The 57,671-nt window shown below is 35.5% G+C and carries 47 protein-coding genes and 1 tRNA gene (2 of these 48 cut by a window edge); 30 read left to right on the forward strand and 18 right to left on the reverse strand.

Annotation, left to right across the window (positions count from 1 at the left end):
• The 7 genes from ACRASX_RS06310 to ACRASX_RS06340 form a co-directional block, all read left to right on the forward strand.
• On the forward strand, positions 1 to 714 hold the 3' portion of the coding sequence (locus ACRASX_RS06310) for a hypothetical protein (RefSeq protein WP_432222791.1). Its footprint begins 924 nt before the window's first position; only the last 714 of its 1,638 coding nucleotides appear in the window; its start codon lies off the left edge, out of view; the stop codon is at positions 712 to 714.
• Positions 715 to 901: 187 nt separating this feature from the next.
• Complete coding sequence (locus ACRASX_RS06315; protein ID WP_066312788.1) at positions 902 to 1,336, forward strand: RrF2 family transcriptional regulator; 435 nt, start codon at positions 902 to 904, stop codon at positions 1,334 to 1,336.
• Positions 1,337 to 1,385: 49 nt separating this feature from the next.
• A complete protein-coding gene (locus ACRASX_RS06320; RefSeq protein WP_432222792.1) occupies positions 1,386 to 3,149 on the forward strand; it encodes a cbb3-type cytochrome c oxidase subunit I in 1,764 nt (587 codons plus the stop codon).
• Between the two features lie 10 nt (positions 3,150 to 3,159).
• Complete coding sequence (locus ACRASX_RS06325) at positions 3,160 to 4,152, forward strand: cbb3-type cytochrome c oxidase subunit II (protein ID WP_432222793.1); 993 nt, start codon at positions 3,160 to 3,162, stop codon at positions 4,150 to 4,152.
• A 14-nt stretch (positions 4,153 to 4,166) separates the two neighbouring features.
• A complete protein-coding gene (locus ACRASX_RS06330) occupies positions 4,167 to 4,412 on the forward strand; it encodes a hexameric tyrosine-coordinated heme protein (RefSeq protein WP_432222794.1) in 246 nt (81 codons plus the stop codon).
• Positions 4,402 to 4,671 carry a hypothetical protein gene (locus ACRASX_RS06335; protein ID WP_066312792.1) on the forward strand — a complete coding sequence of 90 codons (270 nt, stop codon included), beginning with the start codon at positions 4,402 to 4,404 and terminating at the stop codon, positions 4,669 to 4,671. The genes ACRASX_RS06330 and ACRASX_RS06335 overlap by 11 nt, the downstream gene beginning before the upstream one ends.
• Positions 4,672 to 4,675: 4 nt before the next feature.
• Complete coding sequence (locus ACRASX_RS06340; protein WP_066312795.1) at positions 4,676 to 5,080, forward strand: cytochrome C; 405 nt, start codon at positions 4,676 to 4,678, stop codon at positions 5,078 to 5,080.
• A gap of 146 nt (positions 5,081 to 5,226) precedes the next feature.
• On the opposite strand, the gene cls is transcribed toward ACRASX_RS06340, so the two are convergent.
• From cls to ACRASX_RS06380, 8 genes are all read right to left on the reverse strand, one after another.
• Complete coding sequence (gene cls / locus ACRASX_RS06345; protein ID WP_432222795.1) at positions 5,227 to 6,681, reverse strand: cardiolipin synthase; 1,455 nt, start codon at positions 6,679 to 6,681, stop codon at positions 5,227 to 5,229.
• Between the two features lie 55 nt (positions 6,682 to 6,736).
• Positions 6,737 to 8,440, reverse strand: a complete 1,704-nt coding sequence (locus tag ACRASX_RS06350) for an amidohydrolase (protein WP_432222796.1) — start codon at positions 8,438 to 8,440, stop codon at positions 6,737 to 6,739.
• A 423-nt stretch (positions 8,441 to 8,863) separates the two neighbouring features.
• Entirely contained in the window at positions 8,864 to 10,744 is a 1,881-nt protein-coding gene (locus ACRASX_RS06355) for a glycoside hydrolase family 13 protein (protein WP_432222797.1), read from the reverse strand.
• Between the two features lie 179 nt (positions 10,745 to 10,923).
• Complete coding sequence (locus ACRASX_RS06360; RefSeq protein WP_066312811.1) at positions 10,924 to 13,038, reverse strand: glycoside hydrolase family 97 protein; 2,115 nt, start codon at positions 13,036 to 13,038, stop codon at positions 10,924 to 10,926.
• Between the two features lie 121 nt (positions 13,039 to 13,159).
• On the reverse strand, positions 13,160 to 15,460 hold the full coding sequence (locus tag ACRASX_RS06365) for a glycoside hydrolase family 65 protein (protein WP_432222798.1): 2,301 nt from the start codon (positions 15,458 to 15,460) through the stop codon (positions 13,160 to 13,162).
• Positions 15,461 to 15,572: 112 nt separating this feature from the next.
• Positions 15,573 to 16,235: a beta-phosphoglucomutase gene (gene pgmB, locus ACRASX_RS06370; protein WP_432222799.1), complete on the reverse strand. Its 663-nt coding sequence runs from the start codon at positions 16,233 to 16,235 to the stop codon at positions 15,573 to 15,575.
• A 20-nt stretch (positions 16,236 to 16,255) separates the two neighbouring features.
• Positions 16,256 to 17,605: an MFS transporter gene (locus tag ACRASX_RS06375; RefSeq protein WP_432222800.1), complete on the reverse strand. Its 1,350-nt coding sequence runs from the start codon at positions 17,603 to 17,605 to the stop codon at positions 16,256 to 16,258.
• 176 nt (positions 17,606 to 17,781) lie between these two features.
• Entirely contained in the window at positions 17,782 to 18,804 is a 1,023-nt protein-coding gene (locus ACRASX_RS06380; protein WP_066312824.1) for a LacI family DNA-binding transcriptional regulator, read from the reverse strand.
• A gap of 239 nt (positions 18,805 to 19,043) precedes the next feature.
• Here ACRASX_RS06380 and ACRASX_RS06385 point away from each other — a divergent pair, with 239 nt between their 5' ends.
• The 9 genes from ACRASX_RS06385 to ACRASX_RS06425 all read left to right on the forward strand — a co-directional run bounded on the left by ACRASX_RS06385 (position 19,044) and on the right by ACRASX_RS06425 (position 34,004).
• On the forward strand, positions 19,044 to 22,019 hold the full coding sequence (locus tag ACRASX_RS06385; protein WP_432222801.1) for a SusC/RagA family TonB-linked outer membrane protein: 2,976 nt from the start codon (positions 19,044 to 19,046) through the stop codon (positions 22,017 to 22,019).
• Between the two features lie 38 nt (positions 22,020 to 22,057).
• Entirely contained in the window at positions 22,058 to 23,665 is a 1,608-nt protein-coding gene (locus ACRASX_RS06390; protein ID WP_432222802.1) for a RagB/SusD family nutrient uptake outer membrane protein, read from the forward strand.
• 24 nt (positions 23,666 to 23,689) lie between these two features.
• Complete coding sequence (locus ACRASX_RS06395; protein ID WP_432222803.1) at positions 23,690 to 24,790, forward strand: SusE domain-containing protein; 1,101 nt, start codon at positions 23,690 to 23,692, stop codon at positions 24,788 to 24,790.
• 59 nt (positions 24,791 to 24,849) lie between these two features.
• Positions 24,850 to 28,191 (forward strand): alpha-amylase family glycosyl hydrolase, encoded by a 3,342-nt coding sequence (locus ACRASX_RS06400; RefSeq protein ID WP_432222804.1) that lies wholly within the window; start codon positions 24,850 to 24,852, stop codon positions 28,189 to 28,191.
• A 2-nt stretch (positions 28,192 to 28,193) separates the two neighbouring features.
• Positions 28,194 to 28,886 carry a hypothetical protein gene (locus ACRASX_RS06405; RefSeq protein WP_432222805.1) on the forward strand — a complete coding sequence of 231 codons (693 nt, stop codon included), beginning with the start codon at positions 28,194 to 28,196 and terminating at the stop codon, positions 28,884 to 28,886.
• A gap of 104 nt (positions 28,887 to 28,990) precedes the next feature.
• On the forward strand, positions 28,991 to 29,851 hold the full coding sequence (locus tag ACRASX_RS06410) for an AraC family transcriptional regulator (RefSeq protein WP_432222806.1): 861 nt from the start codon (positions 28,991 to 28,993) through the stop codon (positions 29,849 to 29,851).
• A gap of 189 nt (positions 29,852 to 30,040) precedes the next feature.
• Positions 30,041 to 31,351, forward strand: a complete 1,311-nt coding sequence (locus ACRASX_RS06415) for a TolC family protein (RefSeq protein WP_432222807.1) — start codon at positions 30,041 to 30,043, stop codon at positions 31,349 to 31,351.
• A gap of 21 nt (positions 31,352 to 31,372) precedes the next feature.
• Complete coding sequence (locus ACRASX_RS06420) at positions 31,373 to 32,419, forward strand: HlyD family secretion protein (protein ID WP_432222808.1); 1,047 nt, start codon at positions 31,373 to 31,375, stop codon at positions 32,417 to 32,419.
• 1 nt (position 32,420) lies between these two features.
• Positions 32,421 to 34,004: an MFS transporter gene (locus tag ACRASX_RS06425; protein ID WP_432222809.1), complete on the forward strand. Its 1,584-nt coding sequence runs from the start codon at positions 32,421 to 32,423 to the stop codon at positions 34,002 to 34,004.
• On the opposite strand, the gene ACRASX_RS06430 is transcribed toward ACRASX_RS06425, so the two are convergent.
• Positions 33,957 to 34,247 (reverse strand): DUF6814 family protein, encoded by a 291-nt coding sequence (locus tag ACRASX_RS06430; RefSeq protein WP_432222810.1) that lies wholly within the window; start codon positions 34,245 to 34,247, stop codon positions 33,957 to 33,959. The two genes, ACRASX_RS06425 and ACRASX_RS06430, sit on opposite strands and share 48 nt — an antisense overlap.
• A 46-nt stretch (positions 34,248 to 34,293) precedes the next feature.
• Complete coding sequence (locus ACRASX_RS06435; protein ID WP_432222811.1) at positions 34,294 to 34,551, reverse strand: hypothetical protein; 258 nt, start codon at positions 34,549 to 34,551, stop codon at positions 34,294 to 34,296.
• A 69-nt stretch (positions 34,552 to 34,620) separates the two neighbouring features.
• Here ACRASX_RS06435 and ACRASX_RS06440 point away from each other — a divergent pair, with 69 nt between their 5' ends.
• A complete protein-coding gene (locus ACRASX_RS06440; RefSeq protein WP_432222812.1) occupies positions 34,621 to 34,770 on the forward strand; it encodes a hypothetical protein in 150 nt (49 codons plus the stop codon).
• Between the two features lie 159 nt (positions 34,771 to 34,929).
• Here ACRASX_RS06440 and ACRASX_RS06445 read toward each other — a convergent pair.
• Positions 34,930 to 35,002, reverse strand: a tRNA-Phe gene (locus ACRASX_RS06445).
• A gap of 99 nt (positions 35,003 to 35,101) precedes the next feature.
• Here ACRASX_RS06445 and ACRASX_RS06450 point away from each other — a divergent pair.
• The 6 genes from ACRASX_RS06450 (at position 35,102) to ACRASX_RS06475 (ending at position 41,344) form a co-directional block, all read left to right on the forward strand.
• Complete coding sequence (locus ACRASX_RS06450) at positions 35,102 to 35,836, forward strand: type III pantothenate kinase (RefSeq protein WP_432222813.1); 735 nt, start codon at positions 35,102 to 35,104, stop codon at positions 35,834 to 35,836.
• Positions 35,829 to 37,073: a hypothetical protein gene (locus ACRASX_RS06455; RefSeq protein WP_066312853.1), complete on the forward strand. Its 1,245-nt coding sequence runs from the start codon at positions 35,829 to 35,831 to the stop codon at positions 37,071 to 37,073. The genes ACRASX_RS06450 and ACRASX_RS06455 overlap by 8 nt, the downstream gene beginning before the upstream one ends.
• A 45-nt stretch (positions 37,074 to 37,118) precedes the next feature.
• A complete protein-coding gene (gene lptC / locus ACRASX_RS06460) occupies positions 37,119 to 37,676 on the forward strand; it encodes an LPS export ABC transporter periplasmic protein LptC (protein ID WP_432222814.1) in 558 nt (185 codons plus the stop codon).
• A gap of 4 nt (positions 37,677 to 37,680) precedes the next feature.
• Positions 37,681 to 37,875, forward strand: coding sequence for a hypothetical protein (locus ACRASX_RS06465; protein WP_432222815.1), 195 nt, complete (start codon positions 37,681 to 37,683; stop codon positions 37,873 to 37,875).
• Positions 37,876 to 37,879: 4 nt separating this feature from the next.
• Complete coding sequence (locus ACRASX_RS06470; RefSeq protein WP_066312859.1) at positions 37,880 to 39,139, forward strand: hemolysin family protein; 1,260 nt, start codon at positions 37,880 to 37,882, stop codon at positions 39,137 to 39,139.
• 108 nt (positions 39,140 to 39,247) lie between these two features.
• Positions 39,248 to 41,344 carry a peptidylprolyl isomerase gene (locus tag ACRASX_RS06475; protein ID WP_432222816.1) on the forward strand — a complete coding sequence of 699 codons (2,097 nt, stop codon included), beginning with the start codon at positions 39,248 to 39,250 and terminating at the stop codon, positions 41,342 to 41,344.
• A gap of 79 nt (positions 41,345 to 41,423) precedes the next feature.
• Here the strand turns inward: ACRASX_RS06475 and ACRASX_RS06480 are convergent, their stop codons facing one another.
• Both ACRASX_RS06480 and ACRASX_RS06485 read right to left on the reverse strand, forming a co-directional pair.
• Positions 41,424 to 42,341, reverse strand: a complete 918-nt coding sequence (locus ACRASX_RS06480) for a GYDIA family GHMP kinase (protein ID WP_432222817.1) — start codon at positions 42,339 to 42,341, stop codon at positions 41,424 to 41,426.
• An 85-nt stretch (positions 42,342 to 42,426) separates the two neighbouring features.
• Entirely contained in the window at positions 42,427 to 43,752 is a 1,326-nt protein-coding gene (locus ACRASX_RS06485; RefSeq protein WP_432222818.1) for a hydroxymethylglutaryl-CoA reductase, degradative, read from the reverse strand.
• 202 nt (positions 43,753 to 43,954) lie between these two features.
• On the opposite strand from ACRASX_RS06485, the gene ACRASX_RS06490 reads away from it, so the two are divergent.
• The 6 genes from ACRASX_RS06490 (at position 43,955) to ACRASX_RS06515 (ending at position 52,302) form a co-directional block, all read left to right on the forward strand.
• Complete coding sequence (locus tag ACRASX_RS06490) at positions 43,955 to 46,123, forward strand: S9 family peptidase (protein ID WP_432222819.1); 2,169 nt, start codon at positions 43,955 to 43,957, stop codon at positions 46,121 to 46,123.
• A gap of 8 nt (positions 46,124 to 46,131) precedes the next feature.
• Positions 46,132 to 47,634, forward strand: coding sequence for a peptide MFS transporter (locus ACRASX_RS06495; RefSeq protein ID WP_432222820.1), 1,503 nt, complete (start codon positions 46,132 to 46,134; stop codon positions 47,632 to 47,634).
• A 106-nt stretch (positions 47,635 to 47,740) separates the two neighbouring features.
• Complete coding sequence (locus tag ACRASX_RS06500) at positions 47,741 to 49,324, forward strand: peptide MFS transporter (RefSeq protein WP_231739699.1); 1,584 nt, start codon at positions 47,741 to 47,743, stop codon at positions 49,322 to 49,324.
• Between the two features lie 17 nt (positions 49,325 to 49,341).
• Positions 49,342 to 51,147, forward strand: a complete 1,806-nt coding sequence (locus tag ACRASX_RS06505) for a peptide MFS transporter (protein WP_432222821.1) — start codon at positions 49,342 to 49,344, stop codon at positions 51,145 to 51,147.
• Between the two features lie 37 nt (positions 51,148 to 51,184).
• Positions 51,185 to 51,646, forward strand: coding sequence for a thioredoxin family protein (locus ACRASX_RS06510; protein ID WP_432222822.1), 462 nt, complete (start codon positions 51,185 to 51,187; stop codon positions 51,644 to 51,646).
• A gap of 206 nt (positions 51,647 to 51,852) precedes the next feature.
• The gene (locus tag ACRASX_RS06515) at positions 51,853 to 52,302 is read left to right on the forward strand and encodes a thioredoxin family protein (protein ID WP_432222823.1); all 450 of its coding nucleotides are present in this window, start codon (positions 51,853 to 51,855) and stop codon (positions 52,300 to 52,302) included.
• Positions 52,303 to 52,308: 6 nt separating this feature from the next.
• On the opposite strand, the gene ACRASX_RS06520 is transcribed toward ACRASX_RS06515, so the two are convergent.
• The 5 genes from ACRASX_RS06520 to surE all read right to left on the reverse strand — a co-directional run bounded on the left by ACRASX_RS06520 (position 52,309) and on the right by surE (position 57,056).
• Positions 52,309 to 54,222, reverse strand: coding sequence for a ComEC/Rec2 family competence protein (locus ACRASX_RS06520; protein ID WP_432222824.1), 1,914 nt, complete (start codon positions 54,220 to 54,222; stop codon positions 52,309 to 52,311).
• A 141-nt stretch (positions 54,223 to 54,363) separates the two neighbouring features.
• Positions 54,364 to 54,843, reverse strand: a complete 480-nt coding sequence (locus ACRASX_RS06525) for a C40 family peptidase (RefSeq protein ID WP_432222825.1) — start codon at positions 54,841 to 54,843, stop codon at positions 54,364 to 54,366.
• Between the two features lie 4 nt (positions 54,844 to 54,847).
• Complete coding sequence (lpxB, locus tag ACRASX_RS06530; protein WP_432222826.1) at positions 54,848 to 55,963, reverse strand: lipid-A-disaccharide synthase; 1,116 nt, start codon at positions 55,961 to 55,963, stop codon at positions 54,848 to 54,850.
• Positions 55,964 to 56,011: 48 nt separating this feature from the next.
• Entirely contained in the window at positions 56,012 to 56,284 is a 273-nt protein-coding gene (locus tag ACRASX_RS06535; RefSeq protein WP_432222827.1) for a hypothetical protein, read from the reverse strand.
• The gene (gene surE, locus ACRASX_RS06540; protein ID WP_432222828.1) at positions 56,277 to 57,056 is read right to left on the reverse strand and encodes a 5'/3'-nucleotidase SurE; all 780 of its coding nucleotides are present in this window, start codon (positions 57,054 to 57,056) and stop codon (positions 56,277 to 56,279) included. The genes ACRASX_RS06535 and surE overlap by 8 nt, the downstream gene beginning before the upstream one ends.
• A 217-nt stretch (positions 57,057 to 57,273) precedes the next feature.
• Here surE and ACRASX_RS06545 point away from each other — a divergent pair, with 217 nt between their 5' ends.
• Positions 57,274 to 57,671 carry the start of a carboxy terminal-processing peptidase gene (locus ACRASX_RS06545; protein WP_432222829.1) on the forward strand. Its footprint extends 1,792 nt past the window's final position, so the window shows 398 of its 2,190 coding nt (coding positions 1–398); it begins with the start codon at positions 57,274 to 57,276; the stop codon falls past the right edge of the window.

A 57,671-nucleotide genomic window follows, 5' to 3' on the forward strand; every position in this document is an offset into this window, starting at 1 on the left:
GACAACTCCTATAACCTTTGGATGATTCCGGGTATTATAGTCGCGAGTGCTTTTAGTTTACTGTGGCTAACCAAAGAAAAGTCTATAAAAACATACATTATTATCGGATTTACGGCCTTTATGTTCTATTACGTATGTATGTATTTTTTGATCTCACCGAACGTGAGCTACAATCAATTAATTTTTCCAAATGTCATTCGTGGTTTTGCTATGACCATTTTATTTATAGGCATTTGGTTGTATGCACTGAGTAATTTATCAGTAGATGCGATGTTGGGAGTGGCCGCGATTTTAATTATAACTAGAACAATGCTCGGACCAGGTGTGTGGAGTGTTCTTTTAAATTATATCGATGGATTTTACCAAGTAGAGTCACTAAATAACATTGCAGGAAAGATGGATGCTTCGGCTTATTCAAAAAGTACTGCCATGCAATTGTATCGAAATGTCAAAATAAATACCTTGATTAATGCAACCCAAAGACTGTATGGTTTTATGATTTTAATGGCGAGCGTTATTTTAGTTTATATTACTTTTTTAAATTTTGAAGGTTTAGGAAAACGAAAACTAATTTCATTTCGAAAGCGATTCAGACGAAAAAATAAACAAAGTGGTGAAGAGGATGACTTTCAATTAGAGGAAGAAGTAGGAGTTAATGCTGAAATAGAAGTACAGAAAACCGAGGCAGAAAGTATTAGTGGAGCAGCGATTTAAATTTGTTAGTAATAAAGAAGAACATTTGGACTTGTAGAGAATGTATTCACAGCGTTTTTCGGAAGATGTACATTTAAAACTATTTTACATCAGATAACAAATGTCATAATTTTTTCGAAAATAGTAATGGACTAATTTGTCCGCTACTATAATTATTACTTACCTTTGAGAGAAAGAAAAATTAAATATGTTTTCAAAAGCCTGCGAATATGGAATTAGAGCCTCTATTTACATTGCAGAACAAACGTTGTTAAGTCGCAAAGTAAGTTTAAAAGAAGTTGCGGCTGCCATAGAATCTCCAGTAGCTTACACTTCAAAAATCCTGCAGTTACTGGTGCGAAACAATACTATTAATTCAGATAAAGGTCCCAAAGGTGGATTTTATATGGATCAGGAGGAGCTGCCTAAACTAAAGTTGAGCGACATAGTTTCGACTATTGATGGCAATACTATCTACGTCGGATGTGGGTTGGGTTTAAGTAGATGTAATGAAAATAAACCGTGCTCTTTGCACAGTCAATTTAAAGTGATAAGAGACGAACTAAGACACATGCTTGAAAAAACTACTATAAAATCATTAGCCGAAGATCTAGATAAAGGTTTGGCTTTTTTAAAACATTAACAATAATTTTCTTAAATTGTAGATTGTAATATCCAACATAAATAAAAAGATGGAAACCAAAAACATATTTAGCGAGTCCGGAATCATTATTACCATAATTCTTATTTCAATTCCCTTAATAATTGCTTCAATTATTTTAATCATAAAAGCGTATGCCATACTTGATAAATATCTTAAAAAGAAAAAATTAGAAAAATTTAATGAATACCTCAAAGGGTTAGATCCTGAAGAAGTAAAAAAATTAGAGATTCGAAAGCGAGAATTGGAATTTGCACTTACCAATGCTGAGTTAGGTGGAGTTTCGCCTGCAGTTGACAATAAGGGATTAATCAACAATGTTAATGAAGTTGAAGGTTTTCGTTTCATCGAACAAAAAAGAAAAAGTCAGCCACGCCCCTACATCGGTACAGAATTGACAAACTTAATTTTATGGTATTTAGGATGTGCTACTTTTTGGTTGCTATTTGGAACAACAATCGGGGAATATTTGGGCATAAAATTCGTAGCTCCCGATGTTGATCATTACAGCTGGCTTAGTTTTGGTCGCCTAAGACCCGTTCACACCAATGCTGTTTTTTGGGGTTGGGCATCTTTAGCAATGATTGGATTAGGGTATTATGTGGTGCCGAGAGTTAGCAATACGCCAATCAATAGCGTGAAAACAGTATATTATTCGCTTATTCTTATCAACGCTTCCGTTATTATTGGGACTATTTGTTTGATGGCCGGTATCAATAATGGTGGTGGCGAATACAGAGAATATATTTGGCCGGTAATGGCATTGTTTGGTGTTGGAGTTTTCATAACATTACTCAATTATGTAAAAACAGTTGCTAAAAAAACGACTAAAGAAATTTATGTTTCCAACTGGTATATTGTTGCCGCAATGATGTATGTATTGGTTATTGCAATTGTGGCGTATTGGCCAAGTTGGCAAAATGGACTCGGTGAAACTATCGTACAAGGATATTACATGCATCAAGGTGTAGGAATGTGGTTTATGCTTTTTACGCTGGGTTTAATGTATTATTTCTTACCACAACAATTAAACAAACCCATTTATTCTTACAGCTTAGGTATTTTGGCTTTTTGGACTCAAATTTTATTTTATACATTAATTGGTACGCACCACTTTATTTTTAGTGCGATACCGTGGTGGTTGCAAACCGTTGCCATTGTTGGTAGTGTTGGTATGGTTATACCTGTAGTTGCGGGTACCACTAACTTTTTAATGACTTTTAAGGGTTCTTGGCATAAATTGGCAAGTAGTTATACACTCCCTTTTTATTTAATCGGAATCATATTTTACTTTACAGGTTCATTGCAAGGAACAGCAGAAGCTTTTCGATTTACGAATTTAGTTTGGCACTTCACTGATTTTACAGTGGCACACTCGCACTTAACGATGTACGGGATTATTTGTTTTATGCTTTGGGGTTTCATCTATACACTTGTACCAAGATTAACAGGAAAAGAGCCTTCGCAAGTACTTGTTGGTGCACACTTTTGGTTGGCGTTAATCGGCTTGTTGTTTTATACATTTCCATTAATGTACGGTTCAACACTTCGTGGATTAATGTGGATCGAAGGAAAACCGTTTATTGACAGTGTCGAATTAATGGCGCCGTATTGGCTGTGGCGAGCAATTGGTGGATCGTTAATGTGGTTGTCTCACATTTTATTTGCTTATAATTTTTATGTGATGATTAAAGCCAATACTGATGCTCCAATACCCACATCGGCAATCGACATATTGAGAGCAAAACAAGAATTGGATAAGCAAGAAATGGATAATCAAGGTCTAACTAATTAACATATACGAAATGGATTTTTTCGACAATCATAAAAAACTATTCTTAACCGCCTTGGGGTTATTTGTCATTTTAACTCTTGCAGTGGCTATTTTTCCTGCGATAAGCAACCAAATAAATAATGCGACTTTACCCAATTACGAACCTTTAAGTGCAGACGCACAGCGAGGAAAACTAATTTACATTAGTAACGGATGTGTGGCATGCCATACCCAACAAGTTCGAAATGTAGATATGGATAAAGTTTGGGGGAAAAGGCCAGGAATTGCTGCTGATTATGCAGCAAATACTAGAACCGATTTTTGGAGAAATACTGCTACTCTGATGGGGACGGAACGAACAGGGCCCGATTTAACAAATATTGGTACGCGCCAACCGAGCATGGCTTGGAATTTATTGCATTTATACCAACCAAGAGCTGTGGTAGAAAAATCGATTATGCCAGCATATCCTTGGCTTTTTGAAGTTAAAAATGAAGTTGGAAAAGATGAGATTGAGGTTATTGTTCCTGATGAATTTAGAGTAGGAATTACAGGTAAAATTGTTGCATCTAAAGAAGCGGTTCAGTTAGTAAACTATTTGCAAAGTTTAAAGCAAACAGAATTGCCAGACGGTAAAGTGCCTATGGAGTTTTTATATAAGAAGAAAGAAGTTCCGGTGGCAGCAACTGGAGCAGCAGCAAATCTACCAGACGGCGGAGCGCTTTATACACAAAATTGTGTTGCCTGTCATCAAGCGAATGGAGAAGGATTGAAAGGTGCATTCCCGCCACTAAAAGGAAGTCCTGTAGTTTTAGGTGAAGATCTCGAACTGTACGTAAATATTATTATGCAAGGCTACGATGCTCGACCAGAGTACGCAGCAATGAATGCGGTCGGAAAAGACAATAATCTGACACCCGAAGAAGTAACTGCGATTATAAATCACGAAAAAACCAGTTGGGGTAATGCTGCAAAACCAGTTACTGCGGAAGAAGTTAAAAAATTAATGGATTTAATTAAATAATAGCGAAATATATTATGATGGCAAATACAGAAATATGGTTAGAAAGTTTAATAACTAAGACACCACAAGAAGGAAGAGCTTTGGCTATATTAATGGCACGAAAAACAATTGGTGCCATTCAAACAGATCCAGAGAAACGCAAACAGCTTCGACCTGAATACGCTGAAGATACCGTTCAATTAATTAGTTCTGCGCAAGTTGTAGCAATTGAATTTCAAACTATTGCAAAAGCAAATAAGTACTGGAGAGATGAAAAATGATATTAAATATCTCTTGACCCTAGCAGCATTTTTTTGTATAAATGCCGTTGTGTGGGCTTGTCCTACCTGCGAAAAACAACAACCTAAAATTACACAAGGAATAACCCACGGCGGTGGTCCTGCAAGCAATTGGGATTGGGTGATTATTGCAGTAATTACATTAATCACAATCTTGACCTTAATTTTTTCATTGAAATTTTTAATAAAACCAGGTGAAAAAAATACCGATCATATTAAACAATCCATTTTAAACAATTAAAACAATGCACGAAGATAAAAGTAAAGTATCGCTATTTATCGATGATGATTTGCAGCCTATCGCTGAATTGTTAGCGCCTGTTCAATTTGAATTGGATACTCGAAAACTGACCGATGGCGAGCATACCTTAAAATTGGTTAGTAAATCATCAACGGGAAGGGAAGGTATTCGTAAAATAAAATTTATAGTCCGTAACGGACCTGCAATTGCTATCGAAGGAATATCAGAAAACGAGGTCGTTGATGGCTCAGTGCCGCTCATGATCAATGCATACGATAAAGGAAATCAAGAGAAGTTTATCATTGAAGGAAGTGAAACTCCACAAACGGTTCCGACTTGGCTTTGGATTCTTTTGATCGCTTTTGTGGGTTGGGCAGCCTTTTATCTGGTTACTAATATTAGTTTGTAAAATACAGTAAGCCAATTTGATAAGGGTTTAAAAACGGGTCTGATTTCAAATATCTGTACACTAGCTTTGGTAAAGATTTTGGGAATATGTGCTCAATAAACAGAGAGATTAGGAACGTGAAATCAGCAAATAATTCTAAATCTGTTTTACAAAAAAGGAGACAACAGACGAACGACCTTTTCCCACAGGTGAATGTGTTTAGGTCTATTCAACCAAGACTCTTTGTCTATTTGAATGGTATATTTTAAATCATCTTCAAAAGCTGCTGTAAGTTGCGATGCGATGTTTTTACTGTATACCATTGCATTCACTTCAAAGTTGAGATCGAAACTGCGATAATCCATATTTGCAGAACCTATTATCGCCAGATCATCGTCGATTACCATCGTTTTGGCATGTACAAAGCCTTTATTATATTGGTAAATTTTCGCTCCATATTCGAGCAATTCGGTGTAATACGCACTCGCTGCAGCATTTACCATTTTTGAATCAGAAATTCCCGGAATCAATACTTTTACATCCAGTCCACTTTGTATGGCAATAATCAAAGCATCCATTAAACTTTCACCTGGAATGAAATAGGGGCTTGTAATGTAAATGCTTTTTTTTGCAGAACTAATTGCTTCCAAAAGAGAATAAAATATAAGTGGTTGCGAGCTATCAGGACCAGAAGCTGCTATTTGAACCACCTCCTTCTCAATAGTGTCGGCATGTAAAACGTCTGGAAAATAATTTTTATTGTACGCTAATAGTGTACTGCTGCAAAAATTCCAATCGCACACAAATAGATACTGCAAGTAAGACGCCGCTTGTCCTTGTATCATTAGATGAGTATCTCGCCAGTACAGATGATTTTTAGCATTCAAATCATTTCTATACTTATCACTCATATTAATTCCACCTACAAAACCGATAGTTCCGTCAATAATAACTATTTTTCGATGATTTCTGTAGTTAATTCTATTGGCCAAGGCATACCATTTTATTTTATAGAAAGGAGCGGTTTGTACGCCAGCTTTTTGCAGTTTTTCAACGAATAATTTCCCCAAACCATGACTGCCAAAATCATCATACATAAAGCGTACTTCTAGACCTTCTTTTGCTTTTTTAATCAGTATTTCGGCGATTTCATTTCCAGTCTGATCATTTTCATAAATGTAATATTCAAGATGGATGTGCGATTTTGCTTTTTCTAAAGCTGTCAGTAATTCCACAAATTTTTCTTCGCCATTAATGAGAAGTTTTACTTTATTATTGGCCGTTAAAGGACTACTACCAGCACGACGTATAAACTCAGCCAATGTTTGATGCTTCTCTGGGACTAAACCAGAATTGCTTATGGCTTCGGCCTGCATGTTCATTTTGTTACGAATTTTTAATCGCAACGGTTCATCAATTTGTAGTTTTTTAGTGTACAGCTTTCGTTTTCGGTAATTTATACCAAATGAAAAATAAAAGATCATACCTACCACAGGAACAAAAATGATGAAAAGAATGTATGCCAAAGCTTTGGTGCTACTTCGAGTATCAAAAATCACTCGTAGAATCACAAAAAATATTAAAAGTAAATAAGCCGCTTGTGCAATTAAGATCCAATCCATATTTTTTTTTAAATCAGAGTTCTTATCTGATGTTTATTTATATTTTTTTTAAAACCTATTTTTTGAATATTGTTTTTCCTTCTTTAATAGTTTCTAAAACCTGAATATTTTTAATTTCCATAGGATCTACCTTTAGCGGGTTTTTGTCTAAGATCACAAAGTCAGCCAATTTGCCAGTGGTTAAAGTGCCTTTTAAATTTTCATCGAAAAATTCATAAGCGGCAAAAGAGGTTATGGCTTGCAAGGCGAAATAAGGTGTTGTTCTTTCGGCTAAACCAATTACAGCGCCTGAACGTGATACGCGATTCACTGCAGTCCAAACGGTGAAAATAGGATTAATTGGTGTAACCGTAGCATCAGAATGATTGGTTGGTTTTAAACCCAAACTCTTAGCAGTAACCATCGGACTAAGAAAATCGGCACGCTCTTTACCTAAGTTTTGTACGTGCACGTCACCCCAAAAATAAGCGTGATTCGTGAAAAATGAAGGTTGCAAATTGTATTTTACAAATAACTGCAACTGATCTGGTCGCGCAAATTGAGAATGAATAATAATCGTTCTTCGGTCTTTATCTAAAGGTTGTTTTAATTTTTCGCAGGCATTTTTATGTGCCAATAGTGCCATGTCAATTGTGGCATCACCATTACAATGAATAAATAACTGATTGTCTTTATTATAGGCCGTTTCAAACAATTTATTTAATGCGTCTTGGGTCAAACTTGGTAAACCGCGGCAATCATGATGGCAGCCAGGAACTTCGGTTAAGAATGGTTTACTAAAAAAAGCCGTTTTGCCTTGTGGAGAACCATCGGCCACGATTTTGGTTCCTTGCACTTTAAAACCGTTTTTATAGGTTTTAAATCTAAGTGAAGTGTCTGCCAAATTACTGTCTAATTCAGAATAGCCCGCAAGCGAAATTAAATCAATTTTGAATTTTCCGGAATCGGCTTGCGACTGAAAAAATCGAATTGTATTTCTATCCGTCATCCCATCTTGTGCAGTTGTTATTCCGTTCGAAGCGTAATAGTTTTGAGTAGTGTCAAAATATTCGGCTTGTTTAGAGCCTAAAATTTCTAACATACCTCTTACAAAAGGATACATTGCGGTCTCTTGAACGAGTCCCGTTGGTTCTTGAGAGTTAGGAAAACGATCAATATTACCACCATCTGGATTTTTAGATCGTGCTGAAATTTTTAATTTCTCAAGACCCATTGTATTGGCAACGCCCATGTGACCACTAGTATGCTGCAAATAAACAGGATTATTAGGTAAAACTTTATCAATGTCCTTTTTGTTTGGATGTCTTTTTTCCGCCAATTGCCCATCATCGTAGCCCCAACCAAAAATCCACTCACTATCGGCGATATTATTTTTTTCTTTATATTTTTTAAGATTATCCAAAATGTCATCGATATTTTTAACAGTTCCCACTGGTTCTGGATTCAAGTCTACTTGACCCATAGTGTTGGAAACCATACCAAAGTGACTGTGCGGATCAATAAAGCCCGGTAATAAAGTATGACCTTTCAAGTCAATTTCTTCTGAATTTTTATACTTAGATTGAGCTTCTGTTTTACTTCCCACCCATACAATTTTTCCATTTTCAACAACTACCGCTTCGGCATATGTTGGTTCATCTCCTTCCATTGTTAGGATATCACCATTGTAAAATAACTTTGAATTTTGGCTTACAATAGCTTTGTCTTCTTTACAACTGAATAAAGAAAAAAGTACAATTACATAAATGATTTTTTTCATCTTTTTAGGATTTTAGAATTGAATACTAAATACATAGCATTTTAAAAGCTTATCTACCGCAGTTTAAATTTCAATTAAATTAAACATTTTTTATCCAAAAAAGAAAATTGCAAAAGATTTAATTGCTGAAAATATATTTTAAATCGTTGATTCCTTTTTTTTTAACCTAGCAAAACAGTCGTAGCGAATGTGAAATATATTATGAAAGTCTTATTTTTCTCTCGCAGATCGTGATTACCTATTTTAAATAAAAACCTTTTTTAGATTTTTAAAAGTAGGTTACTTTACCGTATATATTATTTTTTAGATGCATTCAATACGTAGTTTAATTCAAAATAATCTACTTCTTAAAAAGCAAAAGTCGCAATGATTAAAATTTATCACTGCGACTTTTTTATATTTCGTCCAAAATGTATTCTTGAATTAGTTCCCCAATTCTAATACTAAACTTGATTTTGCTTCTATTGTAATTTCAGATCTTAAATTAATAGTTTTATCTGAAATGACATCTTTGCCCGTTGTGAAAGTTGCGATATTTTGTTTAAAACGATCTGTTTTTATGGTTTGCACCGTTTTGTTATTATTGATGATAACCATAACTGTTTTCTCGTTGTTGTAACGGAAATAGACATATATATTATTTTCCGGAATGTAATGTGTCATTTTTCCAGTATGAACCGCAGCATTGGTTTTACGCCATTGAAATAATTTTGATGTATAATTGAAATACTCTTTTTGAACGCTTGTTCTGCCTGCGTCAGTAAAAGCATTGTTAGCATCTCCTTCCCATCCACCAGGAAAATCTTGACGAATATCGGCATCTCCTTTGCTTTTGTCTCCGCCCATTCCAATTTCTGAACCGTAATACAATTGCGGTGTGCCACGAATGGTTGCCAGCAAAGTCATTACTAATTTATACTTCGCCAAATCGTATTTGTATAAATCATTAATTCTGTTTGTGTCGTGATTTTCTGCAAAAACTAATAAATTATTTGGATTAGGATACAAATAATCCAAAGCAAAATTATTATAAACTTTAATCATACCATTATCCCAAGTCGCCTCATCGTCATTAAATACCGAACCAATTTGATCTTGAAACGTAAAATCCATTACACTTGGCAAATTCGAATTGTAGTTCTCAATCGCTCCAATTTTACTATCTTTTTGCCAATACGACAATTGCGCCTGATTGTGCATCCAGATTTCACCCACAATATTAAAGTTTGGATATTCGTCGGTCACTGCTTTTACCCAATTTGCCATTGCTGTAGGGTCAGAATAGTTGTAAGTATCTACTCTAAATCCATCCAAATTGGCATATTCAATCCACCAAATGGCATTTTGAGTTAAGTATTTTGCCACTAGCGGATTTCTCAAGTTTAAATCTGGCATCGAAGGAACAAACCAGCCATCAATACACACTTCTAAATCTTCTTTTGAAGCATGAATATCGGTAATAACTTCGCGTCGGTGGTGCGTTTGGGTATACTGTTCAAATTGATTGATCCAGTTTTTAGTGGGTAGATCCTTCATCATCCAATGGGTAATTCCCCAATGATTGGTCACATAATCCATTACCAGTTTCATGTCTTTTTTGTGCATTTCGTTCGCTAGGCGCACATAATCTTCATTCGTTCCGTAACGTGGATCTATTTTATAAACATCAGATTGTGCGTAGGTATGATAAGAGAAAGTTGCATCATTGTCCTCGTTCATTGGCGTACTCCATATAGCAGTTGCACCCAATTCTTTGATGTAATCTAAGTTTTTTATAATTCCTTCAATGTCCCCGCCGTGTCTTCCGCCAGGTAAGGCACGATTCGCTTTTTCGGCTAGCGATGAGTTGCTGTCATTCTTTGGATTACCATTGGAAAAACGATCCGGCATGATTAGATACATTACATCCGAAGCATCGTAACTTTCTCGATTAGAAGAATCAGCTCTTCGTTCTTTCAGACTGTATTTTTGAGTAAAAGTTACTTTGTTTTTTTTATTTTTAAATGAAAACACGTACTCCGTTGCTTTGCTGTTTCTGGTATCGATTGTAACGAATACGTAATTGGGGTTTTCTGTTCTTTCGATCTTTGTAATCGCTATAGAAGGAGAAATCGAAGGCTCGTAGCTTGCAATGTTGTTTCCGTAAAACATGATTTGCAATTCTGAATTGTGCATCCCTGCATACCAAAACGGCGGTTCTACTTTCTGAATTTGCGCTTTCGCGGAAGTAACAAACAACAGCAGTACTATTATTATTTTAGTAATAAAATAGGTGGTTTGATAATTTGCTTTTTGAGTAATCATAGCTTTTATTTTTTAACGCGATTGAAATCGGAACCTTTAATTCTAAAGTTTACAAAACCTTCGAATTATAGTTATATTATCTTTAAAGCCTACAAGATCATAATTAAGACCTTGCAGGGTACTATCAGATTTAAAAAAAGGCAAGTAGTTTTTTGGGAGAAACTACTTGCCTTTAGAAATTATTTAGTTTCTATAATACTGATGGCATAACCGCCACCTGGAGCCGAAACTTGTGCTAATTTTGATTTACTAGTTATCTTGATGGTACGTATCGTATACGCTTGCGGATTGGTTTTATAATTAGCATCTGTTGCATCTGCATAGATAGTCGCCGTGTATTTTTTTCCTTTTTCTAAGAAATCAAATGCAATGTTCGACGTTCTGCTCGCCACTCCATTTACATTTCCAACAAACCAATTGTTTGTTCCTTTTGCTTTGCGAGCCACGGTAATGTATTTCCCTGGTTCTGCTTCTATATAGTTACTTTGGTCCCAATCGATAGCAACATCTTTGATGAATTGAAATGCATCTGGAAATTGTTTGTAATGTTCAATAAGATCAGCTGCCATTTGCAACGGACTGTACATAGTAACGTACAAAGCCAATTGGTTAGCAATAGTACTGTTTACGTGCGAATTATTGTCTGGGTTTAATTTGCTAACGTCCATTTCAAAAATTCCAGGCGTGTAATCCATTGGTCCGCCGATTAAGCGAGTAAAAGGTAAAACAGTCACGTGGTTTGGTTTAGACCCTCCAAAAGCCTGGTATTCTGTTCCACGCGCCGATTCGTTTCCAATTAAGTTTGGGTACGTTCTCGAAATTCCTGTTGGGCGAACCGCTTCGTGTGCATTAACCATTATTTTATAATCGGCAGCTTTTTCAATAGCATACTGATAATGATTGACTATCCATTGGCTGTAATGGTTTTCACCTCTTGGTAAAATATCACCTACATAACCACTTTTGACTGAAGTGTATCCATTGTCGTTCATAAATTGATACGCTTTGTCCATGTGGCGTTCGTAATTGCGAACAGAGCTCGAGGTTTCGTGGTGCATCATCATTTGGACCCCTTTCGATTTGGCATATTCATGAATTCCTTTGACATCAAAATCGGGGTAAGGCGTTACAAAATCAAAAACATAATCTTTAGAATGACCGAACCAATCTTCCCAACCTTGATTCCAACCCTCTACTAAAACGGCATCAAAACCATTTTCTGCGGCAAAGTCAATGTATTCTTTTACGTGAGCGGTGTTGGCTCCGTGGGTGCCATTTGGTTTGGCTTTGCTATAATCGGTCACGCCCAATTGTACCGAGGGAAAATCGTTTGTGTAAGCCCAAGAGCTTTTTCCTGTAATCATTTCCCACCAAACACCAATGTATTTTACTGGTTTAATCCAAGAGGTATCTTCAATTTTGCACGGATCATTTAAATTCAATGTCATTTTTGATGCTAAAATAGTACGCGCATCATCGCTTACCATAATGGTCCTCCAAGGCGAATGATTTGGCGCTTGCATGTATCCTTTATCTCCTTTAGCATCTGGCGTTAACCACGATTCGAAAATCATGTTTTTATCATCTAAATTTAAATGCATGCACGAATAATTAATAAGTGCTGCTTCGTGTAGATTGATGTACAAACCATCTGCTGATTTCATCATTAATGAGGTCTGAACTCCGGTAGTAGAAAATGATTTTTGAGAAACATTTGCCGTATAGGCTTTTTCAGACAAGCCTCTAATTTCAGATAATTTAGATTCAGTGTAATCGTATTCTTGGGTGTCGTAATCGCCAGGAATCCAAAATGCCGTATGATCGCCTGCCATAGCAAACTGACTTTTTTCTTCCTTAATTACAAAATAAACTAGATTTTTTTGAGATGGAAATTCATATCTAAATCCCAACCCTTCATTGAATAAACGAAAGCGAATAATGATTTGACGTTCTGTATCTTTTTGATTTAAAGTAACTGCCAATTCATTGTAATTGTTACGAATTTGATTGACTTCGCCCCAAACTGGTTTCCAAGTTTCATCAAAAGTGCTGTTTTTACTGTCGACAATTGTAAAATCATTCACCAATGACTTTTTATCATCTTTCAGTTCCAATCCCAACTTACTGGTTTTAATCACCGCTTTATTTTTGTAGGTTAACGCATAAGTGGGCGTCCCGTCTTTTTGAAGCGAAAACTGCATGACTAACTTTCCATCGGGAGATTTTAAGTCTTGCGCAATTGCCCAATTTCCGAACAATAAGCAAATGCAAAGGATACTAATAAATTTTTTCATATCTGTATAATTTAAAAAAATGAAACAACCCCAAAATGAAATGGGATTGTTTTAAAATAAAAGGAACTAACACAACTAACTTTATAATGAAAAACGTACTAGAAGTTCTTCAAAATATTTTTTACGCCATTACCGAGTGACCAGCAATGACTTTTTCTCCGTTTACAACTATTGTTAAATCTTGGTCGCCATCCACTGTAAATTGATTGCCGCTGTGACTTACATTCACTTTCAGAATTTGATTTCTGAAATTAATTTTAAATGAATATGCCTTCCATTCTTTTGGAATTTTTGGTGCAAAATGCAGTTCGTCATTTTTAACACGCATGCCACCAAAACCTTCTACAATACTCATCCAAGTTCCTGCCATTGAAGTAATGTGACAACCTTCTTCGACTTCTTTATTGTAATCATCTAAATCCAGACGAGAAGTTCTTAAATAAAATTGATACGCCATATCCATTTTGTCTAAAGCCGCAGCTTGAATGGAGTGGACACAAGGCGAAAGCGAACTTTCATGAACCGTAAATGCTTCGTAAAATTCGAAATTGCGTTGTAATTCTTCTTTCGAAAAGTGATCTTCAAAGAAATAAAAACATTGCAACACATCTGCTTGCTTGATATACGGTGAACGAAGTACACGATCCCAAGACCATTTTTGATTGATCGGTCGCTGTGCTTTATCTAACTCTTTTACAGGAACTAACTCTTTATCTAGAAATCCGTCTTGTTGCAAATAAACGCCTAATTTCTCTGATTTTGGAAAGTACATAGTATCAGCCACTTTTTTCCATTTCGAAATTTCAAGTTCTGATAAATTTGTTTTTTCAATGATGCGACAGAAGTCCGAATTGTATTCGTTCTTCACTTTTTCGATTTGTGTTGCTGCATAATCAATGCACCATTTGGCAATATAATTGGTGTAAAAATTATTATTGATGTTGTTCTCGTACTCGTTCGGACCCGTAACTCCTAATATTACATATTGCTTTTTAGGTTCAGAAAAAGTCGCTCTTTGGTGCCAGAAACGGGCAATTGCAATCAGTACTTCTAAGCCTTTTTCAGGAATATACGAGTAATCTCCTGTGTAGCGGTTGTAATTGAAAATCGCAAAAGCAATCGCTCCATTTCGGTGAATTTCTTCGTGTGTGATTTCCCATTCGTTGTGGCATTCTTCACCATTCATAGTAACCATTGGGTACAGCGCCGCTCCGTCTTTAAAACCTAAATTATTTTGAGCGTTTTCAATCGCCTTATCCAATTGATTGTAACGGTACGTCAATAAATTACGCGCCACTTGCTGGTCTTTGGTCGCCATGTAAAACGGAATGCAATAGGCCTCGGTATCCCAATAGGTTGAACCGCCATATTTTTCGCCCGTGAAACCTTTTGGTCCGATGTTCAAGCGGCTGTCTTTACCCAAATAGGTTTGATTGAGCTGAAAAATGTTAAAGCGAATTCCTTGTTGTGCTTTGACATCACCATCAATTGTAATGTCTGACATTTCCCAAATTTTTGCCCAAGCTTCAATTTGTTCCGCCAACAATTGATCATACCCTTTATTTAAGGCTTCTTTAATCACTTTTTCAGCAGCAATTTGTGTGTTACTGTGGTTTAGAGAAACCGTGTAGCCACCAATTTTCTGGATGGTTGCGGTTTTACCTTTTCCAGCAATAGTTCCATACGTATACTGTGCTTTTTCGGCAGTTGTATCTGTCGAAGAAGCCGAGATGTGACTTATTTCGCCATTACTAAAAATACTGTTGTGCATAAAAGTAGTGACTTTAAAATGAGTTTTAAAGGTTTGAGCCGTTACAAAAGCTTCATTTCCAGATTTTTTTACTTCTAGAGGTTCCCAGAATTTTTCATCCCAATTGGCATCTTCGTTGGTAACACCAGCATCGATATAAGGTTTAAAAATAATTTTAGCATCTTTATTTAAAGGAGTAATAGCATACTTAATCACGCCAACCTCATCTAGATTTAACGAAAGAAAACGACGCACATTGACGGCAATTTCGGTTCCGTTTTGCAAAGTAGCTTCAAAAGAACGATTGTACCAACCTTCCTTCATATTTAATTCACGGCGAAAATGATTTACTTTCACGCAAGTGTTTAAATCCAATTTCTCTTCGTTGATTTCAACATCAATTCCGATCCAGTTGGGTGCGTTCAATACTTTTGCGAAATATTTTGGATAGCCATTCTTCCACCAGCCCACTTTGGTCTTGTCAGGATAATAGATACCCGCAATATAACTTCCTTGAAAGGTCTCTCCCGTATATTTTTCTTCAAAATTGGCACGCTGTCCCATAGCACCGTTGCCGATACTAAAAAGACTCTCAGACGATTTTACTCTCTCGGCATCAAATCCTTCTTCAATTATGGACCAATTGTCTGGCTGTATATAATCTTGATTCATTTTTTTTATGATTTAAAGATTTAAGAATTTATGATTTTAAAGAATTTATACTTCAAATGTTCAGTCCTTAAATCATTAATTTTTTTAATATTTCAATAATTAAATATTTCAATTATTTAATTAGTTTCTCAATAAATGCTAACCCCATTTCATTAAAGTCTGTAAAAACGTAATGCGCTTCATTTAATATCTCAGCTTTGCCGATACCAACACTAATCATTTGGGCGGCATTGGCTGCTTGAATTCCGGCAACTGCATCTTCAAAAACAATTGCATTTTCTGGTATAATATTTACCTTTTGAGCGCCTATTAAAAAAACTTCAGGATCTGGCTTGGCGTTGGTCACATCATTACCATCGACCACGGCATCAAAGAAATCTATAATTCCTGTTTTTTCTAAAATCGGACGTGCATTTTTACTCGCAGAACCCAAAACGATTGCTTGGTTTTTTTCTTTTAAAAATTGTAAAGTCTGCAAAACGCCTGGCAACAATTCGCTAGAATCCATGTCGACTAAATACGACAAGTAATCGGCGTTTTTTTGAGCCAACCATTGGTTCTTTTGTTCTGCCGTGGCCGTTATATTTCCTAGTTCAAGGATAATATCCAGCGAGCGAATGCGACTTACTCCTTTTAAAAGTTCGTTGTGTTCGTGGGTAAAATTAATTTGTAAAGCATCGGCAATTTTTTTCCAAGCTAAATAGTGGTATTTGGCTGTATCCACAATAACACCATCTAAATCAAAGATGAATGCTTTTTTAGGTACTGAATTCATTGTTTTTTTATTGAGGTTTTTTATTGTTGAACGTCGTCAACATCTTTTACTTTGTACACTAAAGCAGCTGCAATTAAAAAACTGACTCCGCTAGTAATTAGGGCATAAATAGCATCACCATTGTACAGGTACTTTACAATTGGTCCGCCGATAAGTGCATTTATAATTTGAGGTATTACGATAAAGAAATTGAAAATTCCCATGTAAACGCCCATTTTTTTAGGCGCGATTGAACCCGCGAGAATGGCATAGGGCATCGCTAAAATGCTTGCCCAAGCTACCCCGATAAGAACCATTGGTAGAATTGCCCAATTTTCATCCGGCATAAAATAAATTCCGATTAATCCAATCCCACCAATAACTAATGAGGTGGCGTGCGTCGCTTTACGGCCTATTTTTTTGGCGATGTACGGTAAGAAAAACAAAGCAATAATTGCGGAAACTAAATTGTAGACACCAAATAAAATTCCGACCCAGTCGCCTGCATCTTGGTATTGCTGACTCGAAGTGTCGTCTAGTGGCAGACCGTAAATGTGATGCGCAATAGCAGGAGTGGTAAAAACCCACATTCCGAAAAGACCAAACCAAGAAAAGAATTGCACCCAACTAAGCTGACGCATTGTGGTAGGCATTTTCGCAAAATCGGTAAAAATATCACTCAGTTTTGATTTTTCCGTTTCTGGAATTTCGATATGGTTTTGCGGATTGTCAAAAGCCTCTAATTCTTCAGGTGAGTATTCTTTGGTGGTAACCATGGTGACCAAGATCGAACCAATTAAAATTACCGCGCCAATAATGAAAGACAGTGTTAAGTTCAAGGGTACGCTTCCCGTTGCAGAAACATTTGATACATCAAACCACTTGGTTAAAACATACGGCAAAGCCGAACCAATTACAGCTCCGAAACCAATTAATGCAGTTTGAATACTGAAACCAGCAGTGCGTTGGTCGGTTCTTAAATTGTCACCAACTAAAGCACGGAAAGGCTCCATGGCAATGTTAAACGAAGCATCCATAATCATTAACATTCCGGCTCCAACCCACAATGCTGGCAGAATAGAAATAAAAATATCGGCTTGCGGCATCAAAATTAATCCTACCGAGGCGAGAACAGCTCCAATTAAAAAGAACGGTTTTCTACGGCCTAAACGTCCCCAAGTTTTGTCGCTATAATGTCCAATGATCGGTTGAACAATCAAGCCCATTAAAGGAGCGATTATCCAAAACCAAGATAATTCATGTACGTCGGCACCAAATATTTGAAGTATTCTACTAGCGTTTGCGTTCTGAAGGGCAAACCCCATTTGTATTCCTAGAAATCCGAAACTCATGTTCCAAATTTCCCAGAAACTTAATCTACGCTTTTCCATTATCGTAATTTGAATTGGATACGATAAGCGCTTTGCTTATCAAAACTGAACTTATTTTTCGAAGTAAAAGTAAAAGTTTTGACTGGGTGTAAATTTATAAATAATTTCTTTACATACGCAAACAAAAAAGCCATTAAAATAATTAATGGCTTTATTTTTTTATAATGAGAGTGAAACTAATCGGTTGATTCTCTTTCGATAAGGTGGGTTTCTATGACTTCAGTGACGTAGTTTTCATCTTCATTTTCGTCTTCATTTTCTAATCGATCAATAAGAATTTGTGCCGCTTTATTGCCCATTTTAGCACCACTTTGACTCACTGTTGTAATAGTTGGGGTAGAATATTTAGAAATTATGCCGTCAGTAAACGCAATAACCGCTAAATCTTCGGGAACTTTCAATCCTCTTTTATTGGCTGTTTTAATGATGGTTACCGCAAATAATTCGTTCACAGCAAAGACTGCATCAATTAATTTGTCTTCCAGCAATTGAGAGATAGTAATTTCGCAAGTTTCTACATCTTCAATTTTAATAATTAGTTCTTCGTCAAACGGAATTCCATTATCCAATAATGCTTTTACATAGCCATCGGTTCTCAATTTACCAACACTCACATAATCTACAGTAGTTACTAAGGCAATTCGTCGTCTTCCTTTATCAATTAAACTTTGTACGGCCTCATAAGCGGCAGATTTATCATCGATGATTACTTTATCGCATAAAATTTCGTTGGTAACGCGATCAAACATCACCACGGGCATTCCTTGATTGATTACTTCGGTAATGTGATGAAAATCAGCTTTAAATTGTGTTTCTTTTGATAAGGACATAATGAAACCATCTATACTTCCGTTGGCCAACATTTCCATATTTAAGACTTCTTTATCAAAAGAATCATCAGACAAGCAGATAATTACACTGTATCCGTTTTCATTGGCCACATGTTCTATTCCGTTAATAACTGTCGAAAAAAAGTGATGTACAATCTCGGGAATGATAATTCCAATGGTTTTTGTCTTGCGGTTCTTGAGACTTAAGGCGATATTATTGGGCTTATAATTGTAAAATTTGGCAAAAGCTTGTACTTTTTCGCGCGTTTCGACACCAATTTCGGGACTGTTTCGTAAAGATTTGGAGACCGTAGAAATAGAAACATCTAATTCTTTGGCTATTTGTTTAAGGGTGACTTTTCGTTTCATACTATAATTATTATATAAATTATATTCGCATTAAAGGTACTTTAATATTTAAAAATCAATAATTTAATCGTCAAAAACTCCTGTAAATAATAAAGTTTTCAACACTATCACGTTTTCGTAATGGTTTTAAAATTGCGTTTCGTCGAGCGTGTTAATAAATCTATAAATTTGGAATTCGAAGTAAAATTAAAAGTTAAAAATTATTAACCAAACGCAAACTAATATTTAAACAAAAAAGGATGAAAGCAATTTACAAAAAGTTGTTATTTTTATTTTTACTACTGCCTTTCAGTATTCTGGCTCAGAATACTATAAGTGGGGTTGTGCTAGATCAAGCATCTGGACAACCTATACCAGGAGCAAACATAAACGTACAAGGAACTCCTACGGGAGCATCGACAGATTTTGATGGTAGATTTACATTAAACGATGTAAAGCAAGGAGACAAAGTAATGTTTTCTTTTATCGGTTACACGACACAAACAGTTATTTTTGCTGGTCAAAAGTCGATATCGATTTCGTTAAGCGAAGATGCCAATCAATTGAAAGAAGTTGTAGTGCAAGTGGGTTACGGAACTGTTAAGAAAAAAGACGCAACAGGCTCTGTATCACAGATTTCTACTAAAGATTTTAACAAAGGACAAAACACTACACCAGAAACTTTAATTAGTGGACGTATTTCGGGTGTAAACGTAACCGGAAGTGGAGCACCAGGTGCCAAAGCGGACATTCGTATTCGTGGAGGATCTTCGTTAAGTGCTTCCAACGAGCCTTTAATTATATTGGATGGATTGCCATTGAGCAATTCGGTTCCCGATGGATCAAAAGGTATTTTATCTACCATAGATCCTAACGATATTGAGTCATTTACGGTTCTTAAAGATGCTTCGGCTGCTGCAATTTACGGTTCTCGTGCTGCAAATGGAGTTATTGTTATTACAACCAAAAAAGGTTCAAAAGGCGGTATCAAGGTTAACTTTTCTTCACAAGTGGGTGTGAATACGGTTGCCAATACGGTAAATGTTTTGAGCGCAGATCAATTTCGCACTTTTGTAAATGATAACGGAACTGATAAGCAAAAAGCAATTATGGGAACTGCTAGTACAAACTGGCAAGACGAAATTTTTCATACCGTATTAACGGCCGATAACAATATTTCGGTAAGCGGCTCTTTATTTGATAAAGTGCCAGCGCGTTTATCTGTTGGAAACACAAATAATCCTGGAATTTTAAAGAACACTAGTTTCGAAAGAACTACGACTTCGTTGTCTTTAAATCCTGTTTTATTCGACAATCATTTAAAAATTGACCTTAGCGGAAACTTATCTTTCGGAAAAAACAGATTTCAAGATGAAGGTAGAGTAATTGGAAGTGCTATTGGATTTGATCCAACACAATCTGTTTACGATTCAAATTCTCGTTACGGCGGTTACTACGAATGGCTAGAATCTAGTGGAAACGTAAATTTATTAGCGGCTAAAAATCCAGTTGCTTTGTTAAATCAAACCAACAACCGATCTGAAACAACTAGAAAATGGGGTAACATTCGTTTGGATTATAAATTACATTTCTTTGAAGACTTAAGAGCAGTTGTAGAAATGGGAATTGACCGATACGACAGTAGTGGATGTACAGAAGTAAGCAACGAAAGCATTTCGGGCTACCAACCAACCAACTTTAGTGATGGAGCTTGGACAAACTTAGGTGGCTATTCTCGCTTTACAGATGAAAGACAGAATAAGAACTTAAATGCTTATTTTAATTATACAAAAGACATTAATTTATTTAAAATTGATGCTACAGCAGGGTACAACTACCAATTGTTTCAAAGAGAAGGTTACACTTCTGGACAAACCAGACAGCCTAATCCTGTTGAAGATGTTGCAACTGATCCAGATATTAACTTGCAATCGTACTTTGGTCGTTTAAACCTTGGTTTTGATAGCCGTTATTTATTGACTTTGAATGCAAGAAGAGATGGTTCTTCTCGTTTTTCTGAAGCGAATCGTTGGGCTAATTTCTTTGGTGGTGCATTTGCTTGGAACATTTCAAATGAAGCATTCTTAAAAGATAATGAAACGTTGTCTACTTTAAAAGTAAGAGTTGGTTACGGTCAAACAGGTCAGCAAGACATCGATGCTTCTTACGATTATTTAAGACGTGTTTCTTTAGGAACAATTAACTCGCAATACATTTTTGGAAACACAATCTATCCTGTGGCAAGAACAGAAGGCTACAACGAAAGTATAAAATGGGAAGAAGTAAATGAGTTCAACGTTGGTATCGATTACGGATTCATTAACGATAGAATTACAGGTTCGATTAACTATTTTGATAAAAAATCAAACGACTTATTAGCATACATCGCTTACCCTGATGGAGCAAATTTAAGAAATGCTGGTTTTGCAAATATTGGAGATTTACGTACGCAAGGTGTAGAGTTCAGTATTGAATCGGATGTGGTTAAAAATGATAATTTGACTTGGAACTTAGCGTTCAATACGACTTTCATTAAACAAGAAATCACCAATTTAGGAATCACAGTTCCAGGTTTTCAAGGATACACAACGGGTGATAATATTGCGGGAGGAACAAATAACAAAGTTCAAATTAATACGGTTGGTTTTGCGCCAAACTCATTCTATGTATACGAGCAATTGTATGATGCAGACAAAAGACCTATTCAAGGTGCTTATGTAGATAGAAACCAAGATGGTGTTATTGATACACAAGATCGTTACCGCAATCACAAACCAGCGCCAGATTATACTTTTGGATTGTTTAGTACTTTAAGCTACAAGCAATTTGATTTTACAATGAACTGGAGAGCAAGTATGGGGAACTATATTTTTGATAACATTAGTTCTGATAAAGGATATTCTGACGCAGGATTGCGTAGAGATAGCGACTTATCAAACATAGCTGTTGATTACTACAACACCGGATTTAATTTTGAAGACAACGGAACACAACGCTATTTCTCTGATTATTTTATCAAAGACGCCTCTTTTGTCAAGTTAGACAATGTTACTGTTGGATATACTCTTGATAAATCTATTTTGCAAGTGGCTTCCCTTCGTTTTTCTGCAGGAGTGCAAAATGTGTTCACCTTAACAAAATACAACGGTTTAGATCCAGAGAAATTCAATGGTATAGATGGTAACATTTATCCAAGAGCTCGAACTTATTTGTTTGGTGTAAACGCATCATTCTAATTCGGAACTATTTTGAAATAATTAAAAAAATAAATAAAATGAAACTATCATTTAAATATATATCTTATTTTCTCCTACTAGTTTTAGGATTAAATCTGACGCTTACCTCATGCACGAGTGATTTGGATGTAACTCCAAAAGACGATGATGAGTTTTTATCTGAAACATTCTTTCAAGATCCAGCTTCGTACAAACAAGTATTAGCCAAATTGTATTCTGGACTTTTTGTTGGAGGTAACGATGGAGATGGAAAGCCAGATATTTCTGGAATTGGAGGGGATTTTAGCAGTTACTTGCGTTTGCTTTTTGTAATGCAAGAATTTACTACTGATGAAGCAATTATTGCTTGGGCAGATGGAACCTTACCGACAATGAACACTCAAAAATGGGCGCCAGCCAATGAGTTTTTATACGGAGTGTATTCTAGAGCTTTTTATGAAATCAGTTTGTCTAATGAATTTTTAAGACAAACAACCGATGAGAAGTTAGACGCTCGCGGAGTAGACGCCAACCTGAAAGCAGAGATTGCTAATTTTAGAGCAGAAGCTCGTTTTTTAAGAGCCTTCTCATATTACAACTTGATGGATTTATTTGGAAATGTGCCAATTACAACAGAAAATGATCCTGTTGGATTTTACTATCCAGAACAAAAAACAAGAGCAGAAGTTTTTGCTTTCATCGAAAGTGAATTGAAAGATCTAGATGCAAGTTTAGTAGCTTCAAAAGCAAATGAATACGGTCGTATTGATAAAACAGCAGCTAAATTTTTATTGGCACAAATTTATTTAAATGCAAAAGTCTATACAGGTACAGAAATGTACGGTGAAGCTGCAAAACTAGCGACAGATGTAATTAATAACTCGGGCTATACTATTGCAAATGTTCCGTACAAAAATCTTTTTGCTGCAGACAATAATACCAATGGGGCACAAAGCGAATTTATTTTCCCTATTGTAGCCGATGGTAATGCGATTAGAGCTACGGGTGGTGGAATGAGTTTTATTTTACACGCCTCAATTGGTGGAAGTATGGACGCTGCCGCTCAAGGTATGGATGGTGGATGGCAAGGAATCAGAACTCGTAAAGAGTTTGTGTCTCTTTTTCCAGATGAAACTGCTACTGCAGATAAAAGAGGAACTTTTTATACAGATGGACAAAACTTGAGCATCACCAATGTTGGAACATTTACAGATGGTTATGCGGTTACTAAATTTACAAACGTAAAATCAGACGGTTCAAAAGCACAGCGTAATGATATTCCAGATACCGATTTTCCCATGCTTCGTTTGTCAGACATGTATTTAATGTATGCTGAATGCGCCGTAAGAGGTGCAGCTGGTGCCGATATGGGTACTGCAGTTGGTTATGTAAATCAATTAAGAACTAGAGCAAATGCTACCGCAATTACTGCAGTAAACATGAACCTTAATTTTATTTTAGATGAAAGAGGTCGTGAATTGTTTTGGGAATGCCACAGAAGAACCGATTTAATTCGTTTTGGAAAATTTACAGGCGGAGATAAAGTTTGGGAATGGAAAGGTGGAGTTCAAAGCGGTTCTGCTACAGCATCGTACCGAAATTTAATGCCAATTCCTGCTACAGCAATTCAGGCAAACCCAACATTAAAACAAAATACAGGATACTAACAACCAAATTTAATACCTAACAAAATGAAAAATATACACAAAATTTTAATCGCATTTGTAAGCATTCTTGCGGTTTCGTGTTCTGCCGATGATGTCGAGAACAGACCAGTTATTGAAAAAGGAACTACGCCAGAATTTGTTGCGCCAGAAACCGACAAACAGTTTGTTTTAGTTGAAGAAAATGCGACAAATCCGGCAGAACGTTTTGTATGGTCGGCAGCCACTTACTCAGATAATGTTGTCGTAGATTATACATTATTAATGGATGTTGCCGGTGGAGATTTTACAGCACCACAAACCTTGGCAACCGCAAGCAATAGTACACAAGCTTCGGTAAGTGTGAAAAACTTAAACCAAGCAGCAATCGAATTAGGAGCAGTTCCTGGCGAAGCAAAACAATTTGACTTAAAAGTAATGTCTAGTGTTTCTGGCGGAGTACCAATGGTATCTGCAGTTCCATTAACAATAAGTATAAATACATACTCTGGACTAATTGCTTACGAATTTACGGACTGGTATTTTGTTGGAGACGCAACTGTTTCGGGTTGGGATAATAACAAAGGAAACCAACCTTTATTCAGAAGTGGTACAAATCCAAAAGAATACATGTATACTGGTTTCTTCAAAAAAGGAGAATTCAAAGTAATTTCTAATCCTGGTAGCTGGACACCAATGCTTGGAAAAGCTGATGGCGTAAAAATGGCACCAAGAAATACAGACGCTGACGCTGATCCTGCAAATTTTGCTATTCCTACAGAAGGATACTATACTTTTAAAATGAATACAGAAACATTAGCATATACTTTGGTAGCTTTTGATGCTGCAGCTGCGCAGTCGTATGCAACAGTTGGACTGATTGGAAGTAGTACTGCAAAAGGATGGGATGGATCTACCGCAATGACTCAATCTACTTTTAATTCTCATATCTGGACTTTAGGTGTAACTGCCTTAAACGATGGAGAAGCAAAATTTAGAGCAAATGATGCTTGGGATGTAAGTTGGGGAGGAAAAACTACTTTCTCTGGTGGAGGAACAGGAGACAATATTCCGGTGATAAAATCTAAATATTTAATTTATTTTAATGATTTAGACGGAAGCTACTTGATGATTCCTAACCAAGAATAAAGAGTAAACATATTGAAAGGCTATCTGAATAAGATAGCCTTTTTTTTAACTTATAGATTATGAAAAAAGTTCTACTATTTCTATTCGCGTTGTTTACGGTTTTAACCACAGCCCAAAAACAACAACAAGTTACCTATGCGGTAACGCCTGCCACTTTTGAGGAAACTCAATCGGTTGTCATTACAATAAACGGCAACAGCATCAACGAATCTTCTTGGGGTATAACAGATAATTCTTTGTATTTATGGGCTTGGGCTTTTGATACAGATGACACCACTCAAAAAGGAACTCCAAACAATGGAGACTGGACAGCATCAAACGAAGCAAGTAAATTTACATACAATGCGGCCACAGATACGTATACCAAAACAATTACTCCAACGACTTACTACAATATAACAGGAATAGGAAAAATCGGGTTTTTAGTAAAAGCTAAGAATGGTACTGACGATAAGAAATCACAAGATATTTTGGTTGAGGTTGGCTCGTTTCAAGTCAATTTAACTTCGCCTGTGCAAAATAGCACTACCGTTCTTACTTCTGGAGCAAGCTTTACCATTGCTGCAACCAATACCAACGGAAACGCGAGTTATAGTTTAACGTCAAATGGCACAATACTAAATTCCAATTCAAGCACCGCTTCGTACTCGTATACCCAATCTGCGGTTACAGCCAACCAAAATTATGAATTAACGGTTACACAGGGTACAACAGTGAGTACTAAAAAATTCTCAGTTGTTGTTCATTTAAATACTGTTTCTGAAGTACTGCCTACTGGATTAGTAGACGGAATTAATTATGATAATTTAGACGCCGCAAAAGTGACTTTGGTTCTAGATGCACCGTTAAAAGATTTTGTGTATGTAGCAGGAAGTTTTAATAATTGGCAACCTTCATCGGCTTATGCTATGAAAAAAGACCCAACGACCGGAAAGTTTTGGTTGACACTAACAGGATTAGTTTCGGGAACCAATTATACGTATCAATATTGGGTGGTCGATGCAACTCCTTTAGCAGGATCACCTGCAATGGTAAAAACTGCAGATCCGTACTCGACTTTGGTGTTGTCACCATTTGACGATGCGGGAATTCCGACTACAAGTTATCCAAATATGCCTGTTTATCCGGTAGGACAACAATTTGAAGTTACGGTTTTAAAAACGGGTCAAATGCCATACAATTGGCAAGTGACTAATTTTGTAAAACCAGCCAAAGATAATCTGGTAGTATACGAAGTTTTAGTTCGGGATTTTGATGCGAATCGAAATTTTCAAGATCTAATAAATAAAATGGATTATTTTAAAAGTCTTAAAATAAATGCGATTGAGCTATTGCCTGTAATGGAATTTGAAGGCAACGAAAGTTGGGGATACAACACTTCGTTTCATATGGCTTTGGATAAATTTTATGGTAGTTCGGACAAGTTGAAAGAATTAATTGATTTGTGCCATCAAAACGGAATTGCGGTCATTCTAGATGTGGCTTTAAATCATGCTTTTGGTCGCAATCCGATGGTTCGTATGTGGATGAACGATCCTGATGGTGATGGTTTTGGTTCGCCAACAACAGAAAATCCATATTTTAATACTGTAGCAAAACACACGTATAATGTAGGCGAAGATTTCAATCACCAATCTCCTAGAACTCAAAATTATGTTCAACGTGTAATTAAACAATGGGTTGAAGAATATAAAATTGATGGATTTCGTTGGGATTTAACCAAAGGATTTACGCAAAATTGTACGGCTGCCGATGAAAGTTGCACCAATTCCTATCAGCAAGATAGAGTAGATGTGCTGAAATCGTATGCTGATTATTCTTGGAGTTTAGATCCAACACATTACGCTATTTTCGAACATTTAGGAAGTGCTACCGAAGAACAACAATGGGCAAATTATCGAATTGCCGAGACACCAAGTAAGGGAGTGATGATGTGGGGGAACATGAATAATGAGTACGGAAAACTTGCAAAAGGATACGCAGGAAACATTTCAGGAATGACTAATACGAGTCGTGGTTTTACTGCGAATAGACTAATTGGATATCCCGAAAGTCATGACGAAGAACGCTTGATGTATTATGCTAAAAAAGACGGCAATAGTTCCAATGCTTCCCATAACGTCAAAGATCTCAATATTGGTTTGTCGCGAATGTCAGCAATAGGAGCGGTTTCATTATTGATTCCGGGTCCAAAAATGATTTGGCATTTTGGAGATTTAGGTTGGGATACTTCCATCTTTACTTGCAATAACGGCACTGTAAATGATAATTCGGCAGCTTTGCCTGGAGATTGTAAATTAGATACCAAGCCGCAGCCACAATGGACAAATAATTGGTTGGCAGATACCAATAGAAGCGCTGTTAATAAAAATTGGTCTAATATGATCGCTTTAAAAACAACAGAGCCTGTGTTTTTAGGTACAGCTACCGTTGCAAATAGCAGTTCTTTACTGCCTAATATAAAAATTACCAACAACAACTTAGTAGCGACAGCACTAAAAGATGTCGTGGTACTAGCTAATTTTGATGTAAATAATAAAGAAGTAGTTACAGGTTTTCCATATGTAGGAACTTGGTACAATTTAATGGATAATAAGGCGCTGATTGTAACCGATTTAAACATGACCGTTGCCATTTCAGCTGGAGGATTTAGAGTTTTTGGAAACCAGAAAACAAGCTTGGATTTTAGTACGCCCAATTTTTCTTTACCCAAAAATAATTTTACCATTGAATCAAAAGGAGAATCTTGCCTCAATAAAAACAACGGTTCGATAATTATCTCTGCCTTAGAAGCTCACAAGTATACAGCTACACTAAATGGAGCATCTTATTCTTTTGTAAATAATACACTTTCAGTAGATGGCTTAGCTCCCAATGTCTATTCGCTATGCATTGGTGTCGAAGGCGAATCCTACGAGCAATGCTACACAATTACTATTCAAAAAGGAGCTACGATTACTGGAAAGTCATCTGTTGTTGCCGACAAGGTAGCGATCGAAATTTTGGAGGGTACTGCACCATTTCAAATTTCAATAAACGGATCAGAGCAGTTTGAAACTAGTAATTCGTCTTTTCTGGTTGCGGTCGAGAAAGGAGATTTAATAGAGGTGAAAACAGCTAAAGCCTGTGAAGGTGTTTTTTCAAAAAGTATAGATACATGGTCAAAAGAAGTAAAGTTATTTCCAAATCCTACCTCTGGAAGTTTTGAAGTTTCGGTTACTACTTCAGAGCGAGATGTGGAAATTGGAATTTACAATACTGCTGGAACACTTCTTTCAAAAAAAATGTATCCTGTGGCTAATAACAAAATACAAATGAATTTAGATAACCAATCCGCAGGAATCTATTTCGTTAAAATAGAGTTGGACACTCCGTCAATAGTAAAAATCATAAAAAAATAGAAATGAAAAAGTTTTTTTATCTAGCAGGACTTAGTTTGTTTTTAGTGGCTTGTGGAAAAAACACAGATGATCCCGCGCAGCCCGAATTAAATACTGCGCCGTCTGTGCCCACAATAGTTGCCCCCGCCAATGCGAAGTTGTGTGTTAATAATACCGTGTTTTTTCAATGGAATGCGTCGACAGATGCTAATAAAGATGTTATTTCGTATCAAATACAAATTGCAACCGACAATCAGTTTGCGCAAATTGTGAAGACACAAGAAGCTACTGTTACCGACCAAACTTTTACTTTAGAAAAAAATAAAGCCTATTACTGGCGAGTAAAAGCGACCGACAATAAAAATGCTTCTAGTGCGTATTCTTCGGTTAGTACGTTTTATACGGAAGGGAATGCCAAGCAGAATCATTTGCCTTTTGCGCCAGAATTACTGCTGCCAGCAGCAAATTCGGTGGTAAGTTCGGGTACGGTTAACCTAAGTTGGACTGCTTTAGATGCCGACGTTAATGATCGCTTAAGCTATGACGTATATGTAGGGACGACCAACCCGCCTACTGCACTAAGTGCTCAAAATAGTGATGCTGCCCAATTCAGTTTTAATGCTGTTGCAGCTACTAATTATTATTGGAAAGTAGTTGTAAAAGACAATAACGGTGGCGAAACAATTGGTCAAGTTTGGAATTTTAAAACGAACTAAATCTTCGTAGTTTGATAGTAAATAGTTAGTGAATTTGTTTTTTTTAGAGGAAAAAGCTGCCTTATCTTAGGCAGCTTTTTTGTGTTTAAAATTCAAAAAGTTTATTGAAATTTGTACAAAAGCTGTACGAACAAATTATGGAACAATTGAAACATGCGATCAATGAAGATTACCTCAAGAAAGTAGATGCCGATAAAAAAAGTATTTATTGCCACCACGATCTTATGGGAGAATTATTTGTTCCGACTCACCAACACCTAAAAGCGCAACTGCTCTATACCGAAGGAGATGTGGTTTTTGTGATTACCGATTCCAAATCTTATTTTTTGCCTGCTCGTCATTTTATATGGCTTCCAAGTGGTGTAGCGCACAGTATTCATCCTAAATCGGGAAAAGTAATTATGCGAAATTTGTATTTTCCTACCGAAGCAAATGAAGATGTATTTTACCAAACCGAAGGTATTTATCCCGTTAATGATTTACTACTACAAATGATGCTTTTTACCAATAGATGGAGCGGCGATCTAAAAAAGGGAACCGCAAATTTTGTTATCGCAAGCGGTATTAAAGCAATTCTTCCACAACTTTGCCTGCGTAATTTACCTTTAGAGTTGCCAAAAGCCAAAGACGAACGCTTGAGTAAAATTTTAAAATTTATCGATAACTCAATAGGAGAGCCTATTTTGTTTACTCGAGTTGCAGAGCAGTTTGGTTATAGCGAACGCTCTTTGTATCGCTTGTTTCAGAACGATTTGGGCATGTCTTTTATGCAATATTATACCATAAGGAGAATTATTAAAGCAATCGAATTATTGCTAGACAGAAAGCTTTCTATAAAAGAAATTGCCGAAAAAGTAGGCTACAGTAGTGTGCCGACTTTTAGTAATACTTTTTATAAAATACTACGACAACGCCCTTCTGATTATCTAAATCAAACGGGAATTCTAGAGCAATCAGTAGATTGATTTCGTCGCAGAGATGAATGTAGCGTAGGGCCGATATCGTTTTTTACGAATGTCCGAAATGAATACGATGTTGTCTTTTTAAGATAATCAGTCAATAAAAAAAATGTAACAACTTTGCATCTCAATTTATTTGATGCAATGATAATACCTAAAAAAAGTACGCTTTTGACAGATTCATTTTTTAAAAAAATGCTTCTTGTCCTTGTTTTATTTGGCCTAAATTCTTTAAAAGCGCAGCAAAATAATTTCTTATCACTTCGAGAAGCGTTGCAGATCGCCAAAGAAAATAATCTATCCATTCTGAAATCACAATTAGATATACATCTTTTAGAGGAAAATGTAAAAGAAAGTAAAGAACTCCGTTTGCCCGATGTTGAAATTAGTGGCGGGTATTCTCGTATTTCAAATTTGACTCAATTTAAAAGTAGTTTTATGAAAGAAAAGGAAGTTGTACACACCATTCCTGAAATGTATGATCTTAAAACTGACTTTAGAATGCCTCTTTATGCGGGTAATAAAATTAATAATGCGATTGAAATTGCCAAACAACAGGTTGAAATTGCTGGAATTACTAAAGAGAAAGTCGAAAATGATGTTCAGCTACTGGTTATTTCGACCTATTTAGAAATTTATAAATTGAGGGAGCTTCAGAAAATTATCGAGGAAAACATCAGAGAAGAACAAAATCGGCTGAAAGAAGTACACTCCCTACAAAAGCACGGAACCGTTACCAAAAATGAGGTGCTACGTGCAGAATTACAGCTGGCCGATCGTGAATTGACCGCATTAAACAATTCGAAGAATATTCAAATTTTACTGCACGACTTTAAAACCTTATTGCAATTGCCCGAAGAACAAGAAATTAGTGTTGACAGCAGTGCAATTATAAACGAAAATAAAGTTGATCCGTACGATTTGTATTTGAGCCGCGCTTTGAATAACGAAGACATTCGAATTGCGAATCAACAAGTGAATATTAGAAAAATAGAAATGAATTTGATTAAAGGGAATTATTATCCGAGAATTAATTTTTTTGGAAATTATGCTCTAAAATATCCCAATTATATGTTTTTTCCGCCAGAACCATATTTGTATAGTTTAGGTCAAATTGGTATAGAAGCTCGTTTTGATCTTTCGGAACTGTATAAAAATAAGACTAAAATGCACATAGCGGATACAAAATTAGAATGGCAAAAAATGGAAACTAAAATTGTAAAAGATAAGGTACAAGATGAGTTGTATAAAAACCACGTGCATTATCAAGAAGCTATAGAGACGTTTAAGGTGGTTGATAAATCGTTAGAGTTAGCAGAGGAGAATTACCGCATCGTCAAAGTAAAATACCTCAATCAGTTGGTTTTAATAACAGAAATGGTCGATGCAGACAATTCATTATTGCAAGCCAGATACAGTAAAATTGCCACTCGAATCGATGCAGCAATGAAGCATTATAAATTGCTCCATACCGCAGGTTTATTAAAAGAAGAATTTAAATTATAATAAAAACACGAGATACATCCAATGACAAATAAAAGTAATAAAACAAATCATATTTTTCACGTTTTTGTAAAATTAATCGCGCTACTGCTCATAGCAAGCGGAATTATTTTGGGGATTTGGTTTTATATTTTTAATGCCAATCACGAAGAAACGAACGACGCCCAAATTGAGCAATATGTAACCCCAATTATGTCCAGAATTACGGGTTATGTACAAGAAGTTCGTTACGAAGAAAATCAATTTATACATCAGGGAGATACGTTGTTAGTGATCGACAATCGCGAATATAAAGCTAAGTTAGAGGTGGCTTTGGCCGATGTAAATTTAGCGAAACAAAATACGATCGTAGCCCAAAAAAATGTGGCGACCACAGCGAGTAGTACTGCCATTGGTGAGTCACAGTTAAAAGCGGCTCAAACTAATCTTTTTAAAACGAAGTTGGAGTTTCAGCGTTATACAGCTTTGTTGGCTGAAGATGCGGCAACCGAGCAACAAGTAGAAAAAGTAAATGCCGATTATGAAGCAGCTCAAGCACACTATCAAGAGATGAAAGACCGAATTCGATTGGCTAATTTGAGCACATCGCAAGCAGCTGCGAATGTGCCTTCCGTACAAACATTAATTCAGGCAAAGCAAGCGGTCGCAGATCATGCCGCACTCTTTTTCTCGTATACAATAATAACAGCTCCGTATGACGGTTGGGTTGGTAGAAGAACGATTCAACGCGGACAGTTAATTAAAGAAGGGCAAACTGTAGTGTCTATAGTAAGCAAAGAGAAATGGATTACAGCTAATTTTAAAGAAACGCAATTGCAATATTTGAAGATAGGACAAGAAGTAAATGTGGAAGTCGACGCAATGAGTGGAGTTAGTTATATCGGAACCATCAGTAGTATTTCACCTGCTAGTGGTGCACGTTTTTCGCTACTTCCGCCAGATAATGCGACAGGTAATTTTGTAAAAATTGAACAGCGAATTCCAGTAAAAATTAAACTTAAAGAAATGAATAAGCAGTCCGATTTTTTGAGAGCAGGCATGAACGTAAAAGTCATCGCAGAACATCTTTAGTATGAATAATCAAAGTGTTTTTAAATCATGGGTTCCCAATTGGGCGATTATTGTAATTTTATTTGTTTGCTTGCTGCAATCGATGATTTTATTAGGAGTATATACGTCGAACGTGGCGTATGCAGCCAGTTTTTTAGACATAGAGCCCGAAGATTTGCAATTTGCAATGTCTGTAACTTACGGTACGCTGTTAGCCACGATTTTGATAGAAAACAGATTCTCTAGTTTCTTTCCTGCAAAAAATTACTTGATGGCGATTTATTCGCTGATTGCGATCACGATTATTTCATCTTCTTACACTCATAATTTTGCTTTATTTCTTTTATTACGAATGATCGAAGGGATGTTAATGGCGTTACCCGCAATTACCATTCGACAGTTATTAATCGAGCGTTTTCATAGCAAAAATGCTATTGTAATTGGCTTTTCATTTTACTACGGTTCTTTGTTATTGTCTACGCCTTTTATAATGAATATTGGGGTTTGGTTTCTGGATAATTACGATTGGAAATATATGTTGTATGTTTCGGGTATGTTGCAAGTTCTGAATGTTTTTTTAATTCTGATAACATTTAGAGGGCATCGAATTACAAAGAAAATTCCATTGTATCAAATCGATTGGGTCAGTTATGTTTTAGTATTGACTGCTATTTTATCTGGCGCGTATTTTTTTGTATATGCCGAAAAGCTGTACTGGTTCGACTCGTCACAATTGGTTTTTAGTTTGATACTTTCGCTCCTCACTGCAGGTTTATTTGTTTTTAAAGAACTGTCGGTGAAAAGACCAAGTTTTAATTTTGAAGTTTTTAGGTACGCCAATTTGCGAATTGGTTTTTTACTTTTTTTTCTGTTTTATATCTGTAGAGCAACACTCAGTTTGTGTCATACGGCAATGTTTTCGATCTGGAACTGGGATCCGTCAAGAGTAGCAGCGGTACAATATCTCAACGGATTTGGAAACGTGATCGGACTTGTTTTGGCAGCACTTTTTTTAATAAAGTCCGTGCCAACAAAATATATTTTTATAATGGGATTTTCGCTTTTAGCACTTTTTCATTTTTGGTTTAGTTTTCTTTTTGTGCCAGATGTTGCTTTGTCAGATATTGTACTCCCTTATGTAATTCAAGGTGTTGGCGTCGGGTTATTGTTTGTGCCTTTGGTGTTTTTTACCACATCAACTGTTCCTCAAAAGTTAATTCCTTCTTCGGGAATTGCTGCTGTTTCCGCTCGTTTTTGGGGAAGCACCATCGGATTTTGTATTATGCAAAATGCAGTAGTTTTTTTGCAGAAGAAGCATTTTTTAAAATTCAGTCAATTTGTAACTTCAAGTAGCATTGAAACTCAAGAAGCATTAGCAAAATCGGCTCAAGGTTTTATCGCTAAAGGATTTTCTGATGATGATGCTGATACGCTAGCTTTAAAAAAAATTTTGAACGCCGTGCACAAACAGTCAATTTTACTGAGTGATATGGAGATTTATACAGCAGTCGGTTATGGCTTAGTGCTTTTAATTGTTTTTATTTTCTTCAATCAACATTTAAAACAAAGCTTTAACTTCTTTAAAAAGAAACTCTGGATTGGTTAAAATAGAGTCATTCTGTCCTTTATAGATTTTCACTATCCTAATCTCTTTAATGGCGAAGTAACCAAAAACACCTAATCCGGATACTATAAGTGGCGTAAGAATAAATAATATAATGATTCCGAAAACCAAATCTTCTTGCTTATGAGAGAAGAATTTTGGCAAACCAAATTCGAATACACAAAAATAAGAGGCAGCAGCTAATACCGACCAAAGAATTCCTAATATTCTTTTGACTTTAGTCATGTTTACTATTTTTAAAAGTGGTTAATCGTTGGTCTTTTTAGTATTATCAATATAAATCATTCCGATGACAAAACAAATAGAAGCAATTGTGATTGAATACCAAAGCCCATTGGTCTGAAGCATTTATTGTAATTTCGGTACGACCGTCTCCTTTGCTTTTTTGACTAGCAGTTTCTGTAATTCTTTTGTGTACGGCAACTGTTTGATCAGTATAAATAATAGTAGTAGTAGCGGCGTAGCTTTGTTTGTTATCTATATTATTTGCTGAGGTAGCAAGAGTACATAATTCTGTTTTATTGACCAAGTTTGTGGTTTCGTACTGTTTTGTTAAATAGGACGATATAGTAAGACGGCCAAGAGCATCCCGCTCATCATGAGGTACTTTCTTCCAATTTTATCGCTTACCCAACCAAATAGCACGAAAAAAGGAGTGCCGAGTAACAACGCAATTCCTAGTAATTCACCAAATGGTCGTACAACAAATCCGGCAGCAAAAGTGGTCAAAGTAGATAAAAAGCAGTAAAAGTAGGGAAAGAGCGCTCGTATTTTCCAATTCACTTTTTTCGTGTCTAATTGTTTGCTGAAAAGCATAGTTGTAGAGCGGAAAATTTTAGTAGAAGAGAATGTATGTTTTTTACAAACTGTATAAAAACAAAAAACCCACTCGTTTGAGTGGGTTTTGTGGTACCTCCAGGGTTCGAACCAGGGACACATGGATTTTCAGTCCATTGCTCTACCAACTGAGCTAAGGTACCGTGCTTGTTGCGGGTGCAAATATAGGATGTTTTTTAGTTTATCCAAAACAATTTTTAAAAAAAATCTATTTGTACCTTTGTCAAAGCAAATATTTAAATATGATTTTAGCAATTGATGTGGGTAATACCCGAATTAAAGCAGCTGTTTTTGAGGATACTAGTCTTTTAGAAGTTTTTGTTTTTGACGCGATTGAGCTCGAAAAAAAAATTGAAAATATTTTAAAAAAATTTCGAAAGACTACCGTTTTGATGGTTGCTTCGGTTGGGAAAATAGAAAAACACGCTTTTTTGGCTTTCGAAAAACAACTCACCGTTCATTTTATCACACATAAGGATATTTTTCCCTTTCAAAACAAATACGAAACACCTACCACATTAGGAATTGATCGAATGGTATTGGCTGCTGGAGCTACTTTATTATATCCAAAGCAAAATAGATTAGTGATCGATGCAGGTACTTGCGTGACCTACGATTTTATAGATGCGGAAGATAATTATCTAGGCGGCGCCATTGCGCCAGGTTTGCGACTGCGTTATGAAGCGCTACACAATTACACGGCAAGATTACCATTGTTGCACCTTGAAGAACCACAAAGTTTTATAGGAAATTCAACCAATCAATCGATTCATTCCGGAATAGTGAACGGATTCATCTATGAGATAGATGGTTTTGTAGCCGAATATGCCACTTCTTTTTTAAATTTTATAATAATTTTAACGGGTGGAGATTCAGATTTTTTGGCTAAACGATTAAAAAATACCATATTTGCCAATTCAAATTTCCTTTTAGAAAGTTTGAATCAATTATATCTATACAAAATCAACAATGATTAAAAAAATTCTTATAGGCACTTTTTTGCTCGTGTCTCTTGTTTCTTTTGCTCAAGAAGGAACTTCTTCCCCTTATTCTTATTTTGGTATTGGTGATATTCGGTTCAAAGGATCATTAGAAACACGCTCGATGGCTGGAGTAGGAGTAGAAATGGATAGTATTCACTTAAATATTCAGAATCCAGCGAGCTATTCTGCTTTAAAGTTAACCACTTTTGGGGTGGGAGCCTCTTATTCAAGTACGACACTAAAAACAGATAAAGAAAGCGTGGGCACAAATCGATCTACTTTCGATTATTTAGCTGTTGGTGTTCCAATGGGTAAATTCGGAATGGCGTTTGGTTTGATTCCATATTCTTCAGTGGGATACCGCATCGAATCGATATCGAACGATCCAACAATCGCAAGTAAAAGAAACGATGGTTCTGGAGGATTAAGTAAAGTATTTTTAGGCCTTGGTTATATGATAAAACCGGGATTCTCTATAGGAGCTGATATTCAATATGGTTTTGGTAAAATAGAGTCGACTAGTTTAGAATTTATTCCGACTGTTCCAGTTGGAACGCGACAAAAAAATCGATCGGAATTATCTGGAGTTAATTTTAATGTGGGCGCCATGTACGAAACAAAAATTAACACCAAATTAAATTTGTACGGAAGCGCTAGTTACGGATTCGCTGCAAATCTTAATTCTGACAATATGCGTCAAATTTCAACTTTTGACTCTAATAACTTTATATTAGATAGTTTGCCTACAATGCGCTCGAAAGTCGGACTTAAAATTCCGGGAAAAATAAGTCTTGGTGCAGGTATTGGTGAAAAAAGAAAATGGTTAATAGGTACGCAACTTACTTTTCAAGGAGCTTCAGATTTTGATGACAACTTGGGAACTGCGCCGTCTACAGATGTGATTTATAAAAGCTATGCTAAATATGCCGTTGGAGGATATTATATTCCAAACTACAATTCATTTTCAAGCTATTTTGAAAGGATTGTTTACCGTGGAGGATTTAGATATGAGAAATCTGGATTAATTATTAATTCGGAAGATATTAACGATATCGCTCTTACCGTTGGAGCTGGATTTCCTATTACTGGAGTGTTCTCTAACGTTAATTTAGGATTAGAAGTAGGTAAAAAAGGAACTACTAACTCTGGATTGATACAAGAAAATTATTTTAATGTAAGTATCGGTTTTTCACTTAACGACAAGTGGTTTAGAAAGAGTAAGTTTGATTAATTCATTTTCTAAATTGGCGTGAATTTAAATGTGTTACATTTACAAATGATTCAACTAAAAAATATCAGAATACCTACACTTGTCACAGCTCTTGCTGTGACACTGTTTTTTGGTTGCGAGAGTAATTTTAAAGATGTTCAGAAAATAAACTACAGTGAGTTTGTACCTGCAAGCGACGCAGATACAGTCGATGTAAAATATACTGATTCTGGTCGAATTACAGGCGTTCTTAAAAGCCCTAAAATGCTAGATTATGCTACCGTAGCTTTTCCGTTTACCGATTTTCCAAAAGGTATTGATGTTACTTTGTATGATAAAAAAGGAAAACGTACCTTTATTGTCGCTAATTATGCTGTTTCTTACAAACAAACCGGCATAATTGATTTGCAAGGAAACGTAAGAATTAGTTCTGAAGCAGGGCAAAAATTAGAAACCGAACAGCTGTTTTTTGATCAAAAAAACGAATGGTTTTACACCGAAAGAAAATTTAAATTGACTGATAATGCGAAAGGTGTTTCGTATGGTCAAGGAATAGATTTTAGTAAAGATTTTAAAATTATTAATTCGCAACGCGTTAGTGGCGAGTTAGAAACAAAAGAGTAATATTATGCGCTATTTAAAATATACAACGTATGTTTATTTGTTTTTTGGGGTTTTTTTCCTCTACGATGGTTTTCTAAAAGTATCGCATGAAGATACAACATACTGGCTTAGTTTTGCTATTGCAGTAGTAGCCATTTCGATGTTCTTCTTTAGAAAAAGATTTGCCAAGAAAATGGAAGATCGCAACAAAAAACCATAAATAAATGGAAATTAGTATTATCGTACTATGTTTGTTTTTTTCTGCTTTTTTCTCAGGAATGGAAATTGCTTTTATTTCTTCAAATAAAATCTATTTAGAAATTGAGAAAAAACAAGACAATTTCCTGTCCAAAATATTAACCAGACTTACAGCAAAACCATCCAAGTTTATTGCTGCGATGCTTATTGGTAATAACGTGGCGCTCGTTATTTACGGGTTTTTTATGGGGGATTTAATTTTAAAATGGATCGTTTCTTCCGGATATGAGTTTTCAGAATTTACAGCTTTACTAATTCAAACCGTAATATCTACGTTTGTCGTCTTGTTAACAGCCGAATTTTTTCCGAAAGTCTTTTTTCAGATTTATGCCAATAGTTTAATTAAGATTTTTGCTATTCCTGCTTACATTTTTTACCGTCTTTTTTACTATCTCTCCACATTTTTTATTTGGGTTTCTGATTTTTTTCTGAGAAAATTTTTCAAAACTGAAGGAGATCAAGTGCAGTTGTATTTTTCGAAAGTAGAATTAGGCAATTACATTACCGAACAAATGAGTTCTGTTGAAGACAACGAAGAGGTTGATTCTGAAATTCAAATTTTTCAAAATGCATTGGAGTTTTCAGGTGTAAAGGCAAGAGATATTATGACGCCTCGTACCGAGATTTCTGCGGTTGATATATCAGACTCTGTATCTGAACTTAGAGAAATCTTTGTAGAAACAGGCTATTCTAAAATATTGATCTGCAATGAAAGTTTAGATGATATTGTGGGCTACGTACACTCTTTTGACTTATTTAAAAAACCCAAGACGATTCAGTCTATCTTAATGTCGGCAGAATTTGTTCCTGAAACAATTTTTATAAAAGATGTACTTAATATATTGATTAAGAAACGTAAAAGTGTTGCTATCGTTTTAGATGAGTACGGTGGAACGTCGGGAATAATAACGGTAGAAGATATTGTCGAAGAGCTTTTTGGAGAAATTGAAGACGAACACGATTCTGACGAAGAATTAATCGAAAAAGAAATTAAAGAGGGCGAATATCTGTTTTCAGCTCGATTGGATGTGGAGTATTTAAACGAAACGTACAAACTAGATATTCCAGAAGAAGATTCATACGGTACTTTAGGAGGGTTTATTGTGGATCACACCAAAGAAATTCCACAAATAGGAGAAGAAATTACAATAGGAAATTATCACTTTATCATAGAAGAAGCCATAAATAAGCGTGTCGAATTGGTTCGAATGACAATAAAAGAGTGATTATTTTTAGAAAATAGAAAAATCTTTTAAAATAAAACAGTACTTGTATTATTATTAAGTAGATAATTGTATTTTCGCAAACTGAATATCAAATTAACAACAATAAAAATGGCAGTTTTAGAAAAAATTAGACAGCGTTCCGCTTTATTGATAGGGGTTATTGCAGTTGCATTATTTGCTTTTATCATTCAAGATCTTATTGGTAACGGAACATTAAGTCAAAGTTCAAAAGATGTAGGAAGTATCAATGATAAAGATATTTCATTTGAAGATTTTAGAGTAAAAGTAACGAATGTTGAAAAAAGTGGACAAGGAATTACGTCTACTGAAGCTGCAAACAGAGTTTGGGACCAAGAAGTTTCGGTTGCTTTATTAACTTCAGAATTTGATAAATTAGGTTTACAAGTTGGCGAAAAACACTTATTAGAAGTTTTAAAAGCAGATCAAAATATTGGTGGAAACCCGATGTTTTTAAATGCTGCTGGAATGTTTGATGTAAATAAATTCAAAGAATTCTTTAAAAGCAATCCAGAGCAAGCGCAGTTTTTAAAAGATAGAGAAGCAGATGCTGAACTGAATGCAAAGTTCCAAATGTACAATACATTGGTAAAAGCAGGATTATACACTACAGTTGCTGAAGGTAAAATGCAATATGAAATGGAAGCTGGAAAAGCTAACTTTTCTTATGTTGCTGGTTTGTTTTCGTCTATAAAAGATAGTGATGTCAAAATTAGCGATGCTGATATTACTTCATACATGAAAACAAACGAGAAAAAATTTAAAGCAGATGAATCTCGTGAAGTAGAATATGTAGCAATTGAAGATAAACCTTCGACAGAAGATGTGTCAGATATTAAAACAAAATTAAATTCTTTATTGAGCGGAAGTGTTGTTTACAACCAAGCTACTGGTAAAAATGATACTTTAGCTGGTTTTAGAACTACAAAAAACATGTCTGAATTTGTGAACTCTAATTCAGATGTTCCTTACGATTCAACTTACATTGCTAAAAACAGTTTGCCAGCTGTAGATGCAGATAAATTATTCAATTTAGCTCCAGGAGAAATTTACGGACCTTATGTTTTTGGAAACTACATGTGTATTTCTAAATCATTAGGTAAAAAAAGTGGTGTGAATGTAAAAGCAAGTCATATTTTGATTAGCTATGAAGGAACTCAAGTTCCAAACCAAAAAGAAAAAAGAAGTAAAGAGGAAGCAAAAGCAAAAGCAGAAGAAGTTCTAGCTCAAGTAAAAGCAAATCCAGACAGTTTTTTAATGTTAGCATTTACTGCATCTGATGATTCTTCGGCACAACAAGGTGGTGATTTAGGTTATTTCGGACCAAACCAAATGGTAAAGCCATTTAATGATTTTGTATTTAATAATTCGATTGGAAGCATTGGTTTAGTAGAAACGCCTTTTGGTTTTCATATCATTAAAGTAACAGACAAACAAGACGGAATTCGCTTGGCAACTGTTGCTCAAAAAGTACAAGCTTCTGAAAGCACGTCGGACAGAATATTTACACAAGCAACTAAATTTGAAATGGCTGCTGCTGACAAAGATTTTAACGCGACTGCAAAAGAAATGAAATTGACTGTTGCTGCTCCAGTAACTTTAAAACCAATGGACGAGCGTTTTGGACCTATTGGAAATCAAAGAACGTTAGTGAGATGGGCTTTTGATAAAGAAACAAGCACTGGTGATGTGAAACGTTTCGAAGTAGCAAACGTAGGTCACGTTATTGCTAAATTGAAAAAAGTAAATAAAGAAGGTTTAATGCCTGTAGATCAAGCACGACCTTTTGTAGAGCCAATTTTAATTAAAGAGAAAAAAGCAGAAATGCTTAAAGCTAAGATGAAAGGAACTTCTATGGACGCAGTTGCTAAAGCGGCTGGGACTACAGTCTTACAAGCTACAGATGTTACTTTGGCAAATCCAATGTTGACTGGTGTAGGTTTTGAGCCTAAAGTAGTGGGAACTGCTTTTGCTTTGGCAGCAAACAAAATGTCTGCTCCAATTGAAGGTACAACAGGAGTTTATGTAGTGCAAACAAAAAGTGTTCTTAAAGCACCTGCTTTAAAAGACCACGCTTCGTACGTAGCTTCTTTAAATTCGCAAAATGCTTCACAAGCGGGTAGAGTTCTTCCTGCATTGAAAGACAATGCGAAGATAAAAGATAACAGAAGTCAGTTTAATTACTAAGATTCTCTGAAATTATAAAAGGTAAAAAAAGCCGAAACATATATTTGTTTCGGCTTTTTTTATTGAATAAATTTTTTGGTTATAAAAGTATCATTTCGTCGTAGGCCAAAATGGTATCGTAACCTTTGTCTGTAAAATATTGTTTTGGATTTTCTTTTGAGATAGCCATGACAAAATCGCCGCCCCATGCGCCTAGGCTTTTAATTACCCCATCAAAATCAGAGAAAAAATGTTCTTTGACTGTGTGCAGTTCTAAAACATTACTCATAAAAATCTCGTGCTGCTGCAGGGTCTTAGCGAAATCTTTTGCGGTCTCGGCAGTTAAGGTTTTTTCGGTGAGGTTGTTTATGGTCGCTATATTATGTGCTAAATTGTTGCTTTTGTGGTTGTAGTAAGCGTTGATGGCAGCTTTGCTACTTTGCTTTTTATTGAGGTAGATAAAGTGAATGTTAGCTGTAAAATAAGGTTCAAAACTGACGGTTGTAACTTTTGGTTCTCCATCGATTAATTGATAAGTTATGGGCTCGTCGTTTTGCGCACAAGCAATATCGTATCCACTGCCTCCAAAGCTATTTTTAAGCAGCGTAAACGCGTCAATTTTGGCCCATTGCGCTATGTTGTTTAATAGAGTGGAAGATGTGCCTAATCCCCATTTTCTAGGAAACGTAAGATGGGTTTCGACTTGATAGCCTTTTGCTGTTTTTATAAAATTTGGATCAAGTAAATACGCTTCGTGCAAAATGTTGATCAGCGTACTTTCGATGGTTTCTATTTCTGGTTTTTTGTTTGCTATGATGGCGTCAAAGGAAAAATTATTTTCGAACCAGATTGAACCGTCAAAATCGTAGCTTTTCCATTGAATTTGTTGATTTTCTCCAGGTGAAATAACTAAATTTTGTCCGGTTTTGGTGGGCAATGCCAAAGCAATTGCACCGTCTAAAACTAAGTATTCACCTGTAATTAGGAGTTTTCCGTTACTGTAATAAGTTTGTTGCATGTCGGTTTTTTTAGCCCCGGTAGCAGCGGCATCCTTTTGTGGCGGTGTTCGCCACAAAAGATACAGCGGATGACGGGATTAGCTACTACAAAATAGTAGTTCGAATTTCTTGAATATAATTAACAACGGCGCTATGAGAAACCGTGTGTTTTTTGAAGTGTTTTTGGATCAGAGCGCGTTCGTCGTCGGTTGCTTCAAATTGATTAATGATATTATTTAGGTGCATTTTCATGTGGCCTTCTTGTATACCAGTGGTTGTTAAGGAGCGTAAAGCAGCAAAATTTTGTGCTAAACCAGCTACGGCAACCACTTGCATTAATTCTGCTGCAGATGGTTTTTCGAGCATTTCTAAACTAAATTTCACGAGCGGGTGCAAGGAAGTTAATCCGCCAACTGTACCTAAAGCCAATGGAATGTCTAGCCAAAAAGTAAAAATTTCGTTCTCGATTTTGGCATGTGATAAGCTAGAATATGATCCATTTCTGGCTGCGTAAGCATGTACGCCAGCTTCTACAGCTCGGAAATCATTTCCGGTAGCAAGTACGACCGCATCGACACCATTCATAATTCCTTTATTGTGCGTAACCGCTCTAAACGGTTCTATCTCGGCAATTTGAACGGCTTGAACAAATCGCTTTGCAAACTCGTGTGGATTTGTAATGTGTTTTTCTTCGAGTTCTGCAACGGGGCAAGAAACTTCGGCTCTAACGATACAATTAGGAACGTAATTAGACAAAATACTCATAATTACCTCGACTGTTTCGTCGTTTTCTTTAAACAGTTCGTATTGGTGCGCGTTTTCAGTAAGCGTCTTAGCAAATTGCTCCAAGCAAGAATTGATAAAATTTGCACCCATGCTGTCCTTGGTGTCAAAAGTAGCATGCAATTGATAATAATTCGGGAGCGCTTCGGTTTTGTCTTTAAGAACAATATCCAAAATTCCGCCACCGCGCTGTTGCATGTTTTTGGTTAAAGCCTGCGTATCCTCAAAGAATTTGGCTTTGGTTTGTGCAAAAAACAGATCTAAGTGCGACGCATCTCCACTATATAAAAAATGAACTTGTCCTATTTTTTCGGTGTTTAGAACCGTTGCTTTGAAACCGCCACGAGTTGCCCAAAATTTTGCCGACTTGGATGCTGCTGCCACAACTGAACTTTCTTCGATTGCCATCGGAATTGTTTTGTATTGCCCATTAATTAGGAAATTTGGAGCGATACCAAGCGGTAAATAGAAATTGGTAATGGTGTTTTCGATAAACTCGTCATGCAGTTTCTGAGTTTTCTCGTCAGAATTCCAGTATTTTTGAAGTAAACTTATGGCTTCGTTTGGAGAGGAAAAGTACTGATTGGCGATCCAATCTATTTTTTCTTGTTTGGATAATTTTGAAAATCCAGCAACAGCGTTGTTCATTATCAATTGATTAAATTCGTAGTGAGTTGCAAAGATAGAGTTTTACAACTTTTAATGCAGCGTTGTTTGTAATCTTATCCCTAAGTTCTTTTCGCTCCAATAATGTTTAGTTTATTTTTCCTTAACATTTAACACACAAAATATGCTATATGTGTTTTTTTTTCATTAAAATTGGGCTCTTTTTTAGATTTAAATCAAAAGTATGAATTTACACAAATTTACTGCAGTTCTTTTATTTATAAGTTGTTCGATTTTTGCACAGCAACAAATTACAGTTGAAAGTCTTTACAACGGTACTTTTCGCACCAAAGGAATGGACGCGTTGCAAGCCATGAAAAATACGAATCAATATACCGTATTGGATTTTGACAGGGCTAGTCGTAGTATGAAAATTGATTTGTACGATTATGCAACTTTAAAAAAAGTATCTACTTTAATTGATACCAAAGAACATTCGGATTTACCGATGATTGATAGTTATACTTTTGATACCAACGAAAAATCGATTTTATTAGCGTGCAAAACCACTCAAATTTTTCGTCATTCGTTCACGGCCGATTATTATTTGTTTGAAATTGCCTCTAAAAAACTAACTAAATTATTTGATTTCCAGGTTCAAGAGCCTACTTTTTCTCCAGATGGAACGAAGATAGCCTACGCCAAAGATAACAATTTGTTTTTATACGATATCGCTTCTAAAAATAGTAAGCAATTAACTACGGATGGTAAAAAGAATGCTGTAATTAATGGTATTACGGATTGGGTTTACGAAGAAGAATTTGCTTTTGTTCGCGCGTTTGATTGGAGTAAAGACAGTAAAAAATTAGCGTACATTCGTTTTGATGAAACGCAAGTTCCTGAATTTTCGATGTCAATTTTTGAGAAGGATTTATATCCAACCATTCAAACCTTCAAGTATCCAAAAGCAGGAGAGAAAAACTCTGAAGTCTCTTTGCATATCGTCGATGTTGCAGCAAATACCACTAAAAATGTTGATTTAGGAAAGTACAATGATTTTTATATCGCAAGAATACAGTGGACCAATGAGGCTAATGTGTTATCGGCCCAAGTTTTAAACCGCCACCAAAATAATTTAGATTTACTTTTTATCGATGGTATTTCGGCAGCAGCCAAAGTGGTTTTGAATGAAAGAGATAAAGCGTATGTTGATGTAACCGATAACTTGACATTTTTAAAAGACAATAGTTTTATTTGGACTAGCGAAAAAGACGGATTCAACCATATATATGTATATGACAAAAACGGGAAACTTAAAAATCAAGTAACCAAAGGAAACTGGGAAGTAACAGGCTACTATGGTTTTGACGAAAAATCGAAAACGGTATTTTACCAATCGACAGAAAATGGTTCGATTAATAGAAGTGTGTATAAAATTGGTTTAGATGGATCTAAAAAAGTAGGATTGTCTAACGAAATTGGAACAAATAATGCCACCTTCAGTCCGAATTTTGACTACTATATCAACACTTTTTCTACTGCTTCACAACCCACAATTTATACTTTAAATAATGCTAAAGCTGGTAAAGTGGTTCAAGTAATTGAAGACAATAAAGCGTTAGCTGAAAAATTGAAAGCGTATAATTTACCGCAAAAAGAGTTTTTTGTCTTAAAAACTGAAAAAGGACAGGAGTTAAATGCTTGGATTTTGAAACCAAAAGATTTTGATCCAAATAAAAAATATCCTGTTTTTATGCATCAGTATTCTGGTCCAGGATCACAACAGGTAGCAAATCAATGGATCGGTTCTAACGATTATTGGTTTGCGATGCTCACGCAACAAGGCTATATTGTGGCTTGTGTAGATGGTCGTGGTACTGGATTTAAAGGTGCTGAATTTAAAAAAGTGACGCAACTGCAATTAGGGAAATACGAAGTAGAGGATCAAATTGATGCAGCGAAAGTTTTGGGCAATTACAGTTATGTAGACAAAACTAGAATTGGAATTTTTGGTTGGAGTTATGGTGGTTTTATGGCATCAAACTGTATTTTTCAAGGAAACGAGGTGTTTAAAATGGCAATTGCTGTGGCACCCGTAACCAATTGGAGATTTTATGATAGCGTTTATACGGAGAGATACATGACCACACCGCAAGAAAATGCAACAGGATATGATCAAAATTCGCCAATTAACCACGTAGATAAACTAAAAGGTAAATTTTTACTTATTCATGGTTCTGCCGATGATAACGTGCATGTGCAAAATACAATGCAAATGATGGAAGCATTAATTCAAGCTAATAAACAGTTTGAGTCGCAAATTTATCCAGACAACGATCATGGTATTTACGGTGGGAAAACGCGAGTGCAGCTTTACACGAAAATGACTAACTTTATAAAAGATAATTTATAATGAGTCAGATGAATACCGCAAAATTAAGCTTAGAAGAAATTCAAAATTTTGAAGGAAAGTACCCAAAACAGCTTTGGTATTTGTTTTTAGTAGAAATGTGGGAACGTTTCTGTTTCTACGGAATGCGTGGTGTTTTGACCATTTTTATGGCTGATCAGCTATTAGGTCTTTCGCTTTCTGATAAAGAAGCAAATTTAAAATACGGTGCAATTCAGGCTTTTGTCTACGCTTTTACTTTTATTGGAGGAATTTTTGCAGATAAGATTTTAGGTTTTAAAAAGTCCTTATTTTTTGGTGGAATTGTTATGATTGCGGGAAATTTAATCATCGCTTTTTCTCCTCAAGATTTATTTTATTTAGGAATCGCATTAACCATTATAGGGACTGGTTTTTTTAAACCTAACATTTCTTCGATGGTCGGTGAATTGTATAAAGAGGGAGACAGCCGACGTGATGCTGGTTTTGGTCTTTTTTATTCGGGCATAAATATCGGTGCACTTTTAGGAGGTGCTGTTTGTGTGTATTTGGGTACTAGTACAGATTACGGATGGAGCTACGCTTTTATGGCGGCAGCAATAGTTATGGTTTTTGGGTTGATTACTTTTATGATTACCAAAAATTCTTTAGGACCTATAGGCGATTCGCCACTTGTGGACTCGACTCCATCTAAACGAACGACTCAAGAAATAGCCGTTTATATTGGTGCTTTGTTAAGCATTCCGTTAATTTATATCATGATTAAGAATACTGATTATACCGATTATTTCATGTACACAATCGGACCATTAGCGGTATTGTATTTTTTATATGAAACGTTTAAAGAAAAGGACAATGCTGCCAAAAAGAAATTATACGCAGCCTTTATTTTTATACTTTTCTCGGTTATTTTTTGGGCCTTCTTTGAGCAAAGTGGCGGTTCTTTAGCCTTATTTGCCAAATATAATTTATCGGATGAACTGTTGTTCTTTAATATAAACCCGAATATCGTTAACAATACTTCAAATTCATTATTTGTAATTATTTTTAGCCCAATTGTTGGTTTACTTTGGTTGGGAATGGCCAAGCGAAAAATTGAACCGAATACAGTGATTAAATTTGGAATCGGATTTTTAATTTTAGCAGCAGCTTTTTATGTATTTTACTATACCCGATTTTTTGCAAATGTCGAAGGAGTAACTTCTTTAAATGTATTTACAGTAGCGTATTTGGTAGTTACTTTTGCCGAATTATGTCTTTCGCCAATCGGACTTTCGATTATGACAAAATTGTCACCGAAACGTTTGTCAGGAATGATGATGGGAATGTGGTTCTTAGCTAGTGCTTACGGACAATATGCTGCAGGTTTATTGGGTGCAGGAATGTCTTCGCCAGATGAAAACGCTTCTGTGCATGAAAAATTAATTGGTTTTACCGATGGTTACTATCAATTGGCAATTTATGCGTTAATTGCGGGAGTTATACTAATTGTAATTTCTCCGTTGATTAAAAAATTAATGCAAGAAGTAAAATAGTACAGTAGATCTAAAAAAAATGCTTTTCATTTTTTGAAATGTGCTTCTTTTGAATATTGTACAGTACTCACTTATTTAAAGATAACTTATAACTTAAACCTATATAATGATGGTATCAAAGCAGGATGAATTATTACTAAAACATTTAGAGAACAGAGGCGTTGATCAGGCGTTGGTTATGGATCACCCCGCTTCGTTATTTGTATTGTTTTTCACAGAAATGTGGGAGCGCTTTTCATATTACGGAATGCGTGCTTTATTAACAGTTTTTCTAGTAAGTGAACTTATCAATGGTGGATGGGCTTGGACAAATGAAGAAGCTTTAAAATTATACGGTGTATATACAGGGCTGGTTTATTTGACTCCCTTATTAGGAGGAATGATAGCCGATCGATTTACTGGCTACAGAAAAGCAATCTTGATTGGAGCTTTGGTGATGACTTTAGGTCATATTTCTATGGCGCTAGAAGGTTTTGGATCTAGTTTTTTTTATATAGGATTGCTCTTTATGATTTTGGGTAACGGTATGTTTAAGCCAAATATTTCATCAATGGTGGGTCAGTTGTATCCAGATACTAGTTCGAAAAAAGATTCAGGCTATACTATTTTTTATATGGGAATCAATGCAGGAGCATTTTTAGGAATGTTATTGTGTGGTTATATTGGTGAGAAAATCGGATGGCATTACGGATTTGGATTAGCAGGTGTATTTATGTTTTTCGGAATGTTACAGTTCTTCTTTGCGCAAAAAATATTCGGTGTAATTGGACAAGATGTAAATATTGCGAAAAAATCAGAATTAGCTGCTGAAGAAAGTGCGGAAGTTGCAAATGAGCCACACGTTGTTAGAGATCGATTAATCGTTGTTTCGGTTTTAATGATTGCAAGTATATTTTTCTTCTTTGCCTTTGAGCAAGCGGGAGGTTCGATGACCTTGTTTGCAAAAGATTATACGCAAAGAGCTTTAACAGGAGATTCGGCTGTATTTTTTAAATGGGTAGATGCTATTTTAACCATTTTTCCAATAGCGATTGTAACTTATGTTCTAGTTGGTTTGGCTAAGAAAATTTATGCGAAATATCCATTAACTATAATTTTTACCAGCATCTCTTTTGTGATAATCTGGGGATTAGGAATTTGGAAAGTTAACCGTGAGTTTTCTCTAGAAACTACGGAAGTTACTGTTTCTTGGTTTCAAATTTTAAATTCATTCTTCATCATTACGTTAGCGTCTTCTTTTAGTAAAATATGGGAGAAAGTATGGAATCCTTCGGGACCCGTTAAATTTGCAATGGGACTTATTTTTGTTGCAGTTGGTTTTTTTGCACTTTCCTACGGAAGTATGAGTATACCGCAAGGAGCAAAAACGGCGAGTGTTAGTATGATTTGGCTAGTTTTAGCATACTTCTTTCATACTGTGGGAGAATTGTGTTTATCACCGGTAGGATTGTCTTATGTTAGTAAATTATCTCCTAAGAAATTTGTTGGCCTGTTGTTTGGACTTTGGTTTACCGCTTCGGCAATTGCTAATTTTATTGCAGGATTTACAGGAGCATATATAGATAAAATTTCAGCAATGTATTCTATGTCTACTTTCTTTATCATTATCGCTGCCATACCGTTGTTCGCAGCTTTAATGTTGTTGCTGTTCAATAGGAAATTAGTAAAAATGATGCACGGTATTAAATAAAAAGAAACAACTATTTTATGAATCAAAATTCAACGGATCAATTTTTTGAAAATCCTGTTTTAGGTCACCCTTCGGGTTTATTTGTTTTGTTTTTTACAGAAATGTGGGAGCGTTTTTCATTTTACGGAATGCGTTCGTTACTGATCTTATTTTTAACGACCTCTTTTGTAGACGGTGGTTGGGCATGGACACGTGAAAACGCATCTGCCTTATTCGGATCTTATGTGGGCTTGGTCTATTTATCAACTATGTTGGGCGGGTATTTTGCCGACAAAATAATCGGGTTCAGATGGGCTGTTGTTGTCGGAGCGGTGTTAATGACATTAGGGCACGCATCAATGGCGTTAGAATCAGAGTTTTCGATTTACTTGGGATTGGTTTTGTTGGTTTTTGGAAATGGTTTTTTTAAGCCAAACATGACCTCAATTATATCTGAAATGTACAAAGATCGACCAGAGAAGAAAGATGGAGCTTATACTCTGTTTTACATGGGTGTAAATGCGGGTGCTTTCTTCGGAATCTTACTTTGTGGCTATTTAGGTGAGAAAGTGGGTTGGAGTTATGGTTTTGGATTAGCTGGAATATTTATGTTTTTCGGAATGTTACAATTTTGGTTGTCGCAAAATATTTTTGGCGATATCGGTTTGAAACCAAGTAAGGAAAGTATTGCGAAAGCAGAAGCTTTGGATACCGATAAACGAAATCCGTTTGCACCTTGGCAGTTGGTTGTTATAGGTTTGTCAGCCACTTTAGGACTTTTGTGGATTTTGAACGATCCGGCATCAAAAATATCTGGTGGTAAAATAAATGTATTTAGTTTCTTAGGCGAAAATGGAAATTCAATTGCAATTGTAACTGCACTGCTTTTATTCATCATATTATTGGTATATCGTTTTACGCAGTATTCGACAATAACGCGTCAAAAATTAATGGCGGTTACGTTTTTTGCTTTTCTAACTATTTTCTTTTGGGCAATATTTGAACAATCTCCAAACAGTTTAACGATTTTTGCGAGTGATTATACTAATCGTGTGCTGGAAGGAAGTTGGAGTTTAACGTTCTTAGTCATCAATTCGTTAATCACTATTTTGCCACTTGCAATTATAACTTATGTATTATTATCGTTGTTTCAAAAAACATTCAAAAATTACGCAGTAGCGAATCTTATATTAAGCACAAGCTTTATCATTGTTTGGGCCATCGCAATTTGGATGTTAGCCCGCGATTATTACACTGCAGGTTATCTTACGCTATCAGATGACACCTTACAAATGCTTAAAATTGAAAAAGTTACCACGGCCTTGACTGAAGTTCCCGCTACATGGTTTTCTACTTTAAATTCATTGTTTATTATAACTTTAGCCCCTTTATTTTCTAAATGGTGGGAAAGTAAATACAACCCTTCTGCGAATATGAAATTCGGAATTGGTATGGGATTATTAGCGCTTGGAATGGCTTGCATTGCTTTTGGAGCCAATGGAATCGAAGCTGGAGCAAAGACCGCTTCTGTTAGTATGATCTGGCTGATTTTAGTATACTTATTCCATACGATGGGCGAATTGTGTATTTCTCCTGTTGGATTGTCTTACGTAAGTAAGCTAGTTCCAGCACGTATGATTGCATTTATGTTTGGAGTTTGGTATTTAGCCGTAGCTATTGGTATGAAAGGTGCTGGTATGTTTGGAGAGAATATTGACAAGATCGCTAATGAGCACGGTTTGAGTTATTTCTTTTGGATGTTAACGATAATATCGCTAGCCGTAGGTTTGTTCTCGATCGTGATGAGCCCTGTTATTAAAAAGTTAATGCACGGTGTACGCTAAAAAAAATAGTATTTTTGTAGCCTAAAATAAATTTTTAATGAAAAAGATAGTAATGATGCTCTTTGTGGTCTTTGGATCACTATCGATGCAAGCACAAAATTTGAATTGGCATACTGATGTTAAAGAGGCAATCGCTGTAAGTAATAAAGTAAAGAAGCCTTTACTTCTTTTTTTTACTGGAAGTGATTGGTGCGGATGGTGTATTCGTTTGCAAAAAGAAGTTTTAACAACGCCAGAGTTTGCTAAGTGGGCAAGTGAAAATGTAGTTTTGGTAGAATTAGATTATCCAAGACGTTCCAATCAATCTCCAGAAGTGAAGAATCAGAACAATGAATTGCAGCAAGCCTTTGGTATACAAGGTTTTCCAACCGTATATTTTGCAAGTGCAGAAAGTATTGATGGTAGAATAAATTTTAAAGGTCTTGGTAGTACTGGCTATGTAGCTGGTGGTCCAGCACCGTGGCTTCAAGCAGCCAATAGTATTCTTAGTCACAAATAGAATTTATTTTTAACTAATAGAAGTCCTTAATGATAACGTCATTAAGGACTTTTCTCGTTTAGTTATGCTATTTTGTTGCGCATCTTTTCTCTTAATTTATTTTTAACCGATAATTGTGTATAAAATAATCAATAAAAAAACATATAATAAAAAAATTATGTTAAATTGGCTTTTTAAATACCAGCAACGCCTCAAATATAGATACTATGAGAAGAACTTTACTATTTTTATTATTAGTCGTATTTTCAAATATAAACGGTCAAATACTTGAGTGGAAAACAAGTTTGACTGATGCTATAGAAATTAGTAATAAAACGCGCAAACCGATGCTAATCTTGTTTACAGCCAATAATATGGACGGAGATTTGCAAGCCGAAGTTTTTAAAACGTATGACTTCAACGATTGGTATAAAAAGAATGTCGTTTTGGTTCGACTAGACTTGTCTGATTCCAGCTTATTGCCAGAGGTAAAAGACAGCAATTTAAAGATTAAAAATGCTTTTGGTGTGCAGGACTTACCGGTGGTTTGCTACGCTAAAGCTAATATTCGGAACAATCGCACCACGTTTCAACTTTTAGGAAAAGTGGCTTACGATCGTTCAGGGGTTAAAAACTGGATTAGAAAATCCAATGATGCAATTAATGAAGTAGAATAAGTTTTTTTAGTGAATATTGTAGTATCCCATTTCATACGTTGTATGAAATGGGATTTTTTTAGCAGCACAGGTTTGTCTCCAACTATCCACAATATATTTAGAATTGCTTGCGTCAGCTATGACTAATTTTGCTGATGTAGCTTTAAGTAAACGCTCTAAATTTACTTTTGGCGATTCGCGAAGTACTACGATGTCAGATGCAATTGTGTCGATAAAAAAACTAGAGCTATCAATTATTTGTATTTTATGATTGTTGAAGAAAAGAAAATTAGGCATTTGTTTAATGGTGATCTTAGCTGTGTTTTTTGTTAGATAGGGCTTGGTGTCCCAATCACTATTTGATGTTTCAGTCGTGTTTAGAGATTGAAAAATTGTAATTTGATTGCCTTTCTTTAAGCTAATGATCGTTTGTTTAGGGCTGTTAAATACGATCATTTCTGATTCACTTTCTGTTTTTATTTTTTCATAAATTAAAACTAGCTGCAGTGAGACAAGAGCAATACCCATAACTATTAGATTGGGATAATTTGCTTTTTTAAGATAAAATACAAAAGTAACAATCAGCAGAAACGCACTTAACATTAGAATGCTTGAAAAAGAAATGTCTTGGATCACAAAATGCTTAAAGGAGGCGATTTGTGCGATGAATTTATTCAAATATATAATTAAGTAATGCAGTATTTTGCAAGGTAGGAAAGAAGGAATTCCGATTAAAGCTAAAATAATTGTAATAATTCCAACATACATAATTATAGATACTAACGGTATTACAACCAAATTAGTTATAAAAAATAGTCCTGGAAATTGATGAAAGTAGTAGAGGCAAAGTGGTAATGTTCCTAATTGTGCCGCTAGAGATACGGTTAGTAAATCATATACTTTCGAAAAAAAGTAATGTTGTGGTCTGTATTTTTTAAATAAAGGCTGCATCCAAACAATAAAAAATACGGCACTATAACTCAACTGAAAACCAACATCAAATAAACTGTTAGAATCGAATAGAAGAATTAAAAATGCCGAAAGTAATAAAGTGTGATACGTACTGCTAGGTCGTTTTAAGTAATCTGAAATCGCAAATGCAGAGAACATTAACGTGGCTCTAACTATAGAGGGAGAAAGCCCTGTTAGAATAGCGTAGAAAGACAAACAAACTAATGTTAATAATAATTTTGCAAAGTTGTTCCGTTTGGAATTAGGGATCCGACTCAAGAAGAAATTAATAAATAATAATACAAATCCAACATGCAGGCCAGAAACAGCTAGTAAATGTGTGGCTCCAGCAAATTGGTAATTTGTAATTGTCTCTGCATTTATATCTTGTCTTTGGCCTAGGAGTAAAGCAATGGCGACGTTTAATTCATCATTATTTAAGCCATTTACTTTTAAATTTTCAATTATTCTCGATCGTATCTCGTCACAGTAATACCAAATGTCTTTTCGGTAGGAGTTTGAATTTAGTAAAGAAGTGGGACTGCAATAGACTTGAGCATAAATTTGCTTGGTGTTTAAGTACTGCGCATAATTAAACTGAAACGGATTTTTAGGTGTTGCAATTGGTACTAGTTTCTCCTTCGTTGCTACTAGTAACCCAGTTTTAAATTGTTTGTCGCTAACGTCTTTTTTGACATTTAGGATAATTTTACCCGTGTAGTTTTTATTGTCAATGCTTTGTATTGTGCCGATGTATCGGTGATGAAATGAATTTGATTTTAATTTTTCTCTAATTACAACTTGCAGATAGACATCTTCCTTAAAGGCTTTAGGGTAGTTCGTATAGTTTGTTTGTTGTTTGCTTTGTGTCTGCAAGTTGTAGACAACAGATCCTGCTGAAAAAGCAGTGAAGCAAGTGAGTACGCCAAATAGTATCGTTTGCTTGTGCAGATAATTTAAGAAAGCAAGAATAACGGTAAGCAAAAACAAAAAAAGAATGTTTTTGTCAGTATCTAAAAATACTTCAAACGAAAATAAAATGCCTAAAATAAAGCAAATTATAAGTTTAGTTAAAGGAAATTGTAGCAGTTTCATCGCTGCTAAAATAATAAAATTTAGTAAGAAATACGCTTAATTTATTACTCGATTAATCTGCGCGAAACTATTTTTATAATAATTTTGTTTTGTTGAAGAAATAATAACTCCTTTAGAGGTTGAGGAGTGTATGAATTTTATTTCTTCTGCAGTGACTTCTGTAATTAAACCCACATGATTTATCTTGGAACTGTTGTTTGTTTTAAAAAAGATCAAGTCTCCTTTTTGCGCTTTTTTTATCGAAATAATAGTTCCGATTTTTGATTGTTCGTAAGAGCTTCGAGGTAATGATATCGATTTTGTTTGAAAAGTGTTGTAAACTAATCCCGAGCAATCAAAACCCGCTTTAGTAGTTCCTGCGTATTTATATTTGGCTCCCAAATTATTCGAAGCTGTGTTAACTAAATCAGTAGTAACTTTATATGTATCGGAAGTACTACTTGTTGCTGTTGGTGCAGTCGATTTACAAGCAGTAAAGAGCGCAAGAGCGATTACTATTAGTGTGATTTTCTTCAAAAGATTAATTTTTTAATGCTTCTACAATTAAATGTGCCGTTTTTTCGCTAGCACCTAAACCACCTAATTTCGACTCTAGTTCGTCGTATTTTTTTAACACTTTTGCTCTGTAAGTTGGTTCTAGTATTTTATTTAATTCTTCTTTAATGCGTTTGGTAGAGCAGTCGTCTTGTATCAATTCAGTTACAATTGTTTCATCCATAATTAAGTTAACCAACGAAATGTATTTTAACGTAATTATGCGTTTGGCAATTTGATACGAAATTGCGTTGGCTTTGTAACAGACTACTTCTGGGATTTTGAATAGTGCAGTTTCTAAGGTTGCCGTGCCAGAAGTTACCAAAGCAGCAGTTGAACTGCGCAATAAATCGTACGTCTTGTTGGAAACAAACGTAATGTTTTTATGATCAATGAATTGCTCGTAAAACTGAAAATCTTGACTAGGAGCACCAGCAATTACAAACTGATATTCTTTAAAATCAGGAACAACACTAAGCATTACTTGCAACATTTTTGTGATTTCTTGCTTGCGACTTCCTGGTAAAATGGCAATGATCGGTTTATCAGATAAATTATTTTCTTCTTTAAATTTTTTTTCATCAAATGCCGATTGATTATGTATCGCATCAATCAAGGGATGGCCTACAAATTCTACTGGAAAATTATGCTTCTTTTCGTAAAAGTCTTTTTCGAATGGCAAGATTACAAACATCTTGTCGATATCTCTCTTAATTGCTGTAATTCTGTTTTCTTTCCAAGCCCAAATTTGTGGCGATATATAATAGTATGTTTTGTATCCTAAACGTTTTGCCCACTTTGCAATTCGCATATTGAATCCCGGGTAATCAATAAAAATTAATACATCAGGCTTGAATTTTAAAATATCTTTTTTGCAAAAGCCAATATTACTTAAAATAGTTTTTAAATTAAATACTACTTCAGCGAAACCCATAAAAGCTAGGTCACGGTAATGTTTTACCAAATTTCCGCCTGCTTTTTGCATTAAATCACCGCCCCAAAAATGAATTTCAGCGGTCGGATCTTCTTTATACAAAGCCTTCATTAAATTAGATCCGTGCAAATCGCCCGAAGCTTCTCCAGCAATAATGTAGTATTTCATTTTTTGAGAATTAAAAGTGAAGCTCCAAAGAGTTTTACAAATATAAAATTAAATAATCAAAGTGAAAAAAGTGAGTAACAGCACTGCAGCAATAACTCCTTTTGCCATGCTTTCTTTGTTCTTTTTTAGCAAAAAAGCAAAGAGAATTAAATCGAGAATTGTGCCCAATGTAATTACTTTTCCTAAATGGTTATTGCTTTTTATAGCAAGATAACTTTCTCTAAAAGGTAAGTCGGTAAAAAGAATAATAAATAGTATGGTTCCAATAAGTGCCATTGCAATTCCGCTAAAAAGTCCGATAATAAAATCTTTTTTATTCATTCCAGTTCCAAGTGTTAAGTTGTTGTTTAAAATGATGTGCAGTTAAGTCGAATTGAACGGGTACGATAGAAATGTAGCCGTGTTTTAAAGCCCATTCGTCAGTATCTTCGCCTTGATCTTGATTGACAAATTCACCCGAAAGCCAGTAATAATCCTTACCCGAAGGCGTTTGTCTTTTGTCAAATTTCTCCACCCAAAGTGCATTGGCCTGTCGGCATATTTTTATTCCTTTTATTTCTTTTTTAGCAAGTTTAGGAAAGTTTACATTTAATACAACACCCTTTGCTAAGCCATTTGCCAGCGTTTCTAAAGTAATTTTTTTAATGAATGATTTTATTTCTTCAAAATTGGCATTCCAGTCATAATCCAGTAAAGAAAATCCTATGGCAGGAATTCCTTCGATTCCAGCTTCAACTGCAGCACTCATTGTTCCCGAATAAATTACGTTTATCGAGGAATTTGAACCGTGATTCACTCCTGAAACACATAAATCTGGTTTTCTTTTAAGTATTTCATTTACTGCTAATTTTACACAATCGACAGGTGTTCCAGAACAACTGTATTCAGGAATTTCGGCATCATCTTTCGAAATTTTGTTTAAATACAAAGTATTGTTTATGGTAATTGCGTGACCCATTGCACTTTGCGCTTTGTCTGGGGCAACTACGACAACCTCTCCAATTTCACTCATTACTTCAATTAAAGCGCGGACGCCTGGTGCCGAAATTCCGTCGTCATTAGTTACTAATATCAGTGGCTTTTTATACTTCATTTGTATATTTTTGTAATTTCTTATATAAGACGTAAAACAGGTCATTCTGCAAATGTACAGACACCATTTCTTTATATTTACTTAAAAGTAATATATTTTTAAAGTGTTCGTACAAGACGTTTTTGATAGAGAAACATTTGTCTATCTTTAACAAAAAATTGTGGCGTGCTTTTTTTTAACACGTCGTTTTTAATGTAAATTAGACTAAAAATTTTGGATGAATGCTTTAATTGAGTTTATGAAAAGAAATTATAAAATTATCTTAGCTGTTGTTTTGCTTTCGGCGACTTTGTTCGCGTTCAAAATGAACACAAAAGATACGATTGATGGTGAAGGAGGGGATAGCGATAAAGTATTGCTGGAGCTGTTGGCCTTTGTCATCGAAAAAGGACATTATAGCCCAGCGCCTATAAATGATGCTTTTTCAAAAGGAGTTTATAAAGATTATATTGAAGGGCTAGATCCTTCCAAACGTTTCTTTTTACAGTCTGATATTGATGAATTTTCGCAATTTGAATTGTTGCTGGATGATCAGTTTTTGAATAAAGACCTTACTTTTTTTAACTTAACGTACACGCGTTTGCAACGCCGTATGGAAGAAAGTAAGAAACGATA

This window comes from Flavobacterium sp. TMP13 (assembly GCF_050847115.1).
Classification (GTDB): Bacteria; Bacteroidota; Bacteroidia; order Flavobacteriales; family Flavobacteriaceae; genus Flavobacterium.

What these genes read in the sequence shown, in the direction of transcription:
- ACRASX_RS06515 (WP_432222823.1), top strand. Translation starts at nt 51,853, where the DNA reads ATGAGAAGAACTTTACTATTTTTATTATTAGTCGTATTTTCAAATATA.
- ACRASX_RS06430 (WP_432222810.1), bottom strand. Translation starts at nt 34,247, where the DNA reads ATGACTAAAGTCAAAAGAATATTAGGAATTCTTTGGTCGGTATTAGCT.
- ACRASX_RS06480 (WP_432222817.1), bottom strand. Translation starts at nt 42,341, where the DNA reads ATGCAACAAACTTATTACAGTAACGGAAAACTCCTAATTACAGGTGAA.
- ACRASX_RS06420 (WP_432222808.1), top strand. Translation starts at nt 31,373, where the DNA reads ATGACAAATAAAAGTAATAAAACAAATCATATTTTTCACGTTTTTGTA.
- ACRASX_RS06490 (WP_432222819.1), top strand. Translation starts at nt 43,955, where the DNA reads ATGAATTTACACAAATTTACTGCAGTTCTTTTATTTATAAGTTGTTCG.
- ACRASX_RS06535 (WP_432222827.1), bottom strand. Translation starts at nt 56,284, where the DNA reads ATGAATAAAAAAGATTTTATTATCGGACTTTTTAGCGGAATTGCAATG.
- ACRASX_RS06465 (WP_432222815.1), top strand. Translation starts at nt 37,681, where the DNA reads ATGCGCTATTTAAAATATACAACGTATGTTTATTTGTTTTTTGGGGTT.
- ACRASX_RS06470 (WP_066312859.1), top strand. Translation starts at nt 37,880, where the DNA reads ATGGAAATTAGTATTATCGTACTATGTTTGTTTTTTTCTGCTTTTTTC.
- ACRASX_RS06380 (WP_066312824.1), bottom strand. Translation starts at nt 18,804, where the DNA reads ATGAAACGAAAAGTCACCCTTAAACAAATAGCCAAAGAATTAGATGTT.
- ACRASX_RS06485 (WP_432222818.1), bottom strand. Translation starts at nt 43,752, where the DNA reads ATGAACAACGCTGTTGCTGGATTTTCAAAATTATCCAAACAAGAAAAA.
- ACRASX_RS06495 (WP_432222820.1), top strand. Translation starts at nt 46,132, where the DNA reads ATGAATACCGCAAAATTAAGCTTAGAAGAAATTCAAAATTTTGAAGGA.
- ACRASX_RS06510 (WP_432222822.1), top strand. Translation starts at nt 51,185, where the DNA reads ATGAAAAAGATAGTAATGATGCTCTTTGTGGTCTTTGGATCACTATCG.
- ACRASX_RS06455 (WP_066312853.1), top strand. Translation starts at nt 35,829, where the DNA reads ATGATTAAAAAAATTCTTATAGGCACTTTTTTGCTCGTGTCTCTTGTT.
- ACRASX_RS06350 (WP_432222796.1), bottom strand. Translation starts at nt 8,440, where the DNA reads ATGAAAAAAATCATTTATGTAATTGTACTTTTTTCTTTATTCAGTTGT.
- lptC (WP_432222814.1), top strand. Translation starts at nt 37,119, where the DNA reads ATGATTCAACTAAAAAATATCAGAATACCTACACTTGTCACAGCTCTT.
- ACRASX_RS06440 (WP_432222812.1), top strand. Translation starts at nt 34,621, where the DNA reads ATGAGGTACTTTCTTCCAATTTTATCGCTTACCCAACCAAATAGCACG.
- ACRASX_RS06500 (WP_231739699.1), top strand. Translation starts at nt 47,741, where the DNA reads ATGATGGTATCAAAGCAGGATGAATTATTACTAAAACATTTAGAGAAC.
- ACRASX_RS06450 (WP_432222813.1), top strand. Translation starts at nt 35,102, where the DNA reads ATGATTTTAGCAATTGATGTGGGTAATACCCGAATTAAAGCAGCTGTT.
- ACRASX_RS06335 (WP_066312792.1), top strand. Translation starts at nt 4,402, where the DNA reads ATGAAAAATGATATTAAATATCTCTTGACCCTAGCAGCATTTTTTTGT.
- cls (WP_432222795.1), bottom strand. Translation starts at nt 6,681, where the DNA reads ATGGATTGGATCTTAATTGCACAAGCGGCTTATTTACTTTTAATATTT.
- ACRASX_RS06405 (WP_432222805.1), top strand. Translation starts at nt 28,194, where the DNA reads ATGAAAAAGTTTTTTTATCTAGCAGGACTTAGTTTGTTTTTAGTGGCT.
- ACRASX_RS06315 (WP_066312788.1), top strand. Translation starts at nt 902, where the DNA reads ATGTTTTCAAAAGCCTGCGAATATGGAATTAGAGCCTCTATTTACATT.
- ACRASX_RS06390 (WP_432222802.1), top strand. Translation starts at nt 22,058, where the DNA reads ATGAAACTATCATTTAAATATATATCTTATTTTCTCCTACTAGTTTTA.
- surE (WP_432222828.1), bottom strand. Translation starts at nt 57,056, where the DNA reads ATGAAGTATAAAAAGCCACTGATATTAGTAACTAATGACGACGGAATT.
- ACRASX_RS06415 (WP_432222807.1), top strand. Translation starts at nt 30,041, where the DNA reads ATGCTTCTTGTCCTTGTTTTATTTGGCCTAAATTCTTTAAAAGCGCAG.
- ACRASX_RS06385 (WP_432222801.1), top strand. Translation starts at nt 19,044, where the DNA reads ATGAAAGCAATTTACAAAAAGTTGTTATTTTTATTTTTACTACTGCCT.
- ACRASX_RS06475 (WP_432222816.1), top strand. Translation starts at nt 39,248, where the DNA reads ATGGCAGTTTTAGAAAAAATTAGACAGCGTTCCGCTTTATTGATAGGG.
- ACRASX_RS06325 (WP_432222793.1), top strand. Translation starts at nt 3,160, where the DNA reads ATGGATTTTTTCGACAATCATAAAAAACTATTCTTAACCGCCTTGGGG.
- ACRASX_RS06360 (WP_066312811.1), bottom strand. Translation starts at nt 13,038, where the DNA reads ATGAAAAAATTTATTAGTATCCTTTGCATTTGCTTATTGTTCGGAAAT.
- ACRASX_RS06400 (WP_432222804.1), top strand. Translation starts at nt 24,850, where the DNA reads ATGAAAAAAGTTCTACTATTTCTATTCGCGTTGTTTACGGTTTTAACC.
- ACRASX_RS06365 (WP_432222798.1), bottom strand. Translation starts at nt 15,460, where the DNA reads ATGAATCAAGATTATATACAGCCAGACAATTGGTCCATAATTGAAGAA.
- ACRASX_RS06425 (WP_432222809.1), top strand. Translation starts at nt 32,421, where the DNA reads ATGAATAATCAAAGTGTTTTTAAATCATGGGTTCCCAATTGGGCGATT.
- pgmB (WP_432222799.1), bottom strand. Translation starts at nt 16,235, where the DNA reads ATGAATTCAGTACCTAAAAAAGCATTCATCTTTGATTTAGATGGTGTT.
- ACRASX_RS06395 (WP_432222803.1), top strand. Translation starts at nt 23,690, where the DNA reads ATGAAAAATATACACAAAATTTTAATCGCATTTGTAAGCATTCTTGCG.
- ACRASX_RS06340 (WP_066312795.1), top strand. Translation starts at nt 4,676, where the DNA reads ATGCACGAAGATAAAAGTAAAGTATCGCTATTTATCGATGATGATTTG.
- ACRASX_RS06320 (WP_432222792.1), top strand. Translation starts at nt 1,386, where the DNA reads ATGGAAACCAAAAACATATTTAGCGAGTCCGGAATCATTATTACCATA.
- ACRASX_RS06375 (WP_432222800.1), bottom strand. Translation starts at nt 17,605, where the DNA reads ATGGAAAAGCGTAGATTAAGTTTCTGGGAAATTTGGAACATGAGTTTC.
- lpxB (WP_432222826.1), bottom strand. Translation starts at nt 55,963, where the DNA reads ATGAAATACTACATTATTGCTGGAGAAGCTTCGGGCGATTTGCACGGA.
- ACRASX_RS06505 (WP_432222821.1), top strand. Translation starts at nt 49,342, where the DNA reads ATGAATCAAAATTCAACGGATCAATTTTTTGAAAATCCTGTTTTAGGT.
- ACRASX_RS06330 (WP_432222794.1), top strand. Translation starts at nt 4,167, where the DNA reads ATGATGGCAAATACAGAAATATGGTTAGAAAGTTTAATAACTAAGACA.
- ACRASX_RS06355 (WP_432222797.1), bottom strand. Translation starts at nt 10,744, where the DNA reads ATGATTACTCAAAAAGCAAATTATCAAACCACCTATTTTATTACTAAA.